General features: G+C 52.8%; 50 protein-coding genes and 1 tRNA gene (2 of these 51 running past the window's edge). 36 read left to right on the top strand and 15 right to left on the bottom strand.

The window, feature by feature from the left end:
- The 5 genes in view from pstC to phoB are tightly spaced (at most 20 nt apart) and all read left to right on the top strand, a layout consistent with a single transcriptional unit that may run on beyond the window.
- A protein-coding gene (pstC, locus tag AB1F12_RS08905) for a phosphate ABC transporter permease subunit PstC (protein ID WP_368183582.1) crosses the window boundary here: on the top strand, positions 1-888 show its 3' portion. 585 nt of this gene lie to the left of the window's left edge; 888 of the gene's 1,473 nt are visible here — the last part of the coding sequence; its start codon lies beyond the left edge, outside the window; it ends in the stop codon at positions 886-888.
- Positions 885-2,231, top strand: coding sequence for a phosphate ABC transporter permease PstA (pstA, locus tag AB1F12_RS08900; protein ID WP_368183580.1), 1,347 nt, complete (start codon positions 885-887; stop codon positions 2,229-2,231). Before pstC ends, pstA begins: the two co-directional genes overlap by 4 nt.
- A gap of 11 nt (positions 2,232-2,242) precedes the next feature.
- Positions 2,243-3,040, top strand: a complete 798-nt coding sequence (gene pstB / locus AB1F12_RS08895) for a phosphate ABC transporter ATP-binding protein PstB (RefSeq protein WP_368183579.1) — start codon at positions 2,243-2,245, stop codon at positions 3,038-3,040.
- Positions 3,041-3,054: 14 nt separating this feature from the next.
- Positions 3,055-3,765, top strand: coding sequence for a phosphate signaling complex protein PhoU (phoU, locus tag AB1F12_RS08890; protein WP_368183577.1), 711 nt, complete (start codon positions 3,055-3,057; stop codon positions 3,763-3,765).
- Between the two features lie 20 nt (positions 3,766-3,785).
- A complete protein-coding gene (gene phoB / locus AB1F12_RS08885; RefSeq protein ID WP_368183575.1) occupies positions 3,786-4,478 on the top strand; it encodes a phosphate regulon transcriptional regulator PhoB in 693 nt (230 codons plus the stop codon).
- A 29-nt stretch (positions 4,479-4,507) separates the two neighbouring features.
- On the opposite strand, the gene AB1F12_RS08880 is transcribed toward phoB, so the two are convergent.
- A complete protein-coding gene (locus tag AB1F12_RS08880; protein ID WP_368183574.1) occupies positions 4,508-5,521 on the bottom strand; it encodes a LacI family transcriptional regulator in 1,014 nt (337 codons plus the stop codon).
- 150 nt (positions 5,522-5,671) lie between these two features.
- Here AB1F12_RS08880 and AB1F12_RS08875 point away from each other — a divergent pair, with 150 nt between their 5' ends.
- The 10 genes from AB1F12_RS08875 to AB1F12_RS08830 all read left to right on the top strand — a co-directional run bounded on the left by AB1F12_RS08875 (position 5,672) and on the right by AB1F12_RS08830 (position 17,280).
- Positions 5,672-6,910, top strand: a complete 1,239-nt coding sequence (locus AB1F12_RS08875; protein ID WP_368183572.1) for an ABC transporter substrate-binding protein — start codon at positions 5,672-5,674, stop codon at positions 6,908-6,910.
- 86 nt (positions 6,911-6,996) lie between these two features.
- A complete protein-coding gene (locus tag AB1F12_RS08870; protein WP_368183570.1) occupies positions 6,997-7,926 on the top strand; it encodes a carbohydrate ABC transporter permease in 930 nt (309 codons plus the stop codon).
- Positions 7,919-8,860 carry a carbohydrate ABC transporter permease gene (locus AB1F12_RS08865; protein ID WP_368183567.1) on the top strand — a complete coding sequence of 314 codons (942 nt, stop codon included), beginning with the start codon at positions 7,919-7,921 and terminating at the stop codon, positions 8,858-8,860. The genes AB1F12_RS08870 and AB1F12_RS08865 overlap by 8 nt, the downstream gene beginning before the upstream one ends.
- 3 nt (positions 8,861-8,863) lie before the next feature.
- Positions 8,864-9,943, top strand: coding sequence for an ABC transporter ATP-binding protein (locus AB1F12_RS08860; protein WP_368183565.1), 1,080 nt, complete (start codon positions 8,864-8,866; stop codon positions 9,941-9,943).
- Between the two features lie 74 nt (positions 9,944-10,017).
- A complete protein-coding gene (locus AB1F12_RS08855) occupies positions 10,018-12,345 on the top strand; it encodes a glycoside hydrolase family 2 protein (RefSeq protein WP_368183562.1) in 2,328 nt (775 codons plus the stop codon).
- Positions 12,346-12,349: 4 nt separating this feature from the next.
- Entirely contained in the window at positions 12,350-13,105 is a 756-nt protein-coding gene (locus tag AB1F12_RS08850; protein ID WP_368183561.1) for a sugar phosphate isomerase/epimerase family protein, read from the top strand.
- 12 nt (positions 13,106-13,117) lie between these two features.
- Complete coding sequence (locus tag AB1F12_RS08845) at positions 13,118-14,242, top strand: Gfo/Idh/MocA family protein (protein WP_368183559.1); 1,125 nt, start codon at positions 13,118-13,120, stop codon at positions 14,240-14,242.
- A 49-nt stretch (positions 14,243-14,291) separates the two neighbouring features.
- Positions 14,292-15,887 (top strand): glycoside hydrolase family 43 protein, encoded by a 1,596-nt coding sequence (locus tag AB1F12_RS08840; protein ID WP_368183557.1) that lies wholly within the window; start codon positions 14,292-14,294, stop codon positions 15,885-15,887.
- A gap of 188 nt (positions 15,888-16,075) precedes the next feature.
- Positions 16,076-16,522 carry a type II 3-dehydroquinate dehydratase gene (gene aroQ, locus AB1F12_RS08835; RefSeq protein ID WP_368183555.1) on the top strand — a complete coding sequence of 149 codons (447 nt, stop codon included), beginning with the start codon at positions 16,076-16,078 and terminating at the stop codon, positions 16,520-16,522.
- Entirely contained in the window at positions 16,519-17,280 is a 762-nt protein-coding gene (locus AB1F12_RS08830) for an autoinducer binding domain-containing protein (RefSeq protein ID WP_368183554.1), read from the top strand. The genes aroQ and AB1F12_RS08830 overlap by 4 nt, the downstream gene beginning before the upstream one ends.
- A 440-nt stretch (positions 17,281-17,720) precedes the next feature.
- Here the strand turns inward: AB1F12_RS08830 and tsf are convergent, their stop codons facing one another.
- The 3 genes from tsf to AB1F12_RS08815 all read right to left on the bottom strand — a co-directional run bounded on the left by tsf (position 17,721) and on the right by AB1F12_RS08815 (position 20,770).
- Positions 17,721-18,596: a translation elongation factor Ts gene (gene tsf, locus AB1F12_RS08825; protein WP_368183553.1), complete on the bottom strand. Its 876-nt coding sequence runs from the start codon at positions 18,594-18,596 to the stop codon at positions 17,721-17,723.
- A 107-nt stretch (positions 18,597-18,703) separates the two neighbouring features.
- The gene (gene rpsB / locus AB1F12_RS08820; protein WP_368183550.1) at positions 18,704-19,480 is read right to left on the bottom strand and encodes a 30S ribosomal protein S2; all 777 of its coding nucleotides are present in this window, start codon (positions 19,478-19,480) and stop codon (positions 18,704-18,706) included.
- 150 nt (positions 19,481-19,630) lie between these two features.
- Positions 19,631-20,770, bottom strand: coding sequence for a HupE/UreJ family protein (locus AB1F12_RS08815; RefSeq protein WP_368183548.1), 1,140 nt, complete (start codon positions 20,768-20,770; stop codon positions 19,631-19,633).
- Here AB1F12_RS08815 and AB1F12_RS08810 point away from each other — a divergent pair.
- The 4 genes from AB1F12_RS08810 to AB1F12_RS08795 all read left to right on the top strand — a co-directional run bounded on the left by AB1F12_RS08810 (position 20,769) and on the right by AB1F12_RS08795 (position 24,246).
- Positions 20,769-21,581 (top strand): DUF4198 domain-containing protein, encoded by an 813-nt coding sequence (locus AB1F12_RS08810; protein WP_368183547.1) that lies wholly within the window; start codon positions 20,769-20,771, stop codon positions 21,579-21,581. The genes AB1F12_RS08815 and AB1F12_RS08810 overlap by 2 nt on opposite strands.
- Positions 21,578-22,489, top strand: coding sequence for a PfkB family carbohydrate kinase (locus AB1F12_RS08805; RefSeq protein WP_368183545.1), 912 nt, complete (start codon positions 21,578-21,580; stop codon positions 22,487-22,489). Before AB1F12_RS08810 ends, AB1F12_RS08805 begins: the two co-directional genes overlap by 4 nt.
- Positions 22,486-23,403, top strand: a complete 918-nt coding sequence (locus AB1F12_RS08800; RefSeq protein WP_368183543.1) for a pseudouridine-5'-phosphate glycosidase — start codon at positions 22,486-22,488, stop codon at positions 23,401-23,403. The genes AB1F12_RS08805 and AB1F12_RS08800 overlap by 4 nt, the downstream gene beginning before the upstream one ends.
- A gap of 87 nt (positions 23,404-23,490) precedes the next feature.
- Positions 23,491-24,246: a DUF502 domain-containing protein gene (locus AB1F12_RS08795; RefSeq protein ID WP_368183541.1), complete on the top strand. Its 756-nt coding sequence runs from the start codon at positions 23,491-23,493 to the stop codon at positions 24,244-24,246.
- 2 nt (positions 24,247-24,248) lie between these two features.
- Here AB1F12_RS08795 and AB1F12_RS08790 read toward each other — a convergent pair whose 3' ends face one another.
- A complete protein-coding gene (locus AB1F12_RS08790; RefSeq protein WP_368183540.1) occupies positions 24,249-25,289 on the bottom strand; it encodes a patatin-like phospholipase family protein in 1,041 nt (346 codons plus the stop codon).
- Positions 25,290-25,405: 116 nt separating this feature from the next.
- Between AB1F12_RS08790 and AB1F12_RS08785 the strand changes: the two genes are divergently transcribed.
- A complete protein-coding gene (locus AB1F12_RS08785; RefSeq protein ID WP_368183539.1) occupies positions 25,406-25,645 on the top strand; it encodes a hypothetical protein in 240 nt (79 codons plus the stop codon).
- A 57-nt stretch (positions 25,646-25,702) separates the two neighbouring features.
- Here the strand turns inward: AB1F12_RS08785 and AB1F12_RS08780 are convergent, their stop codons facing one another.
- Positions 25,703-26,476, bottom strand: coding sequence for a 3-hydroxybutyrate dehydrogenase (locus AB1F12_RS08780; RefSeq protein WP_368183538.1), 774 nt, complete (start codon positions 26,474-26,476; stop codon positions 25,703-25,705).
- Positions 26,477-27,207: 731 nt separating this feature from the next.
- Between AB1F12_RS08780 and AB1F12_RS08775 the strand changes: the two genes are divergently transcribed.
- Positions 27,208-28,923 carry an extracellular solute-binding protein gene (locus AB1F12_RS08775; protein ID WP_368188324.1) on the top strand — a complete coding sequence of 572 codons (1,716 nt, stop codon included), beginning with the start codon at positions 27,208-27,210 and terminating at the stop codon, positions 28,921-28,923.
- Positions 28,924-29,239: 316 nt separating this feature from the next.
- Positions 29,240-29,467, top strand: a complete 228-nt coding sequence (locus AB1F12_RS08770) for a hypothetical protein (protein WP_368183537.1) — start codon at positions 29,240-29,242, stop codon at positions 29,465-29,467.
- A 37-nt stretch (positions 29,468-29,504) separates the two neighbouring features.
- Here AB1F12_RS08770 and AB1F12_RS08765 read toward each other — a convergent pair whose 3' ends face one another.
- Positions 29,505-30,131: a helix-turn-helix domain-containing protein gene (locus tag AB1F12_RS08765; protein WP_368183536.1), complete on the bottom strand. Its 627-nt coding sequence runs from the start codon at positions 30,129-30,131 to the stop codon at positions 29,505-29,507.
- A 65-nt stretch (positions 30,132-30,196) separates the two neighbouring features.
- On the opposite strand from AB1F12_RS08765, the gene AB1F12_RS08760 reads away from it, so the two are divergent.
- The 5 genes from AB1F12_RS08760 to AB1F12_RS08740 are packed head-to-tail and all read left to right on the top strand — an operon-like array spanning position 30,197 to position 34,336.
- Positions 30,197-31,720 carry a class I adenylate-forming enzyme family protein gene (locus AB1F12_RS08760; RefSeq protein WP_368183535.1) on the top strand — a complete coding sequence of 508 codons (1,524 nt, stop codon included), beginning with the start codon at positions 30,197-30,199 and terminating at the stop codon, positions 31,718-31,720.
- Positions 31,707-32,351 (top strand): DsbA family oxidoreductase, encoded by a 645-nt coding sequence (locus AB1F12_RS08755; protein ID WP_368183533.1) that lies wholly within the window; start codon positions 31,707-31,709, stop codon positions 32,349-32,351. Before AB1F12_RS08760 ends, AB1F12_RS08755 begins: the two co-directional genes overlap by 14 nt.
- On the top strand, positions 32,348-32,683 hold the full coding sequence (locus tag AB1F12_RS08750) for a potassium channel family protein (protein WP_368183532.1): 336 nt from the start codon (positions 32,348-32,350) through the stop codon (positions 32,681-32,683). Before AB1F12_RS08755 ends, AB1F12_RS08750 begins: the two co-directional genes overlap by 4 nt.
- The gene (locus AB1F12_RS08745; RefSeq protein ID WP_368183531.1) at positions 32,680-33,153 is read left to right on the top strand and encodes a metal-dependent hydrolase; all 474 of its coding nucleotides are present in this window, start codon (positions 32,680-32,682) and stop codon (positions 33,151-33,153) included. Before AB1F12_RS08750 ends, AB1F12_RS08745 begins: the two co-directional genes overlap by 4 nt.
- Positions 33,143-34,336, top strand: a complete 1,194-nt coding sequence (locus tag AB1F12_RS08740) for a multidrug effflux MFS transporter (protein ID WP_368183529.1) — start codon at positions 33,143-33,145, stop codon at positions 34,334-34,336. Before AB1F12_RS08745 ends, AB1F12_RS08740 begins: the two co-directional genes overlap by 11 nt.
- A 21-nt stretch (positions 34,337-34,357) precedes the next feature.
- Here AB1F12_RS08740 and mfd read toward each other — a convergent pair whose 3' ends face one another.
- Positions 34,358-37,792: a transcription-repair coupling factor gene (mfd, locus tag AB1F12_RS08735; protein WP_368183528.1), complete on the bottom strand. Its 3,435-nt coding sequence runs from the start codon at positions 37,790-37,792 to the stop codon at positions 34,358-34,360.
- A gap of 12 nt (positions 37,793-37,804) precedes the next feature.
- Positions 37,805-38,329 (bottom strand): component of SufBCD complex, encoded by a 525-nt coding sequence (locus AB1F12_RS08730; RefSeq protein ID WP_368183526.1) that lies wholly within the window; start codon positions 38,327-38,329, stop codon positions 37,805-37,807.
- 184 nt (positions 38,330-38,513) lie between these two features.
- Here AB1F12_RS08730 and hemB point away from each other — a divergent pair, with 184 nt between their 5' ends.
- From hemB to AB1F12_RS08710, 4 genes are all read left to right on the top strand, one after another.
- Complete coding sequence (gene hemB / locus AB1F12_RS08725; protein ID WP_368183524.1) at positions 38,514-39,512, top strand: porphobilinogen synthase; 999 nt, start codon at positions 38,514-38,516, stop codon at positions 39,510-39,512.
- A 122-nt stretch (positions 39,513-39,634) separates the two neighbouring features.
- Positions 39,635-40,192 (top strand): YSC84-related protein, encoded by a 558-nt coding sequence (locus AB1F12_RS08720; RefSeq protein ID WP_368183523.1) that lies wholly within the window; start codon positions 39,635-39,637, stop codon positions 40,190-40,192.
- A gap of 171 nt (positions 40,193-40,363) precedes the next feature.
- The gene (locus tag AB1F12_RS08715) at positions 40,364-42,769 is read left to right on the top strand and encodes an FAD-dependent oxidoreductase (protein ID WP_368183520.1); all 2,406 of its coding nucleotides are present in this window, start codon (positions 40,364-40,366) and stop codon (positions 42,767-42,769) included.
- 72 nt (positions 42,770-42,841) lie between these two features.
- Positions 42,842-43,345: an NTP transferase domain-containing protein gene (locus tag AB1F12_RS08710; RefSeq protein WP_368183518.1), complete on the top strand. Its 504-nt coding sequence runs from the start codon at positions 42,842-42,844 to the stop codon at positions 43,343-43,345.
- Here the strand turns inward: AB1F12_RS08710 and AB1F12_RS08705 are convergent.
- From AB1F12_RS08705 to AB1F12_RS08690, 4 genes are all read right to left on the bottom strand, one after another.
- Positions 43,342-45,138 (bottom strand): Hint domain-containing protein, encoded by a 1,797-nt coding sequence (locus tag AB1F12_RS08705; RefSeq protein ID WP_368183517.1) that lies wholly within the window; start codon positions 45,136-45,138, stop codon positions 43,342-43,344. The genes AB1F12_RS08710 and AB1F12_RS08705 overlap by 4 nt on opposite strands.
- A gap of 251 nt (positions 45,139-45,389) precedes the next feature.
- Entirely contained in the window at positions 45,390-49,658 is a 4,269-nt protein-coding gene (locus tag AB1F12_RS08700; RefSeq protein ID WP_368183516.1) for a Hint domain-containing protein, read from the bottom strand.
- Between the two features lie 978 nt (positions 49,659-50,636).
- Positions 50,637-50,722: transfer RNA gene (locus AB1F12_RS08695), tRNA-Leu, on the bottom strand.
- 87 nt (positions 50,723-50,809) lie between these two features.
- Positions 50,810-51,664, bottom strand: a complete 855-nt coding sequence (locus AB1F12_RS08690; protein WP_368183515.1) for a neutral zinc metallopeptidase — start codon at positions 51,662-51,664, stop codon at positions 50,810-50,812.
- 115 nt (positions 51,665-51,779) lie between these two features.
- Between AB1F12_RS08690 and AB1F12_RS08685 the strand changes: the two genes are divergently transcribed.
- Together AB1F12_RS08685 and AB1F12_RS08680 are read left to right on the top strand one after the other, a co-directional pair.
- Positions 51,780-52,358: a YqaA family protein gene (locus AB1F12_RS08685; protein ID WP_368183514.1), complete on the top strand. Its 579-nt coding sequence runs from the start codon at positions 51,780-51,782 to the stop codon at positions 52,356-52,358.
- The gene (locus AB1F12_RS08680; protein WP_368183512.1) at positions 52,355-52,801 is read left to right on the top strand and encodes a disulfide bond formation protein B; all 447 of its coding nucleotides are present in this window, start codon (positions 52,355-52,357) and stop codon (positions 52,799-52,801) included. The genes AB1F12_RS08685 and AB1F12_RS08680 overlap by 4 nt, the downstream gene beginning before the upstream one ends.
- On the opposite strand, the gene AB1F12_RS08675 is transcribed toward AB1F12_RS08680, so the two are convergent.
- Positions 52,802-53,230 carry an Lrp/AsnC family transcriptional regulator gene (locus AB1F12_RS08675; protein ID WP_368183510.1) on the bottom strand — a complete coding sequence of 143 codons (429 nt, stop codon included), beginning with the start codon at positions 53,228-53,230 and terminating at the stop codon, positions 52,802-52,804. It abuts the gene before it with no gap.
- Positions 53,231-53,315: 85 nt separating this feature from the next.
- Between AB1F12_RS08675 and rocF the strand changes: the two genes are divergently transcribed.
- From rocF to AB1F12_RS08660, 3 genes are read left to right on the top strand one after another with little or no spacing between them, the layout of a single operon-like run.
- Positions 53,316-54,233, top strand: coding sequence for an arginase (gene rocF, locus AB1F12_RS08670; protein ID WP_368183509.1), 918 nt, complete (start codon positions 53,316-53,318; stop codon positions 54,231-54,233).
- Positions 54,233-55,153 carry a citrulline utilization hydrolase CtlX gene (gene ctlX / locus AB1F12_RS08665; RefSeq protein WP_368183507.1) on the top strand — a complete coding sequence of 307 codons (921 nt, stop codon included), beginning with the start codon at positions 54,233-54,235 and terminating at the stop codon, positions 55,151-55,153. Before rocF ends, ctlX begins: the two co-directional genes overlap by 1 nt.
- 4 nt (positions 55,154-55,157) lie before the next feature.
- The gene (locus tag AB1F12_RS08660) at positions 55,158-56,204 is read left to right on the top strand and encodes an ornithine cyclodeaminase (RefSeq protein WP_368183505.1); all 1,047 of its coding nucleotides are present in this window, start codon (positions 55,158-55,160) and stop codon (positions 56,202-56,204) included.
- 68 nt (positions 56,205-56,272) lie between these two features.
- Here AB1F12_RS08660 and AB1F12_RS08655 read toward each other — a convergent pair whose 3' ends face one another.
- A protein-coding gene (locus AB1F12_RS08655) for a carboxypeptidase M32 (RefSeq protein WP_368183504.1) crosses the window boundary here: on the bottom strand, positions 56,273-57,671 show its 3' portion. Its footprint extends 77 nt past the window's final position; 1,399 of the gene's 1,476 nt are visible here — the last part of the coding sequence; its start codon lies beyond the right edge, outside the window; the stop codon is at positions 56,273-56,275.

Below are 57,671 nucleotides of genomic sequence, written 5' to 3'. Positions count from 1 at the left end.
GGCGTTAAATCGCTGTTGATCGGCGCGGCGTCCATTGCCATCCTGTCGACGTTAGGCATTGTTTTATCTCTGATTTTCAACACGCTCGAATTCTTTAAGCTTTATCCTGCTGCTGACTTTTTCTGGGGCACGATCTGGTCGCCATCATTTGGGGGGGGATCGTCACTTGGGATTTTGCCGCTGCTGTGGGGGACGTTCTACATCTCTGTAATTGCGCTGTTGGTTGCGGTGCCAATCGGGCTGTTTGCCGCGATTTACCTATCCGAATATGCCAGCCCAAGGCTGAGATCCTTTGCCAAACCGTTGCTCGAAGTTTTGGCCGGTATCCCCACCATCGTATATGGTCTGTTTGCCCTGTTAACGGTTGGCCCAATGTTGGTGACCTTGTTCGGGGATGGCGGGACGTTTGGCGTGTCCTGGATGAAGGGCGGCACCGCTGTGATGACTGCTGGCTTGGTCATGGGCATCATGTTGATCCCGTTTGTGTCGTCGCTGTCTGATGACATCATCAACGCTGTGCCCCAATCCATGCGGGACGGATCGTTGGGGCTGGGCGCGACAAAATCAGAAACCGTACGCCAAGTCGTCATTCCCGCCGCATTGCCGGGCATTGTTGGCGCCATTTTGCTGGCCGCGTCGCGGGCGATTGGTGAAACCATGATTGTGGTGTTGGGGGCAGGGGCCGCCGCCCGGTTGTCGATGAACCCTTTCGAAGCCATGACCACCGTCACCGCCAAAGTGGTTAGCCAATTGACCGGTGATAGCGATTTCGCCTCACCAGAAGCTCTTGTCGCCTTTGCGCTGGGGATGACGTTGTTTGTCATCACCTTGGCGCTGAACATTGTCGCGCTGTATGTCGTGCGCAAATATCGGGAACAGTACGAATGACCGACAATTCTGTAGATATGCCAAATGGCGCCCCGGCCGCGGCCCCCAAATCGTCTCTTTTGACGGTGGATGCGCGGACAAAGAAACGCAACGCCGCCGAAACCCGGTTCAAAGCTTATGGCTTAACCGCCATCGCTGTGGGTCTGTTGTTTTTGGTTGTTCTGCTGACAACGATTATCAGCAACGGCACCGGCGCGTTTACGCAAACCTTTGTGAAACTGGACATCACTTTGGATCAGGACCGCATTGACGCGGCCGAAGCGTCGATTGTGAAAACGTCCAAATACAACGCCATGATTGAGGATGTGCTGATCGCGGCCATCGCGGACAGTGGCGTGGAAACCGACATCACCAGCGGCAAAGAGCTGCGCAAAATGATGTCATCCTCTGTCGGGGGCCAGATCCGTGAATTTGTGTTGGCAAACCCGGATCGGATTGGCGAAACCGTCACATTTTCGTTCCTCGCATCATCCCGTGTGGATGGGTACCTAAAGGGACGCGTCAGCCGCGAAAGCCTGGCACGTGATAACAACCTCAGCCCGCAACATCTTGATATTGTGGATGCATTGCTGGATAGCGGTGTGGTGGCCAAAACATTTAACTGGGCCTTTATTTTTGGGGCGGACGCCTCAGAAAGCCGCCCAGAGCAGGCCGGGATCGGCGTGTCGATGATCGGATCGCTGTTCATGATGTTTGTGGTGCTGGCGCTGGCTCTGCCCATTGGGGTTGCTGCATCTATCTACCTAGAAGAGTTCGCACCGCAAAATGTCTGGACCGATTTCATTGAGGTGAACATTTCGAACCTCGCCGCTGTGCCGTCGATTGTCTTTGGTATTCTGGGCCTTGCTGTGTTCATCCAGTTTGCACATCTGCCGCAATCTGCCCCCTTGGTGGGTGGCTTGGTCCTGACCTTGATGACATTGCCGACGATCATCATTTCGACGCGCGCCTCACTAAAGGCAGTGCCACCCAGCATCCGGGATGCTGCATTGGGGGTAGGAGCGTCCAAAATGCAGGCGGTTTTCCACCATGTTCTGCCGCTGGCCATGCCCGGCATCCTGACTGGAACCATCATCGGATTGGCCCAGGCTTTGGGGGAAACCGCACCGTTGCTTTTGATTGGGATGGTTGGGTTTATCGCCTCAAACGCCCCCGATGGACTTGCGTCAGGTTTCCTTGATCCAAACTCGGCCATGCCGGCCCAGATTTATGAATGGGCGAAACGTGCAGATCCGGCTTATTATGAACGCGCATGGGGTGGGATCATTATATTGCTCCTGTTCCTGATGACGATGAACATCATCGCCATCATCCTGCGCCGCCGCTTTGAACGTCGCTGGTAGGGGCACCCGTTATGAACGATATGAGACTCATTGAAAGAGCCGCTGACATGAAAGATATCAAGATTTCTGCCAACAAGGTGCAGGTCTATTATGGCGAAAACCACGCCATCAAAGACGTGGATGTGCGGATCGAATCCAACACCGTCACTGCGTTCATCGGCCCGTCAGGCTGTGGGAAATCCACATTTCTGCGCTGTTTGAACCGGATGAACGACACCATTGATGTGTGTCGTGTGACTGGTGAAATTCTGCTGGATGGCGAAGACATCTATGACAAACGGGTGGACCCGGTGCAATTGCGTGCCAAGGTTGGTATGGTGTTTCAAAAGCCAAACCCATTCCCAAAATCCATCTACGACAACATCGCCTATGGACCGCGCATTCACGGACTGGCCAAATCCAAGGCTGATCTGGACGTGATCGTCGAAAAATCGCTGCGCCGCGGCGCGATCTGGAACGAAGTCAAAGATCGGCTTCATGCGCCGGGAACCGGCCTGTCGGGTGGCCAACAGCAACGTCTGTGTATCGCGCGCGCCGTCGCCACCGAACCAGAAGTGTTGTTGATGGACGAACCATGCTCGGCTCTTGACCCAATCGCGACTGCGCAAGTTGAGGAATTGATTGACGAATTGCGCGAAAGCTATTCGGTTGTGATCGTGACACATTCGATGCAGCAAGCCGCACGTGTATCACAGAAAACCGCGTTTTTCCATTTGGGGAATTTGGTTGAATTTGGTGAAACCGGCAAAATTTTCACCAACCCAGTAGATCCCCGTACCGAAAGCTATATTTCCGGCCGGATCGGCTAACAAAGGACATGACCATGAGTGAACAACATATTGCGTCCGCCTATGACCGTGACCTAGAGGCCATTCAGGCGCTGGTGATGAAAATGGGTGGTTTGGTTGAAGCGGCCATTCTAGACGGTGCCAAATCATTGGTTACGCGCGACGTTGAACTGGCCGAACAGGTTAAGATCGGTGATCGCGCCGTCGATGAACTTGAGGAACGGATCAACGAAGAAGCGGCGCGCACGATTGCATTGCGCGCGCCTGTTTCGCAGGATTTGCGCGTGGTCCTAACGGTTCTGCGCATTTCAGCCAGTTTGGAACGGATCGGTGATTACGCCAAGAACATGGCGAAACGTACTGAAATCCTTGTGGAATTACGTCCCATCACCGATACGGATGCGGCTTTGCGCCGGATGGCCCGCGAAGTGCAGGGAATGTTGAAAGACACGTTGGATTCCTATGTTCAACGCGACGCTGCATTGGCCCAAGCGGTGATCGAACGCGATCACGATGTGGATCAGATGTATAATGCGCTGTTTCGTGAATTCCTCACCTTTATGATGGAAGATCCGCGCAACATTACGGCCTGTATGCACCTGCACTTTATCGCCAAGAACGTCGAACGGATGGGCGATCTGGTCACCAACATGGCCGAACAAGTGATCTATCTGGTCACAGGAACCATGCCAGAAGAACCCAGACCAAAGGCCAACAGCACCGCATTTTTATCATCTGACGAATAGTAAATTCAAAGGTAAGTCCCATGAACACCGCCACGCAACCTCATGTTTTAATTGTAGAAGATGAAATCGCTCAACGTGAAGTTCTATCTTATAACCTAGAAGCAGAAGGGTTTCGTACCTCAAAGGCCGAAGACGGGGAACAAGCCCTGTTGCTGGTCGAAGAGGAAAAGCCGGATGTGATTGTGTTGGATTGGATGTTGCCAAATGTGTCTGGGATCGAGGTTTGCCGCCAGCTGAAAACCCGCCCCGAAATGCGTGATGTTCCGATCATCATGCTGTCCGCCCGATCCGAAGAGGTCGACAAAGTGCGCGGGCTTGAAACTGGTGCGGATGACTATGTGGTCAAGCCATATTCGGTGTCAGAATTGATGGCCCGTGTGCGCACGCAATTGCGCCGGGTGCGTCCGTCAACGGTTGGTCAGGTTCTGACCTATGAAGACATCATTTTGGACAGTGAAACACATCGGGTAAAGCGCGATAAACATTCCCTAAAATTGGGACCGACCGAATTCAGATTGCTGTCCACTTTTATGGAAAAACCTGGCCGCGTCTGGAGCCGGGAACAGCTATTGGACCGGGTTTGGGGGCGAGATATTTACGTCGATACGCGCACCGTTGACGTTCATATCGGCCGTTTGCGCAAAGTTTTAACGCAGAATGGCGGTAGCGATCCGTTACGAACCGTGCGTGGCGCAGGGTATGCGTTGGGTTAACTTTGCTGCGTAACGAATTGTAATATATATTAAATGTCCGGAAATTCGGGCGTTTCAATTTGTTGCAATGGTGCTTTTTCAGGGTCACGGATGGCTTGCACAGCGGCCTTTGCCAAAAAATCGCCCGCCATATGTACATTTTCCTGAAACGCCAAAATCCCTTCGCGAAACAGTGTTAAGAACGGGATTGCCTCTTTGGCGCAGATATCCATATCCGGTCCCACAAATCGATTTTGCGTCTCCATACCGGCGACAGATGCCATACATGAATTGGTCGATGCGGTGATAATGCCGTCAATTTCTGGATGTTGGGCCACTTTTTGAGCCACAAACTCTTTGATCTCTGCGCTGGTATTGTCGGATGTGATATGTTCGGGAATACAAAGGTTTACACCTAATTCCTTTGCCATCTCCTGACTGCCTTCGATCATTTCACGACCGTAAAACTGTGAAAAAGGCGCTGTGATGAACAACAGGTTCTTTCGACCACGATCCGCCAACATATCAACGGCTTTGGCGCCAAAGATGCGGTTATCAAAGTCAAAATAGGGGTGTTTATCTGCCAGGTTGGTCCGACCATGGGTCGCAAACGGAAACCCACGTTCCAACAAATACCGAATTCTGGGATCGTCGGGTTTGGTTTGGTTTAGAATGATCGCATCCGCAGATCCGGTTTCAACCACATACCGCACAGGCGCCATCGGGTCATCGACAGGAAAATAGGGCGTGACATTCAAATGGAAATTGGTGCCGCGCAACCCACCCGAGATAGAGGTGATCAAACTCGATGTGTGGTTCATGATGTCATATTCGGTCGACATCACCAAAGCGATCACATTTGTTCGTCCAGTACGCAACCGAACCCCGGCCCGATTCGGTACGTAACCGATTTCGCGCGCAACTTCCCGTACCCGTTTTTTGGTTTCCTTGCCAATATCGGGGGCATCATTCAATGCGCGTGAAACCGTCGGCACGGCCAACCCGGTTAGGCTCGAAATGGTTTTGAGCGTCGGTTTTTTCTTTGATTCATATGGTTGGGCCATGGGGCCTCTTAAAGATATGGGGCGGTTTCGCCAATAGACAAGGCGCCGCGCCCGTGAAAATTGTTTAATTAAGATCGCAAAAAAATCTTGTTTACGCAAACTAAATCGTTATAGGCTCAACTGTAACGATTTAGACAGGGAGGTTGGATCGTGAAACTTACAACAAAAATGTTGGCCGCAACGGCTCTTGTGGCGGCGTCTCAGGTAGCTGCTGATGGCGTAGAACTGGAAGTAACCCATTGGTGGACGTCCGGAGGCGAAGCTGCCGCCGTTTCTGAATTTGCAAAAGCGTTTAATGAAAACACAGATCACGATTGGGTCGATGGGGCCATTGCCGGGTCCGGTGGTACTGCGCGTCCGATCATCATCAGCCGTATTTTGGGCGGTGATCCAATGGGCGCCACGCAGTTGAACCACGGTCGCCAAGCCGAAGAGCTGATCGAAGCCGGCCTGATGCTTGACCTGAGTGATGTTGCTGAAGCCGAAGGATGGCGCGATATCGTAACGCCCGTTGCGTTGCTCGACAGCTGTACCGTTGATGGCAAAGTTTATTGTGTGCCTGTGAACATTCATTCTTGGCAGTGGATTTGGCTGAGCCATCAGGCCTTTGCGGATGCGGGTGTTGATGTTCCTGCAAATTGGGACGAATTTGTTGCTGCTGCACCTGCATTGGAAGCCGCAGACAAAATTCCATTGGCCATGGGGCAGCAGCCTTGGCAGAGCGCGGGCGCATTCAGTGTGATGAGCATCGCGATCGCCGGGATTGATGCTTGGTCCGCTGTGACAATTGACAAAAACGCTGATGTGGCCGCTGGCCCTGAATATGCGGCTGTTTTCGAAGCTGCAGCAAATGCCCGTTCCTTTGCGGCTGAGTCCAACGTTCAGGATTGGAACCAAGCCACAAACCTCGTGATTACGGGCCAAGCGGGCGCGCAAATCATGGGCGACTGGGCACAAGGTGAATTCCAGCTCGCTGGTCAGGTTGCTGGCGAAGATTACACATGTTTGCCAGGTTTGGGCGTGAACGAGATCATTTCAACCGGTGGGGATGCGTTCTATTTCCCTGTGAATGATGATCCCGCGATCACTGCCGCTCAAAAAGAACTGGCGTCGTTGCTGATTTCACCAGAGGTCCAGGTTGCGTTCAACTTGGCCAAAGGGTCACTGCCAGTGCGCGGAGACATCGACATGACCGCGGCAAATGACTGCATGCAAAAAGGTCTTGAAATCTTGGCGGCTGGCAACGTACTGCCAGAAGGTGATCAGACTTTGACACCTGACACGCAGGGGCAAATTCAGGATCTGATGGTCGAATTCTGGAATGACCCGGAGTATTCCGCTGCTGACGCTCAGGCGCGGTACGCAGAAATCATTTCCGAAGCTGACTAAATCAGCTTGGCGGGTCCGTTTCGCGCGGACCCGTCTCCTTTCAAGACGTCCGGTCAAAGGACGCAAAAGCAAAGGGGCAATGCGCGATGGCATTGGCACAAAAGGGGCGGGCTGGGCACAAATCGCCAGCCAAACGACCCACCCAATTATTCAGAAACAAATCAGCCAAGATCGCATCGATCCCAATGGTATTTACCGCATTGGTGGTGTTTGTTGGCTGTACGCTTTGGACGATTTACCATTCGTTTACCAAGTCGCGGTTGCTGCCCGCGCCTGATAAATGGATCGGTTTGGATCAATATGAGCGTCTTTGGAGCACACGTAGGTGGTTGGTTTCTATTGAAAATCTCGCGATCTATGGTCTGTGTTCCTTGATCCTCAGCCTCGTGATTGGCTTTACTTTGGCTGCGTTGCTTGATCAAAAAATCCGGGGCGAAGCCGTGTTTCGTTCTATCTTCCTTTACCCATTTGCGCTCAGCTTTATTGTGACTGGGCTGGCTTGGCAGTGGATTTTGAACCCGGATTTTGGCATCCAAAGCGTTGTTCAAGGCATGGGCTGGGAAAGCTTTGCGTTTGATCCGCTCAACAATGCAAAAATCGTCATTTTTGGTATTTTGATCGCCGGAATTTGGCAAGGTTCTGGGTTCATCATGATTGTGCTGCTGGCTGGATTGCGCGGCATTGACGAAGACATTTGGAAGGCCAGCCGCGTCGAGGGTATTCCAACGTGGAAGACCTACATTTTCATCGTTATTCCAATGATGCGCCCGGTTTTTGTCACCGCACTCGTGTTGATCGCAGCTGGCATCATCAAAGTCTACGATTTGGTCGTTGCGCAGACCTCTGGTGGGCCGGGAATTGCGTCAGAAGTTCCGGCAAAATATGTGATCGAAAAAATGTTCCAATCCCAAAATCTGGGGCAGGGCTTCGCGGCATCCACAATGATGCTGGTCTCTGTTTTGGTTGTTTTGATCCCTTGGGCTTATCTCGAATTCGGAGGTCGCAAACGTGACTAATACATCCACAAAGTTTGAGGCGGGCCCGCGTGGCGCAAAACCAAAGCGGCGGTTTTCCTCAACGAACATAATGATTTACAGCACGTTGTTCATCGTATCGATCTACTATTTGCTACCGCTATATGTGATGGTCGTAACGTCGCTGAAAGGCATGCCCGAAATCCGAATGGGCAACATTTTTTCACCACCGGTTGAGGTTACATTTGAACCGTGGGTCAAAGCATGGTCCGAAGCCTGCACTGGTATCAATTGTGAAGGGCTAAGCCGGGGGTTTTGGAATTCTATCGCGATTTTGATTCCGTCTGTTGTCATCTCGATCGCGGTTGCTTCTGTAAATGGTTACGCGCTGGCAAATTGGAAATTTAAAGGATCAGAAGTGTTCTTTACCATCTTGATTTTTGGCGCTTTTATTCCATATCAGGTGATGATCTATCCGATTGTTATTCTGCTCCGAGAAAGCGGTCAGGCCCTGTCCCTTATCCCCGGTGTCGACGTGCGGTTGATGGGCAGTCTCAGTGGGCTTGTGATTGTGCACACCATCTTTGGTATGCCGATCTTGACCTTGCTGTTTCGCAACTACTTTACCTCTGTTCCAGACGAATTGTTTAAAGCTGCTCGTGTGGATGGGGCTGGGTTTTGGGGGATCTATTTCCGGGTCATGTTGCCGATGGCTTTGCCGATCTTTGTCGTAGCGATCATCTTGCAAGTGACTGGAATCTGGAACGATTTCCTGTTCGGTGTCATTTATGCAAAGCCGCAAACCTACCCAATGACGGTTCAACTGAACAACATCGTCAATTCTGTTCAAGGGGTCAAAGAATACAACGTCAATATGGCTGCGACCTTGTTGACCGGACTTGTCCCCCTCGTGATCTACTTTGCCTCTGGCAAACTTTTTGTGCGCGGCATCGCTGCCGGCGCGGTGAAAGGCTAAATTATGTCTCAACCTTCTGTAGAAATCCGTCAATTAGACCTTCGGTTTGGGGCTGTAGAAGTCCTTAAGCAGCTGGATCTGTCCATTCAGCAAGGTGAGTTCCTGGTGTTGTTAGGATCATCTGGTTGCGGAAAATCCACTCTTCTCAATTGCATAGCCGGTCTTCTTGATGTGACTGACGGGCAGATTTTCATCAATGGTGAAAATGTGACCTGGGCGGAACCGTCTGATCGCGGGATTGGTATGGTTTTTCAATCTTACGCGCTTTATCCGCAGATGAGCGTCGAAGGAAACCTGTCATTTGGCTTGAAAAACGCGAAAATGCCCAAAGAAGAGATCAAGCAAAGGGTGGCACGTGCCGCAGAGGTGCTGCAAATCGAACCCTTGCTGAAACGAAAACCGGGGGCCTTGTCTGGTGGCCAGCGGCAACGCGTCGCAATTGGTCGTGCCTTGGTGCGTGATGTTGATGTTTTTCTGTTTGATGAACCATTGTCAAACCTCGATGCAAAGCTGCGAGCAGACTTAAGAGTTGAGTTGAAAAGACTGCATCAACAGCTTGAAAACACAATGATTTACGTGACTCATGATCAGATTGAAGCAATGACGCTCGCGGATCGGATTGCGATCATGAAAGACGGGATGATCATGCAATTGGGCAGCCCGGACGAAATTTATAACCGTCCACAAAATCTTTATGTCGCTGATTTTATTGGGTCTCCGTCCATGACGTTTTTTGAAGGAGAGCTCGTTGGCAACAGCTTTAAAATGGACGCCGGGACCATTCCGTTGGACGGTTACGCATTTTCCCAAGGCGTGACTGATCGCCCGGCGGTGCTAGGGGTGCGCCCTGAACATGTCGAAACCGGTGAAGCGGCCAAAAACCACACGTTTAATACCGAAATCACCGTGGAATTGGTTGAAACCATGGGGGCGGACACGCTGGTTTGGTCCAAACTTAATGGTATCCCGTTTCGTGTTCGGATGGATGGGCAGTCAAAAATCCAGTCTGGGGACAGGCTGCTGATCGGGATTGATCCATCCAAGGTTTCACTTTTTGATAAAAAGAGCGAGCAACGGCTGTGAAGGACATAGTCGATCGTGTTGATTTAACTGGACTTTGGTCGCTTCGCGATCAGAGCGGTGACTACCATGTCGACATGCGTATACCCGGTGATGTGGTCACTGCTTTGGCAGAGGCTGAGGTTATTCCGGATCCGTATTGGGGGCGTAATGAACACGACCTGCGCTGGATTTGTGAACGAGACTGGGTTTTAGAACGTCAATTTACGCTTACACATACTGATATGCAGCTGCATTTGGCTGGGCTTGATTGTGTTGCAAAGGTCACCGTGAACGGCGTTGTCGTGCACCAATCCCAGAACGCTTATCGGCGCTATAAGGTTGATTTATCGCAGGTTTTGGTCGAGGGAAAAAATACAATTGTTGTCCAGTTAGACAGCGCTGCACGTAGTGCTGATCAAAGGCAAGCTGAGCAGGATTTTTATCAGCCCTATAGTAAGAATTGCCCGATCCCAAACGGTAACATGTTGCGCAAACCTGCCTGTGATTTTGGCTGGGACTGGAACATCGCCTTGGGCCCAACAGGTGTGAATGATCCCATATTTTTAACCAGAAATGGCCCGGAAATTGGGGATATTCACATCCACCAAACCCATATCGATCAGCGCGTTAACGTTAGGGTTTCCACCCAAGTTGAGGGCCAGGGAGAATGGGAGATTTCTCTTTATGGTCAAACAGTAAGGGGGATAAGTTCAGGGGGAAAAGTCGAAGCAGAGTTTTCGTTTGATGCGCCAGAACTTTGGTGGCCTGTTGGTTTGGGCGATCAGAAATTGCATGATGTTGTTGTGTCTTTTGCCAATTCGCATCGTGTTGTGCGCATGGGTTTTTGCGACATTCAGCATATCAGTGAACCAGATGAAATCGGCCGTTCGTTTAATTTTAGAGTGAACGGGAAAGACATCTTTGCGCGTGGTGCGAATTGGATCCCAGCTGACGCGTTAGCGGGGCAAATATCCAGGGCCGAAACGCGCGAATTGCTGCAATCCGCTGTTGATGCCCATATGAATATGATCCGTATTTGGGGTGGGGGGCGCTATGAACCTGATTGGTTCTATGACCTGTGTGATGAATTGGGTCTGCTGGTCTGGCAGGATTGTATGTTCGCCTGCAATCTATACCCCGCGGATCCCGCCTTTCTAGCTGAGGTTGATGCCGAAATACGCGATAACGTTAGTCGTTTGCAGCATCATCCCAGCATTGCGCTTTGGTGCGGCGATAACGAACTGATCGGCGCATTGACGTGGTATGAAGAAAGTCTCAAAGACCGAGATCGCTATTTGGTGGCTTACGATCGTCTAAATCGCACGATTGAAACCGCCTTGTTAGAGACTGATCCAGACGCAAATTGGTGGCCGTCCAGCCCGTCGCCGGGGCCGCTCAGTTTTGGGGATGCATGGCATGACGATAATGCAGGGGACATGCATTTTTGGTCCGTTTGGCATGAAGGCAAAGATTTTGAGCATTACCGGGACGTTGCACCGCGGTTTTGCAGCGAATTTGGGTTTCAATCCTATCCTTCAATGGATGTGATCAAACGGTTTGCCGCGACCGAGGATATGAATATCGCGTCGCCGGTCATGGAAAGCCATCAGAAAAACGAAGGCGGAAATGCTCGCATCGCTGAAACCATGTTCCGGTATTATCGGTTCCCTGTGGATTTCCCAAACTTCGTTTACCTAAGTCAAATTCAACAAGCCGAAGCTATCCGCACCGCGGTTACACATTGGCGCAGCTTGAAGCCCAATTGTATGGGAACGTTGATTTGGCAGCTTAACGATTCATGGCCTGTGGCCAGCTGGGCAAGCCTTGATCACAAAGGCGGCTGGAAATTGTTGCACCATGCCGCGCGCCGTTTTTTTGCGCCGGTGATGGCGACGCTTGTCCCTGACAGCGACGGATGGCGCATAAAGGCCGTAAATGATGGGCCTAAAACGTTTACGTCTTTGGTTTCGATCCGCGCAGTGACCCCCGACGGGGGCCAACGATCTGTTTTAACACAGGAAATGTCGATCACCGAACAAGATGCAATGTCAGACGGATTTATCCAGCGCAGTGATATTGGGGATCAAGAAATTCTGATCTTGGATTGGACCAGCCCCGCCGGAAACATGCAAGAGGTCGTAACGCCTAAGCCCTGGAAATCCTATGATTTATCTGCGCCCGAAATCGATATAGATGTCGTGTTTGCAAAGGGGATTTATCAGTTGACCCTCACTGTGAAAAAACCGGCATTCTGCGTTTCAATCGAAGCCGACCAGCCCGGGCATTTTTCAAACAATGCGTTCACGGTTTTACCCGATGCCCCCGTCATAGTGGCATTCACACCTCGTTCGCCGGACGCCAAACCGCGCTTCCTATCGCGCGACCTGCATTCGGCCACTTACCCTACATATGTTCAAGGATAACGACATGAGCAGTTTTTCCTATCAGCTCTATTCCTCACGGAATTTTCCAACGATTTCAGATACTTTCGACATGCTCCAAAGCCTTGGCTATGTCGGAGGCGAAGGCTATGGCGGTCTATATACCAGTGACGAATCCGTCGCGGCACTGGCAAAATCGCTCAAACAAACGGGTTTGACGATGCGGTCTGCGCATATGGGGTTGGATCAGATTGAAAACGATCCCCAAAGCGTGCTGAATATTTGCAAATCTCTTGGAATTGAGATGGTTTTTGTACCCCATCTTGCCCAAGAGGACCGCCCAAGTGACGCGGCGGGTTGGGCAGAATTTGGGCGTCGTTTGGCCATTGCTGGAGCACCGTTTTGGGACGCCGGTTTGGTCTTTGGGTGGCATAATCACGATTTTGAATTCGTGGCTTTGCCTGACGGCAGCCTGCCCATTGACCATATGTTGGGGGCGGATGAGCGTCTTCAATTTGAGTTTGACGTGGCTTGGGCCGTCCGCGCAGGATCAGATCCATTCACCACAATTAACAAGTACAAGTCCCGGATCAAAGCCGCACATGTCAAAGATATCGCAGCCAATGGTCAAAATCAGGACGAAGATGGCTGGGCAGATGTCGGGCTGGGCGTGATGGATTGGCCAGCGATTTATGCGGCTTTGATTGCGGTTGGAACGGATCACTTTGTGATGGAACATGACAATCCAAATGATGACAAGCGTTTCGCAGCCAACGCAATTGCGTCCGCTAAATCATTCTAAGGAATTAATAAAATGAAAAATGTTGGAATAATCGGCTGCGGAAATATATCTGCGGCTTACTTGCGACTGGCGCCGATGTTCAAAGGCGTTCACATCATTGCGGTGGCTGATCTGAATGCAGATGCGGCTCAGGCGCGCGCCGATGAATTTGGCGTTCAGGCACGTAGCATCGATGATCTGTTAAACAGCAGTGACATCGACATTATCGTTAACCTTACCATTCCCGACGCGCATTATGATGTCACGCGCAGCATTCTGGAACATGGCAAACATGCCTATTCCGAAAAACCCTTGGTACTGACATTGGAACAGGGCAAGGCCTTGGCGACATTGGCCGCCGAAAAGGGCCTGCGGGTTGGATCGGCCCCCGATACGTTTTTGGGCGGTGCGCATCAACAGGTTCGGGCGATGATTGACCAAGGTGATGTTGGCCAGATCGTGGCTGGCACGGCGCATGTCATGAGCCACGGAATGGAGCATTGGCACCCGAACCCAGATTTCTTCTTTCTGCCCGGGGCGGGACCGATGCTTGATATTGGGCCGTATTACATCACCAATTTGGTGCAATTGCTGGGGCCTGCAAAACGGGTTGGGGCGCTGACATCGATGGCGTCGCCGACACGCACCATTTTGTCCGAACCCCGTGCGGGCGAGGAGATTCCGGTCAAAACCCCAACGAATATCCACGCATTGGTGGAATTTGAACAAGGGGCAACGATAACGATTTCAACGTCTTGGGATGTTTGGGCGCATCGGCATGCAAATATGGAATTGTATGGGACCAAAGGCAGTCTGTTTGTGCCCGATCCGAATTTCTTTGGCGGCGAATTGGAAATGTCGGGTGAAAACAATGATATTGTTCCGGTTCAGGCGTGGGATCATCCGTTTGGTATCCCAAATGAGGATCACGGCGACCAAAAACAGGCCAATTATCGCTGCGCAGGTTTGGCAGATATGGTTGTTGCCATTGCCGAAGATCGCCCACATCGCTGTGGATTAGAAATCGCGGTTCATGCCACTGATATCATGACATCGATCCTGAAATCGGGTGAGATCGGCGAATTTGTAACGCTTAGCACCACATGTAAACGCCCGGACCCTCTGGGACCCGATGAGGCGCGTGCATTGCTAAAGTAGCTTTTTAACAACGCGTTATGATGTGAAGCAAAGATAAAAGGAGGTCGCGATGATCCGTAATCCGATTTTGCCGGGGTTTAATCCAGATCCGTCCATCTGCCGGGTCGGAGAGGATTACTATATCGCGACCTCTACCTTTGAATGGTATCCAGGGGTTCAAATCCATCATTCAAGGGATCTGGTGAATTGGACCTTGGTGTCTCGGCCGCTGAACCGTGCGGATCAGCTTGATATGCGGGGCAATCCGGATTCCGGCGGGATTTGGGCCCCATGTCTTAGCCATGCCAATGGTGTGTTTTGGCTGGTTTACACGGATGTCAAACGGTTGGGCGGGTCGTTCAAAGATGCCCATAATTACATAGTGACTTGTCCGGACATTGATGGGGAATGGTCAACGCGGGAATACATAAATTCGTCCGGGTTTGATCCTTCTTTGTTTCATGATGATGACGGTCGAAAATACTGGGTGAACCCGCAATGGAACCATCGTGGCCCCGGAACCGGTCAAAACGCGACGCATTCTGCCTTTGATGGCACATTGTTACAGGAATATAAGCCGGGGCAGGGGCTAATCGGCCCGATCACTTCAATCTATCCCGGTACATCCCGGGGCTTAACTGAGGCGCCACATCTGTTTAAACGCAATGGGTATTACTATTTGACCACAGCCGAGGGCGGCACTGGCTATCAACACGCAGTGTCATTGGCGCGGTCGCGGTCGATCCTTGGGCCTTATGAGGATCATCCTGATTTACATGTGATCTGCGCTGCGGACACAGATCATCCGATCCAGCGGACAGGCCATGGCCAATATGTCGAAGCCGCAGATGGCCGGCATTGGCATACTTTCCTTATCGGGCGTCCGATCCCGGATGATCAGGGCAGGGGTCGGTTTTGCCCGTTGGGACGTGAAACCGGGATCGAAGAAGTGGTTTGGAAAGATGACTGGTTATACTTGAAAAACGGCGGTTTTTTACCAAGGTCTGAAATCGATTATGGACCTGAAATCAAAGGCCTGAGTGACAGTGTTCATGTGCCATTTCCAGCAGCGATGCCACCAGAATTTCAATGGTTACGCAGCCCGGAACCTGATCGATTGTTTCAATTAAATCAAGGCGTTCTAACCTTAACGGGACGAGAAAGCCTCGGCAGCTTATTTGAAACGGCATTGGTGGCACGACGCCAGGAAGATTTCAAATACAGCGCCACAACAAGCGTGGCTTTTGTCCCCGATACCTATCAACAAGGTGCCGGTTTAACGACGTATTACAACACGTCAAAATTCCACGCCCTTGTTCTTAGCTATGATCCGAGTTTGGGCCGTTGTTTGTCGATCATGTCGATGTTGGGGGTGCCAAATGCGCAGCTCAGCTTTATTGACGGCGCTTTGACTGCCATTCCGGATGGTGATGTCGAGCTGCGTGTTGATGTCGATCATGCGACGCAACAATTTTATTGGAAGTCCGCAGATACCGATTGGCAAGCCATCGGTCCGGCGATGCCCGCATATCTGATCTCTGACGAAGGTGGCGTGGGCGAGCATTCATCGTTCACAGGCGCTTTTGTGGGTATGTTTGCGTATGATGTATCCGGGCGTGCCAAGCAGGCGTATTTCAATGGATTCTCATATATTCGCAATGGGTGATGGGGTCTGATCCGTACAGATCGTTTGCGCATAATAGGTATTATGGTAAATAAAGATCGTATATGTTTGCTTACCGATCAATTTGGACACCAATCCCGTTAACTATACAGAATTTATAGCACAACCTTACGGCATTTGGGCATTTTGCTTTTGACCAAAGGTTCAAAGATGCTAATCCCTAAAGTGTCATGACTTATTCTATTTTAATCTTAAACGGCCCCAATCTGAATCTTTTGGGAACACGTCAGCCCGATATTTACGGCGCGACGACCCTTGCGGACATTGAACAGTCCTGTGAATCTGAGGCCAAAAAACTTCGACTTGCTCTTGATTTTAAACAGAGCAATTCTGAAGGTGTTCTCATCGATTATCTGCACCAAGCCCGCGAACAGCATCATGGTGTGATATTTAACGCCGGCGCGTACACACATACATCCGTTGCTCTGATGGATGCGATCTCTTCTATTGGGCTTCCGGTTATTGAGCTGCATCTGAGTAATATTCATGCCCGTGAGAGTTTTCGCCACAAAAGCTTTATTGCGCCTGTCGCATTGGGCCAGATCTGTGGATTTGGCGCGGCCGGTTACACATTGGCGATGAACGCCATGAAAACCCATTTGGAGGCGCAATCATGAGCCAATTTGCGCTGCGCAAATATCTGGACGACGTCACGAACACGCAGACGATCGAAAATCTCTGGAACATGCACACCGAAAAAATGGCCTCTTATGGGTTTGATCGGCTGATTTATGGCTTTACGCGGTATAAAACCTCTAGCTCTTTGGGGGATCCTCAGGATTGGGTGATCCTGACCAACCATTCTCCGGACTATATGGATGTGTTCATCGATGAAGGCCTGTATTTCCACGCGCCGATGTTGCGTTGGGCGATTGAAAATAACGGTGCATGTTCGTGGTCTTGGCTAAAGGACATGTATCGCCGCATTAATATTACCGCATCAGAACAGCGTGTTATGGATTTTAACCGGTCCATGGGTGTGACCAGTGGATATACGATTTCGTTCCGCTCAGTGTCTGATCGCTACAAAGGTGCGATTGCTCTGACGGCAAAGGCAGACACCCCCCAAGAGGATGTTGATGCCATGTGGGACGAACATGGTGACGATATCATTGTGATGAACAATGTGGTGCATCTCAAATTGTTGACCCTGCCCTATTCCGGTTCGCGCAACCTGACAAAGCGGCAGCGTGAGGTACTGGAATGGGTTGGCGACGGTAAAACCACCCAAGACATTGCTTTGTTGCTGGGGCTAACCGCCGCGACGGTCGAAAAACATCTGCGCCTCGCCCGAGAGTCGTTGGATGTGGAAACCACGGCACAGGCTGTGTTGAAAGCCGCGTTTTACAACCAAATGTTCGTGCTAGACGTTTGACGTTAACGTAAGTTTATTGCGTTTTCCGTCACGTCGTTCGCAAGCTTTCTAAACAAGGTACGGAATCCCCGACTATCGCGACGTCACGTCATTTGGCATTAATTAACTGTTCCGTGAGTGGTGGCCTTTGGCCAGGGAACGGCGGGTCGGACCCCTTGTGATTTCAAGGCCAGCAGATCCGTACCGGGAAACCGGACGCTGGGCTGTTTTGGAATAATCGTCATGACAGTCCAGCACCCCGAAGATGTTTGTCGCCATTCCATCCCATCCCCGGGATATGCGTCAAACTGAGAAACGGCGTGTCTGTGTTTCCTGACAGATGCGTCGTTTTTTTCATTTTATAGTCACAAGTATGAACAAACCTTAAACGCAAAAGGCCGTCCACAACTGTGAACGGCCTCAAACACCCCTGCCCCAAATGGACAGGTATCGAAAAAATCTTAGCCTTGGGCGACTTTTGCCACTTCTGCTGCGAAATCTTCTTCTTTTTTCTCAATGCCTTCGCCAACTTCGAGACGGACAAAACCAGTGATGGTTGCGCCGGCTTCGGATGCTGCGGCGCCAACGGTCAGGTCAGGGTTCACAACAAACTGCTGGTTCAGCAATGTGGATTCAGCCACGAATTTCTTCATGCGGCCAACGATCATTTTTTCGATCACAGCTTCTGGTTTGCCGGATTCGCGCGCGATATCCATTTGAACCTGCTTCTCTTTTTCAACCAAAGAGGCGTCCATGTCCGCTTCGGACAATGCGGCGGGGTTCACGGCTGCAATATGCATTGCGATCTGTTTGCCCAGTGCTTCGTCGCCGCCCTGCATGGCAACCAGAACGCCGATTTTGCCCATGCCGCTGACAACAGCGTTATGCACATAAGAAACAACAACGTCGCCTTCCAGTGCATCCATGCGGCGCACAGACATGTTTTCACCGATTGTGGCGATTTTTGCTGTGACCAGGGCTTCGACAGATTTGCCACCAGCGTCTGCCGCTTTCAGCGCGTCAACGTCGTTCACACCCAAAGCAACAGTGGCGATTGTGCCAACCATTTCTTGGAATTCGGCGTTTTTACCAACAAAGTCGGTTTCAGAGTTCACTTCGACAGCGACGCCACGGCCACCTTCAACATGAACAGCAACCAGACCTTCGGCGGCGGTGCGGCCAGATTTCTTAGCAGCCTTGGCCAAACCTTTGGTGCGCAGCCAGTCAACGGCTTCTTCCATGTTACCAGCGGTTTCAGTCAGTGCTTTTTTGGCGTCCATCATGCCTGCGCCCGTTGTGTCGCGCAGTTCTTTGACCATAGCAGCGGTAATTGCCATCTCACGTCTCCTTGGAGGGTTTTCCAAATGATTGTTCCGGGTGGGGTTTAGCCCGCACCCGGTATCAGTTTTGCAACAATTGGCCCCATTAGCGGGACCAAAAGTGTTTAGGCTTCGGCAACTTCCGCAGCCGGTGCAGCAATCTCTTCTTCCAGAGCGGCTTCCATTTCGCCCAAGTCAACGCCAGCAGCGCCAAGTTGCGCAGACATGCCGTCCAGAGCAGCGCGAGAGGCCAGATCGCAATAAAGCGAAATCGCACGAGCCGCGTCATCATTGCCTGGGATCACATAGTCAACGCCATCTGGGGAACAGTTGGAATCAACGATCGCAACCACTGGGATGCCCAGTTTGTTGGCTTCAGCGATGGCCAGGTCTTCTTTTTTCACGTCGATAACGAACAACAGGTCAGGCACGCCGCCCATGTCGCTGATACCACCCAAAGACGCTTGCAATTTGCCTTGCTCACGTTCCATGCCCAGACGCTCTTTTTTGGTCAGGCCTTCGAAACCGCGCTCGGATGCTTCGTCGATGGCTTTCAGGCGTTTGATTGACTGAGAAACTGTTTGCCAGTTTGTCAATGTGCCGCCCAACCAACGGTGGTTCATGTAATATTGTGCCGAACGCTCAGCCGCATCTTTGATGTGGGACTGTGCCTGGCGTTTTGTACCAACAAACAGGATCCGGCCGCCTTTGGCGACGGTGTCACGGATTGCTTGCAGAGCCTGGTCCAGCATTGGAACAGTTTGCGTTAGATCCATGATGTGGATGCCGTTGCGGGAACCATAAATATATGGGCCCATTTTGGGGTTCCAGCGCTGTGTCTGGTGACCAAAGTGCATACCTGCTTCAAGCAGTTGACGCATGGTGAACTCGGGAAGAGCCATGTCTTTTCCTTTCCGGTTTAGCCTCAGCGGGGATTGGAGCATTTGCCCAACCGGTGGATGTTTTGGGATGTCTCTCCAAACCACCCGACCCCGCCTGCGGGATTGAATGACGCGCATCTAATCCGAGTGGGCCGGGATGGCAAGCAGAAACTACAGGAAAACCCGTTCGATCACCCAATAAATCCCAATAATCGCGATCCCGATGGATGCGGGCACCGCGATGACGCGGCGATACCATTCTTTGGTGCCAAACCACAGCCCAACCAACAGAAACGCAGCGGCGATGACCGACAATTGACCGATCTCAACACCCACATTGAACCCCAGCAAAGCCGGGATAAAGTTCGGTTCTGGAATGCCAAATTCCCCCAGCACCGATGCAAAACCAAGCCCGTGCAGCAGGCCAAAGACGAAAATAATCGCCGGACGCCAAGGGTTTAGGCGTTGATGGAACACGTTTTCAACGGCGACATAAACGATCGACAAGGCGATGATGGGTTCAACGATATGGCCGGGAATGTTGACAATCCCCAGCGCACCAAGCGCCAGCGTAACCGTGTGGGCGGCCGTAAAGGCAGTGATCTGCCACAGCAATGGACGCAGCGCTGTAGAAAAGAAAAACAGCCCCAACACAAACAGAATATGGTCCAGTCCCAATGGCACGATATGTTCGTAACCCACGGGAATGTAATCTAAAAACGCCTCAAACCCAGTTTGCTGATACCCCCCGGCAATGGCAAAAGGATCCGACAGCGCGCCACCTTCTAAATGGACGCTATATGGGTCTGGCACGCCAATTTGGCGCACAACCAATGTGCCAAACTCTTTGAGCCACCCAACCTGCATTTGATCCGCGCCCGGCGGTACATCCCCAACCAAGGTGAGGGTCGTCGTGCGCCGCCGTTCTGTGTCACCTGCTGGTTCGGTTACAATGTCTGACAAGGCAAGAGTTACCTTTGCGTCGGCTTGCAACACACTGATACCGTTAAGGATTGTATCCTGATCGTCGCGTATTGCTTGCTCTAATTGGGCGGCATCCATCGCGCGAAACTGTTCATATGACGTGCCTTCGGTCACTTCGTCGGTGTCCCTAACCCCATCCAAATCGATGCCAGCCAAGATCGCTTCGACGTCCAATTCCAAACGCATCTCAACTTGCCCGCCGGTCACTTCCACGTCTGCAATCGCTGGGATCACCCCGTGGGCATTCACAACGGGTGCCGACAGACAGATGCTTGACATCGCGGCCCACACAGACACTTTGACTAGGGTCAACAAGGAAAACTTCATGCAACGTCTCGCTTTTGCTTTTACTATGATCGCCACGCCGGTCGCGGTCCCGGTATCTGCCCATGAATTTTGGCTGGAACCAAGCGCCTATCAGATCGATGCAGACGGTAGGGTTCAGGCCGCCATTGTCAACGGTGAGAATTTTGATGGGGTTGAATTATCTTATCTTCCGCAGCAGTTTCAGTTGTTTATGCAGTTTTCAGGGGAACGTGTTGCGCCAGTGATGGGACGTCTGGGCGATCGCCCTGCCCTGAATGTCGACCCACTGGGCGAAGGATTGCAGATCTTTATCTACAAATCCAACGCCGCAACGCTTACCTATCAAACCTTTGAAAAATTTCAAAGATTTGCAGATCACAAAGACTTTGCAGACATTGCTGACCGTCATCAGGAACGTGCCTTGCCTGATGCAGATTTCACAGAGGTTTACACGCGATACGCGAAAACTCTGGTTGCAGCCGGCCACGGGGAAGGTGCAGATCTGAGGACAAATCTGGAAACCGAATTTGTTGCGATTACAAATCCTTATGACCCGGTCTTCATGTCAAACATGAGCGTGCAATTGTGGTATCGGGATCACGTCCGTGCAAATGCACAAGTTGAGGTCTTTGAAAAAGCACCTGATGACAGTGTCAATGTTAGCTTTTACCGCACTGATGGGGATGGCATTGCGCATTTTCCCGTGAAACCGGGATATTCTTACTTGGTTGATGCTGTGGTTTTACGTGAACCCAACGCAAATGTTGTTGCTGAAACGGGCGCAGTCTGGGAAACGCTCTGGGCGTCATTAACTTTTGAGGTTCCCGAATGACAAAATCGCAAAATCAACTGGTTAAGCCTGATATCTTATGTATCGGCTCCGTTTTGTGGGACGTGATTGGCCGTTCGGCCAGCGTTATGCGGGTAGGGTCGGATGTGCCCGGCCGGATTCGTCGTATTCCGGGGGGGGTGGCGATGAACATTGCCATGACCCTGAGCCGGTTTGGGATGCGCCCTGCTTTGCTGACTTCGGTTGGCGTTGATGCCGACGGGCGCGCATTGATGTCAGAGGCAGAACGGCTGGGGATGATCACGGAATATGTCTATCAATCCGAAGATTTGCCTACAGACAATTACATGGCCGTAGAAGGTGCCAATGGGCTGATCGCGGCTATTGCAGATGCGCATTCACTTGAACAAGCTGGTGATAAGATACTGAGACCATTAGAAGATTCCAGATTGGGATCGGCTGAGGCCCCTTTTGAAGGTTTGGTTGCACTTGACGGAAACTTGACCCGTGAATTGCTGTCAGAAATCGGTAAATCCCCCCTGTTTTCAAAGGCTGACCTGCACGTGGCACCTGCCTCTCCAGGCAAAGCAGAGCGCCTGCTGGCTTTGTTGGGGCATCCTTCGGCGACCTTATACGTCAACCTCGAAGAGGCGGGATTGTTGGTGCATTCCAGCTTTGACAATTCAGCCGAAGCCGCGCTGGCCTTGGTTGACCGCGGCGCAGCTCGGGCTTTGGTGACGGATGGCGGAAACTCAGCCTCTGTTGCGGATAAATCAGGAGTGATTACCCAAAAACCACCCGAAGTGCTGGTCACACGGGTGACCGGTGCCGGCGATACCTTTATGGCGGCCCATATTGCGGCGGAAAAAGGTGGCGCGACTGCGTCAGACGCGCTATCGCGCGCTATCCATTCCGCAGCCATCTATGTTTCCGGAGAGACACCACTGTGATCAACATTCAATACGCCCCAGAAGTTGCTGATGCAAAAGAGAAAAACCTACCTATTGTTGCATTGGAAAGCACAATCATCACCCATGGCATGCCCTATCCCCAAAACGTAGAAACCGCTCAACGGGTTGAAGCATGCATTCGTGACAATGGTGCCGTGCCCGCGACGATGGCGGTGATTGAGGGCGTGTTGCATGTTGGTTTAACCGCGCAACAGCTTGAAAAATTGGGCAAAGCAACACAGGTGGCCAAGTTGAGCCGCGCAGATATTGCCGCCTGTATGGCAACTGGCGGCACGGGTGCAACCACAGTAGCTGCGACCATGATTGCCGCCCGTTTGGCCGGTATTAGCGTTTTTGCGACCGGCGGCATCGGCGGGGTGCATCGTGGTGCTGAAACGACTTTTGATATCTCTGCGGATTTGCAGGAACTGGCGCAAACGCCGGTCACAGTTGTCGCCGCCGGGGCAAAGGCGATTTTGGACTTGAACAAAACCTACGAAGTCCTTGAAACTCTTGGTGTTCCAGTGATTGCCTATGGGCAAAACAATTTGCCTGCATTTTGGTCGGTATCCTCTGATTTGGCGGCCCCGCTGCGCATGGACACTGCTGCTGACATCGCAAAAGCGCACATTCTGCATCGTGAAATGGGGCTGCCCGGTGGGCAGTTGATCGCGAACCCAATCCCAGTGGATGCACAGATCCCATCCGAAACACTGGCGCCGATCATCGAACAGGCCTTGGCAGAAGCGGATGCCAAAAACATCTCTGCCAAAGATGTGACGCCATTTTTGCTGGGCCGCATTTATGAACTGACCGAAGGGCGTTCCTTGGCGGCAAATATTGCGTTGGTGTTAAACAATGCCCGATTGGCGGCTGAAATTGCGGTCGAAATGTGCGAACTTGGAAAAAAGTGAGCCATTTCCGCTCATAGCGGCGGAACCCCGTTGCTGTGAGCATCCCCTGCCCTTACATAAGCCACAAATGCTAACATTGGTGGTAAAGTGACAAAACCTGATCCGGATCGTGCCCCTCGTCGCAGGTTTAGTCTGCTTGGTGGATTGAGAAACTCGTTCCTGACGGGGATCGTGGTGATTGCGCCTGTTGGCTTGACCGTTTGGTTGATCTGGACGGTTGTTGGCTGGGTTGATGGGTTTGTGTGGCCCTTTGTGCCCAGTGCATATCACCCTGATGCGATCCTGAACCGGTTGCTGGGTCTAACGGGGGACGATCAGATCCAAGTCAACGTGCGTGGCGTGGGTGTCATCGTCTTTTTGATCTTTACCATCTTTGTCGGCTGGCTGGCCAAAGGGTTTATTGGACGTAGTTTTATCATTTGGGGCGAAGGACTTGTCGGGCGGATGCCTGTTGTGCGTTCCATTTATAATGGCGCGAAACAGCTGGCGCAGACGGTATTTGCCAAAAACGAAGCGAGCTTTGAAAAAGCCTGTTTGATCGAATATCCACGCAAAGGGATTTGGGCGATTGGCTTTATTTCCTCCCCGACCAAAGGCGAAGTTCTAAGCAAAGCCAAAGACACGTCGGATATGTTGTCGATTTTTGTACCGACAACACCAAACCCGACATCTGGATTTTTACTGTTTTTCCCACGCAAAGACGTGATCGAATTAGATATGTCGATCGAAGATGCCGCCAAATTGGTTATTTCCGCTGGACTGGTTTATCCGGGCCAATCCGAAGCGGACACACCCGAAGAAGTCGCCGCCGAAGTCGAAAAGCTGGTCCATCACGAGATGTAAGCCTAGGTTTCGTCGAACATTTCTGCCAAATCCACGCTGCCTTCGCGCCCGATTTTGTCGCCGTGTTTTGACACGAACTGATCTGCCGCCTCAAATCCGGCCTTGCGTAATCGTTCTAGTGTGACCGGGTTTGGCAATATTTTGGTCGCAACACTCAGGTCAGTCATCAATGTGTCATCCGCAATCATGTGTACATTGACGTCCTTCATGCTGCCCCTGGTTAACGACCCGTTTTCGAGCAGGCGTTTTACAAACCGGATCGCCCGCATTTCGCGCAACAGCGATGAATTAAAGCTGATTTCATTGATCCGATTTTGGATATCTTGAGGGGTTTGAGGAATGGCGTGCCGGTAAAGCGGGTTGATGTTGACGATCACAATGTCGTCGGGCAACTCACTGTCAAACAATGGGAAAAGTGCCGGATTGCCTGTGTAACCACCGTCCCAATAAGCTTCGGTTCGGCCGGTTTTGGGATCGTCCAGTTCAACAGCTTGGTACATCGTTGGCAAACAGGCCGAGGCCATAATGACATCCGCTGTGATTTCGGCCCCGGTAAAGACCCGGATTTTGCCGCTGCGCACATTGGTTGCACAGATATGCAGCTGAGGCCCCTTTTCGGCGCAGACATCGTCAAAGTGAAATTTGGACACGATGGGGTCCAATGGATTGCGATAAAACGGGCCATAGGCGTAGGGCGAAAATGCCCGCGACGCCATATCAAACCACATATAGCCGGGGGAATGGTCCAGCGACTTTGTTACGTTTTGCATCGTTGGCATCATGGCGTTGATCCAACCTGAAAACCGGTCATCTGTGATAGCACCCACATCGGACCATAACAGATCAAGCTGTTCTATCGCGGCCTCGCGCGATCCTTTTGCCAGTCCGGATTTGACTGCGGCGCCGTTTAACGCTCCGGCCGAGGTGCCAGATATCGAAGCGATTTCAAGCGATGATTCAAGCAATAAGCGGTGCAAAACACCCCAGGTAAATGCCCCATGCGCACCGCCGCCCTGCAAGGCTAAGTTGTATTTTGTGGACATAATTGCCAGTTTCCTCTGAAAAAACCACGATTTGCGGTCTGAATTTTACGATTTGTTGACGTTATGCATATGCGGGTGGCAGAGTATTGGCACAAATCATTTTTTGGAGATGAGCCATGAAAATTAAAACGATAGCAGCTCTGTCCGCTGCCGGTATTATTGCAACGTCTAGTGTATTTGCAGGCGGGATGTCTGAGCCAGATAGCACAACCCCACCTCCACAGATCATTCCTGTTGATGCGCCCTCTTCTAGCACCAACTTGATCATTCCATTGATCCTGTTGGCGTTGGTCGCAGTCGCCGCCAGTAGTGGCAACGGCGACAGCGATGGCGGCTCGATGTCTTATCCAGAGTGATCTGACAGAATGATCCATAAATGGCCCCGTTTTTAGCGGGGCCTTTTGATTTTAGGATCAGAGCGCAGTCCAGCCGCCATCAACGCTGAGCGTTGTACCAGTGATTTGTGTAGCAGCGTCAGAACATAAAAACACGGCCGTGCCGCCCAGTTGTTCCACGGTTGCAAACTCTTTGGATGGTTGCCGGGTGAGCATCACATCTTTGATGACCTGTTCGCGGGACATGTTATATTCTTTCATCGTGTCGGGGATTTGCGCTTCGACCAATGGCGTCAAAACATAGCCTGGACAGATCGCATTTGCCGTAATCGGTTCTTGCGCGGTTTCCAGTGCGATGGTTTTTGTCATGCCTACGATACCGTGTTTCGCCGCCACATAGGCCGATTTGTAGGGCGACGCCGTCAAACCATGCGCCGATGCAATGTTAATCACCCGTCCCCAACCGGCGGCGCGCATCATTGGCAATGCAGCGGCTGTGGTGTGAAATGCCGAGGTCAGGTTGATCGCAATGATCGCATCCCATTTGTCCTGTGGGAAATCATCGATGGGCGCGACATGCTGAATACCGGCATTGTTGATCAACACATCACAGGCCCCGGCCTGTGCGATTAGATCACGGCATTCCGCGCCTTTGGACATATCCGCCTTGATATAGCGGGCTTTGGTACCCGTTTCGCGGCTAATGTCATCGGCAATGGCGTGATCTTCGTCTCGGTCGGTGAATGAATTTAGAACAACATCCGCGCCAGCGCGTGCCAATTCCCACGCAACTCCAAGTCCGATCCCGGAATTCGAACCGGTGATGATGGCGGTTTTTCCTTGTAGTGACATGAGCATTCTCCTGATTGGTCGGCGGTTTTGATCAACATTGGCGCATCGTCAGATGGGTGCACCAATTTGAGTTACGTAAACGGTTCCCTTTCTTTTAGCGCAGCAGACCCGCATCACAAGTCGATTGACCCCGCCAAAGGCATCCGTAATGCCGCAGCCAATTTGAACCACATTTTACGTAACAGTTTCGATCCACAAATCACCCCAAACGCGGCACCTCAAGGTCAATCAACGAGCACGCGATTCGAGTTCCAACAGACATATCGATTCTTCAATGATGTCAGCATCCAAGCCCCTGCATTGCGAAACGACGGAAATTCAAACCGATGTTTCGTAAGTTTTAGGAATGACGCCTGAGCTGCTTATTTTATTGGGGGCGCATGGTGTGTTTTGCGCGTAGGGCTGAAATGACCGGCCCCCTGAAAAGAAAAAAACGCCAGCACGAAGCTGGCGTTGAAGTTATTGAGGCAGGTTTCATACAGGCAAGAAACCTATCGAGCAGTGAAGTCTTTATAAGCAATCTCACGCCTGCATCCAAGCTAAAAGTTTGAAACTGTCTGTTCACATGTTTAGCGTGAACTTTAATGATTACAGGGAACTGAAGGATTGTCGCCAAAATGAGACCAGTATTTTTCCCCAAACTGTACAACACCCTGCACCGCGGTGTTTTGTCTGTGACCTTGGCCATCGGGGCAACATCCGCCCTGGCCGAGCCGCAACATGGCATAGCTATGTACGGAGAGCCCGCCCTACCACCGGATTTTGTGGCGCTCCCTTATGCGAACCCAGACGCGCCAACGGGGGGATCGCTGGTGATTTCCAACATTGGAAACTTTGACAGCGTCAATCCGTTCATCCGCAAAGGCACCGTGCCATGGCAGATGCGGTTCATGATCGGCGAAACATTGATGGGGCGGTCGCTGGACGAACCGTTCTCTTTGTATGGGATTTTGGCCGAATCGATTGAAACCGGGCCGAATCGCGAATGGGTCGAATTCACTCTGCGCCCAGAGGCAACATTCAGCGATGGCAGCCCCGTCACCATCGAAGACGTGATGTGGTCCTATGAAACGCTCGGGACGGTTGGGCATCCGCGATATGTCGGGTTCTGGAGCAAAATCGAAACCATGGAACAGACCGGTGATCGGTCGATCCGGTTTACCTTTAATGTCGAAGATCGCGAATTGGCCCTATTGGCTGGGATGCGGCCCATTCTGCAAAAAGCCCAATTCGAAGGCGTCGATTTTGCAGAAGAAGGCGATTCAATCATTCCGATCACGTCATCCCCGATGATCGTCGATGATGTCGAATTTGGTCGTTATATCAGTTTCCGTCGCAATCCCGATTATTGGGGCAATGATGTCGTTCCGTTCCGCAATGGGACGTTCAATCTAGACGAAGTGCGGATTGAATATTTCGGGGACGAAACCGCTGCGTTTGAGGCGTTTAAAACCGGTATCGTCAATTCAAACCGTGAATTTAACGTCGCGAAATGGGACAGCCAGTATAATTTCCCGGCGATCCAGTCCGGTGATGTCGAATTGTCGATCCTGCCGCATTCCCGCCCTTCTGGGATCACAGGGTTTGTGATGAACACGCGTCAGGATCAATTTACCGATTGGCGGGTGCGTGATGGGTTGATCCATGCGTTTAACTTTGAGTTCATCAACGAAGCGATGACCGGATCAGCGCAGCCGCGCATCACGTCCTATTACTCAAATTCGCCCCTCGGAATGGAAGAAGGCCCCGCAACAGGTCGCGTGCGTGAATTCCTAGAACCGTTTAGCGATACATTGCTGCCCGGCGCCTTAGAGGGCTACGCCCTGCCCGTTTCGGATGGGTCAGAACGCAATCGTGCAGGCATTGGCACCGCTTTGGCACAATTCGAAGCGGCGGGGTACACCGTTCAAAACGGGGTGATGGCCGATGCGGATGGTACTGCGTTTACCTTTGAAATTTTGCTAAAAACCGGGTCTTCGGAAAACATCGCCATGATCGACATGTATGTTGAAAGCCTGTCGCGACTGGGGATCACGCCGACGGTCGAAATCGTCGATGCGCCCCAATACAAAGAGCGCACCGACGCGTATGACTTTGATATGACCTATTATCGTCGTGGCGTGTCGCTGAGCCCGGGCAATGAACAGGCGTTATATTGGGGCAGCGGATCGGTTGATATTGTCGGTGGGCGCAACTTGGCCGGGGTGCAGGACCCTGCGATTGACGCGATGGTGCAGAACCTTGTGACATCCGAAAGTCAGGATGACTTTGTCGCGGCGGTGCGCGCAATGGATCGTACATTGATGGCCGGGCGTTATGTGATCCCAATTTATCAGTGGAACATCAGCCGGATCGGCCATGCCCGTCAGCTGCATTACCCGGAAACCATGCCAATCTTTGGGGATTGGCCCGGTTGGCAGCCAGATGTTTGGTGGTGGGAAGACTAACGATCAGGCCGCCTTCGGGCGGCCTTTTCTTTGAGGTTCACAGATAGGGATGCGAATCGACGGGCGCATTCCAAATGATTTGCGATCCAGAAACGCGCCAAATGGCGCACAGGTCAGGGCGAAACTTAATAACGTTTCTGCGGGATTTTGCGAAATTTTCCGCCGAAAGTTATTTACACTCAAAATTTACAATATCTATCAGTTGGTTAGGAGGATATGTGTAAACTCCTGTAAACTGCAACATGGTTAACCATTGGTAAGGGCCTATTGCTTACGCATTATAGGTGCAGAGGGACGGAGATCAGGAGGACACGATATGCCTTGGAATGCGGTTACCGCGCAGTGGCACCTATTTGTTGACCAACTATGTGTAGATTTTAGATTTCTAGAGCCAGCGGCGCTGGTGCGGTTTCGCGGGGATCGCCTAAAAATGGTGACGTATTTGGCGGAAACCCATGATCTGACGGAACGCGAAGCCTGTGAAACCTTAAAAATGTGGTTTGAACGCAATGGCCGCACAACATTGGAAACGCAGGCGGCCTGATCAGGGCATTCGGGTCACAGCGGCCCGGTTAGTCACCTTAGTCAACCAATGACGTGACCCATAAAATCATCGCATCTTCGGCGCTGACAGACACGACATTATGGCCCATCGTGGCATCATAATAGGCACTGTCACCGCGTTTCATTTCGATCGGTTCATAAAATTCCGTGTATAGCCGAATATGCCCGGTCAAAACGTATAAAAACTCTTCTCCGTCGTGGCGGACCCAACCGTCAAATTCATCAACATTACGCGCCCGAACATAGGCGCGGTAGGGCAGCATCCGCTTTTTGGTCAGCGATTCCGCCAGCAATTCATGTTCGTATGTTGCCGTCACATGCGCTGCGCCTTCGCCATTTCGGGTGATGGCCATACGACCATTGACCTGTTCCCGCGACGGGGCGGTGAACAATTGCGGCACCGAAATTTCCAGCCCAATGGCCAGCTTCTTAAGCGCTTCGTAGGTTGGTGACATTTGCCCGTTTTCGATCTTGGACAATGTGGACCGCGCTAAACCCGCTTGTGATGCGGCCTGTTCCAACGTCCAATCCCGCGCCTTGCGCAACTCACGTACACGCGCGCCCAAATCCAGAGGTTGGGCAATTTCTGTGCCACCACTTTCGCGGGCAATCCGGATCAGGCTCTTTGGGTCTTTATCACTCATGTCGTTGTTTATGCCTGCGGTTTAGAACGCTTGCAACCAATCCCGTCCATGCTTAGGCAATTCTGATGGTCTCTTTTTGCGCGCCCCACACCACGTTCCCCTGCCCCAGCCCGTTTAATCTGGCGCAATATGTGTTGGCCGCGGGGCAAAAAACACCCGATAAAACCGCATTGATGATCCTAGGGCAAAGCCGTTCTCAAAGCTGGACCTATGCCAAACTGACCCAAGCGGTGTGCGGGATCGCAACAGGATTGCGCGGATTGGGGTTGCAGTCCGGGGACCGCGTGTTGCTGAGATTGGGCAATGACGTTGATTTTCCACTAGCATTTTTAGGTGCAATTGCAGCGGGTTTGGTCCCGGTGCCAACCTCGTCGCAACTCACCAAAGGTGAAATCAATTTGATTGCGGATGATGTTGAACCGGCATTGGTGATTGCGGGGCGTGGTCTTACGCTGCCGGACCATCCGGCGCAGGTCATTGATACGGATCACTTGCACGCCTTTCACAGGCTCCCGCCAAGTGATTTTCAAATGGGGGAGCCCAATCGCCCGGCCTATATTGTGTTTACCTCTGGCACATCTGGCACTCCGCGCGGCGTGATCCATGCGCATCGGGCCATCTGGGCACGTCGTATGATGTTTGAGGGTTGGGAAGGTTTGACCAAAGATGACCGGCTATTGCATGCCGGCGCGTTCAATTGGACCTACACATTGGGCACCGGCCTGTTGGATCCCTGGACACTGGCCGCGACGGCTTTGATCCCTGCCTCTGGGATCGGTATTGATCGCATTGCGGTGCTGTTGAACCGATACAATGCAAGCATTTTTGCAGCTGCCCCAGGGGTTTATCGCAAGCTCCTAAAGTCACCTCATTTAGATGTCGCGCAATTGCGTCATGGGCTTTGTGCGGGGGAAAAACTACCGGAATCCTTACGTCAGAAATGGGAAACCGCAACCCAGACCCCGCTTTTCGAAGCCTTTGGCATGTCGGAATGTTCAACGTTCATTTCTGGCAGTCCAGCCAAACCCGCCCCGCCCAACACGCTTGGCTATCCGCAACAGGGGCGCAACGTGGCGATTGTGAACGCGCAGGGCCCCGTCCCCATGGGTCAGACCGGGATGATCGCCATTGATCGCAATGATCCTGGCGTCATGCTGGGCTATCTAAACGCAGCCCAAGACACGCAAAACCGGTTCCAAGATCAGTGGTTCTTGACCGGAGATGTCGGGTCAATGTCGCAAGATGGGGCAATCACCTATCACGGACGGGATGACGATATGATGAATGCGGGCGGTTATCGTGTGTCCCCAATAGAGGTGGAATCCGCGTTTAACACCCATCCCCATATTCAGGAATGCGCAGCGGTTGAATTGCCGGTTCGGTCTGATGCCAGTGTGATTGGGTTGTTTTATGTCTCGGATCAGGCTCTGGACGAGGCAGACATTAAGGCTTACCTGCAAGAGAGGTTGGCACATTATAAATGTCCACGCCTGATAACGCCCGTGTCGTCCCTGCCTCGCGGAGGGAACAACAAACTTTTGCGCCGCGCCCTGCGGCAAAGCTGGGAGGCCGAAAATGGTCAAACTTGATATTATTTCGGATCCAATTTGCCCTTGGTGTTTTATTGGAAAATTCAATCTGGACAAAGCGTTGGCCACTTTGCCAGAGCATCCTTTCACCATCGAATACCATCCGTTTCAACTAAACCCTGATATGCCCGCTGGCGGCATGGATCGCCGGGACTATCTGGAAACCAAATTCGGCGGCAAAGAAGGGGCCATGCGGGCCTATGCGCCGATTGTTGAGATGGGGGAAAAGCTGGGCATGCCGCTGCATCTGGACAAAATCCAACGCACCCCAAACACGATGGATGCACATCGTTTGATCCATTGGGCGGGGATCGAGCAGAAACAAGTATTTGTTGTTCAACGTCTTTTTGACGCTTATTTCACCGATGGACGGGACATCGGCGATCATGACGTGCTGTCAGATATTGCCGATTCCGTTGACATTGATGCCTCAATGGTGCGCCGGTTGCTGGCGTCTGATGCGGACCGCGACGACATTGCCAAACGTGACCGCCATTCCCGTGAAATGGGCGTTCAATCGGTCCCGACATTTATTGTTGCCAACCAACATGCCGTGCCCGGCGCCCAGACCACCGATATGTGGATTAAGGTGATCAACGATATCATGGAGCAAATCGAGGCCACGACTTGATCCGCGCGATTTTGCGAAACGACGCCGCAATTGTCATCGCCTCAGTTTTGGTTGGGATCATCACCGTGGGCACGGTGTTTTTTCATTTCGTCGAAGGCTGGAGCTGGATTGACAGCTACTTTTTCACCGTGGTGACCTTATCGACGGTTGGATATGGTCAATTGGTGCCCGCCACCGCCATCGGAAAGATCGCAACGACCGTGTTTATTTTTGTTGGGCTGGGTATTTTTGCCGCGGCAATTCAACAGTTTAGTCAGGTGACACTACAGCGCCGCCTTAATGCGCGTCGTAAAATCCGTGAGGCACAGGACAAATCTGAGGATGCGACATGATCACGGCGCATCTGCCATCTGGATATGTGCTGGGAAAATTGTTGCCGGTGTCCAAATGGGGTTTCTATGCAGCCGTTTTGGGCGGAATCCTCCCTGATTTTGATATCATCTGGTTCTATTTCATCGATGACCGCGCCTTTCATCATCATCGATATTGGGTGCATATTCCGGCTTTTTGGGGGATGATCATGACCGTGGTTGTTCCCACGCTATACCTGATGAACCGTGCGTTTCTGACAATTGCATTGTGCTTTTTCGCAGCTATCTATCTGCACCTGATTTTAGATACCTTGTCAGGAGACATCTTGTGGGGCTGGCCATTTTCTGATCAGTTCTTCAAATTCATTTTAGTGCCCGCGCATTACGATCATTGGGTGCTGAATTTCATCTTACATCCTGTGTTTGTTGCCGAGATCGCGATCTGGGTGATCGCAGCTTCTTTGTATATCCGGAGCCGAAATGACCCCTAAACGACTGTCGCAAAGCGAATTTGTAGCGCTGACCGCGATGCTTTTTGCTTCTATTGCGATCTCAATTGATGCGATGTTGCCGGCTTTGTCGATCATCGGTCAGGAAATGTCGCCCACCGATCCCAACCGTGCTGGTTTGGTGATTGGCGTGTTTATTTTTGGAATGGGCATTGGCACGTTATTTGCCGGGCCGTTGTCGGACGCATTGGGACGTAAGCCCGTGATTTTGTGGGCTTTTGGCGGGTACATTCTGGGGGCATTGGTCGCAGGAATGGCGCAATCGTTGGAATTATTACTGTTGGGGCGTTTGGTCCAAGGTCTGGCCGTTGCCGGGCCACGGATTGCGGCGATGGCCATGGTGCGCGATCTTTATTCTGGGGATCGTATGGCGTCGATCATGTCATTTTCGATGATGGTTTTTGGTCTGGTTCCCGCGATTGCCCCATCAATGGGTCAGTTGGTGATGAACGCCTTTGGTTGGCGTTCTATTTTCTACGCATTGGCCCTGTTTGCGACGATCGTCAGTGTTTGGATGTTTGTGCGCCAGCCCGAAACGCATCCCCCAGAATTACGCAAACCCTTGCGCCTTTCACCGTTCAAAGCCGCCCTAAAAGAAGCCTTTGCCAATCGGGTGTTTCGGTATTCGGTGGCCGTTCAGACCATGTTATATGCAGCACTGTTTTCGGTGATCTCAACCATTCAGCCGATCTATGAGCAATCCTATGACATGGGCGAAACATTTCCGCTTTGGTTTGCGGCTATGGCGATCCTTGCCATGCCAGCAAGCCTGATCAACGCCAAAATCGTGGCACGCCTTGGCATGCGCAAAATTGTCAAAACAGCTTTGATTGTTCAGCTGTTTTTGGTCTGCGCTGTGCTGATTATTCAGACGCTGTGGGGGCTGCCGGTTTGGCTGTTCTTTTGCTGGGTGACCACAATCATGCTGTTGGTTGGATTTTCGTTTGGCAACTTGAACGCCCTCGCAATGGAACCATTGGGTCATATTGCAGGCATGGCAGCCAGTATTTCGGGTGCTGTTTCGACGGTGATTTCTGCGATGTTGTCCATTCCGGTTAGCCTGTCATTTGACGGCACACCCCGGACATTGGTGATCGGCGTTTTTGTATATGTCGCAATCGCTTATACGCTGATGCAGCGTTTGGGACCCCGCGAAATCAGCTAGGTTTCGCGGGCCTTTTCTGGCCTATTTGACCTTGGCTTTGGCAGCCAGATCGCGGGCAATGGCAAAGGCCCCTTTGATTTTATCCGCCTCTGATCGCCAATCGCGGCGCACCACGATTTTGTTGTCTTTGACCTTGGCCAGATCCTGTTGGTCATTGATAAATTCAACCAGCCCACGCGGCGAGGCAAATTTGTCATTGTGGAACTGAATGGTCGCGCCTTTGGGGCCCCCGTCCAGTCGGGCAATCCCGGCTTGTTTGCATTTTTCCTTGATGCGAACGATCAACAGCAACGTGTTGACCTCGCGTGGTAATTTCCCGAACCGGTCGATCAATTCTGCGGCAAACCCTTCCAGCTCTACCTTGGTATGTAGGCCCGACAACCGCCGATACAGCCCCAAACGCACATCCAGATCTGGTACATATTTGTCCGGGATCAGCACCGGCACGCCCAGATTGATCTGCGGCGCCCATTGCCCATCATCGGTCAACCCTTCGGCTTCGCCCGATTTGATCTTGGAAATCTGTTCTTCCAACATCGATTGATAAAGCTCATAGCCCACTTCTTTCATCTGGCCGGATTGCTCTTCGCCCAGCAGGTTCCCTGCCCCGCGAATATCCAGATCCTGACTGGCCAGCGTGAATCCAGCGCCCAATGTGTCCAGCGACGACAAGACCCGCAGCCTTTTTTCAGCCGTTTGCGTCAATTTGGTACGCGGTTTTGTGGTCAAATAAGCATAGGCGCGGGTTTTGGACCGCCCCACACGTCCGCGAATTTGGTACAGCTGCGACAGGCCAAACATATCGGCACGGTGCACGATCATCGTGTTGGCGGTCGGAATATCGATGCCCGATTCAATGATTGTCGTGGCCAGCAACACATCAAATTTACCGTCGTAAAACGCGTTCATGCGCGTATCGAGCTCGCCCGCCGCCATTTGGCCATTGGCAGTGATGAAGCTGACCTCGGGCACCTGTTCCTTTAGGAACGCCTCCATTTCCGGCAAATCGGAAATGCGCGGCACCACAAAGAAGCTTTGGCCGCCGCGATAATGTTCGCGCAGCAACGCTTCGCGCAGGGTGACGGTGTCAAATTCGCTGACATAGGTGCGGATCGCCAGACGGTCGATGGGCGGCGTGCCAATGATCGACAGATCGCGCACGCCAGACAGCGACAATTGCAATGTGCGCGGGATTGGCGTCGCGGTCAGCGTCAGCACATGCACATCGGATCGCATCTGTTTCAGGCGTTCTTTGTGTTGCACGCCAAAATGCTGTTCTTCGTCGATGATCAACAGGCCAAGGTTTTGAAAACGTGTGTTTTTTGCCAGCAAGGCATGGGTGCCGATGACGATATCCACCATGCCGCGTGACATGCCGTCGCGGGTTTTGTTGGCGTCTGATGTGGACACAAACCGCGACAAAGGCGCCACATTGATCGGAAAGCCCCGGAACCGTTCGGCAAAGTTCTGATAATGCTGCCGCGCCAGCAAAGTTGTGGGCGCAATGACGGCGACCTGCATGCCCGACATGGCTGCCACGAATGCGGCGCGCAACGCCACCTCGGTTTTGCCAAAGCCCACATCGCCACAAACCAATCGGTCCATCGGACGGCCGGCTTCCATGTCGTTTAACACGTCTTCGATCGCGCTGAGCTGATCGTCGGTTTCCTGATAGGGGAACCGCGTTAAAAACTGTTCCCACATACCATCTGGGGGCGAAATCGCAGGCGCGGTGCGCAATTCCCGTTCGGCGGCCACGCGGATCAGCTTTTCGGCCATTTCGCGAATGCGTTCTTTCAGCTTGGCCTTTTTGGCCTGCCAAGCGCCCCCGCCCAACCGATCCAGCAGACCCACTTCGTTGCCGTATTTCGACAGCAATTCTATGTTTTCAACCGGCAGGTAAAGCTTTGACTTTTCTGCATATTCCAGCAGCAAACATTCATGAGCCGCCCCGGCCGCACTGACCACTTCCATGCCGGTGTAGCGACCAATACCATGATCCACATGCACCACCAGATCACCTGGGCTAAGGGATTGGGCTTCGGTCAGGAAATTGGTGGCGCGGCGTTTCTTTTTGGGCGCGCGGATCAGACGGTCGCCCAGAACATCCTGTTCCGAAATCACCGTCATTTTGGGGGTGGTAAACCCATGTTCCAGCGCCCAAACGACCAGATGCAGACCTGATTTTCCGACCCGCGACATGTCAGACACTTGGATGGTTTCAGCCAGACCTTCGTCTTCGATCAGACCGGACAATCGTTCACGCGCACCTTCGGAATAGGATGCGATTATTACCGGACCTTCGTTCATTTTTTGGCGAATATGATCGGCTAACGCCCCAAAAAGGCTGATGTTTTCCTGTTGACGTTCCGGGCTAAAGTTACGCCCGATGCGTCCGCCTGCGTCAATCACCCCCGGCCCAGATGCCTGTGGCAATGGGTTCAGCGACAAAACGCGCCGCCCTGCAATGGCCGTTTCCCAGGCTGCATCATCCAAATACAACGTCTGCGGAGGGGCCGGTTTGTAAACAGAATCGATGCGCCCTTTGGCCTTCATCGCCTCGGCGCGGGCATCATAGGCATCTGCAACACTGGCCCAGCGGGCATCGCGCGCCGCATCCATTTGATCATCCAAGGTTACCGAAGCATCCGGCAAATAATCAAACAGCGTTTCCAACCGTTCGTGAAACAGGCCCAACCAATGTTCTACACCTTGATGTTTGCGCCCGGCTGACACCGCTTCGTATAATGGGTCATCCGTGCCCGCCGCGCCAAATTCAATCCGGTAATTTTGACGAAACCGGGTGATTGCGGCCTCGTCCAGGATCACCTCGGAAACCGGTGATAGATCCACCACCTTTAGTTTTTCGGTTGTGCGTTGAGTGGCGGCGTCAAACCGGCGCGCGCCATCCAGCACATCGCCAAACAGATCCAGTCGCACCGGGCCGCTGTCACCGGGGGGAAAAATGTCAATGATACCACCGCGCACGGCGTAATCCCCGGGTTCCATCACGGTCGGGCTTTGGGTGAACCCCATCCGAACCAAGAAGTTGCGCAAAGCGGGTTCATCAATGCGACTGCCAACTGTGGCGGTAAAGGCCGCCTCTTTTAGCAATTGGCGTTCAGGCACAAATTGGGTGGCCGCGTTCAGCGTTGTCAGCAGAATAAACTGCGCCGGCATACCATGGGTTAACCCCGCCAGCGTGGCCATGCGCGTGGCAGACACATCCGCATTGGGCGACACGCGATCATAGGGCAGACAATCCCATCCCGGAAACACAACAACCGGCATGTCAGGTGCATGAAACGCCAGCGCAGCACGCATGGCGGCCAGCCGTTTGTCATCCCGTGCCACATGCAAAACCGGCCCGTTGGATTTTTCCACTTCTGCTAAAATCAGAGCGGCATCAAAGCCTTCGGGCGCACCGCCCATTTGAATGTGCTGGGATTTGCTCATCTAAAAGGGACCTTAAAAACCGGGGCCAACGACCATGTTTTGATACATGCCAAACATCGTGGTGATGAAAATCGACGCCATGCCAATCATCTGCGTATAGACCCGGTGGCGCGTCAGTCGTTTGCATAAATCTTCGCCACGGGGATGTTGCAATTCAATCAGCCGAGCGGTGGAAATGCTCAAGAGACCAACAATCGACAATGGGAACAGGATCAGGATCACCGCTTGGGCGAATTCAACGGAATACCAAAAGGCAAGGATGGCCAATGATGTCAGCAGAAACATCACAAATGTCAGCAAAATCAGCCCCGACACCCGCGAAATATAAAGCAATCGTCCCACATTGATCCGCACCATCTCTTCTAGGTCAGTCATGGCCTGATCGCCGTGTTTGCGGGCCCGTCCAACCATGTCAAACGGCACACCCAGTACCCAATGGCTGGTTGTGGACCACACCACGGCAAGGGCGATCCAGAACCAAAGGTTCGAGAAGGACCGCATGTCGATCACTTCGAAGATTGTTTGGGTCAAATTCAAGGGATTGTCCGTTAATTATCGTATCATTTAGGCTGAATTTCTGCCTTGGCGTGACACTAACCTGCGACTGCGGCAATCGCCAGACTGGACGGGCATGAATTTCTCTGGCAGGCACAGAATTGTGACCAGAAAGGCCCGTTTCATAGCCCTGCCCGGTCTCAACACCAGATCGAAAGGCCAAACCATGCGTCCGACCCAAGCTTCTTTTCCGGCAACCCGTTTGCGTCGGTTGCGTTCTAAACCGGGTTTGCGGGCGATGGTGCGTGAAAATGCGCTGTCTCCGGCGGATTTTATCTGGCCGATTTTTGTGATGGCGGGCAAAGATACAGAAACACCCGTGCCGTCCATGCCCGGTGTGGTGCGTCGCACCGTGGACCGGGTGGCGGATGCGGCACGTCAGGCCCATGCGCTGGGAATTCCGGCAATGTGCATTTTCCCATACACGTCCATGGCCAATCGGACCGAGGATTGCGCCGAAGCATGGAACCCAGACAACCTGTCCAACCAAGCGATCCGCGCCATCAAAGAGGCAGTGCCTGATATGATGGTGATGACCGATATTGCGCTGGATCCTTATAACATCAATGGTCACGATGGATTTGTTGAAAACGGACAGATCGTGAATGATCGCACCGTCGAAGCCTTGGTGAAAATGGCCATTGCACAGGCGGATTCGGGCGCGGATATTTTAGGCCCGTCTGACATGATGGATGGCCGTATTAGCGCCATTCGTGAAGCGCTGGAAAGTCATAAACATCAGGATGTTACGATCCTGTCTTATACCGCGAAATATGCCAGCGCGTTTTACGGCCCATTTCGGGATGCCGTGGGGGCCAGCGCGGCGCTGTCGGGCGACAAAAACACCTATCAAATGGATCCCGCCAATTCCGACGAAGCGTTGCGTTTGGTTGAACGGGATCTGCGTGAGGGCGCGGATATGGTCATGGTGAAACCGGGAATGCCCTATCTGGATATCTGCCGACGCGTCAAAGACAGCTTTGGGGTGCCGACTTTTGCCTATCAGGTCAGCGGAGAATACGCGATGTTGCAGGCCGCGGCGCAAAATGGCTGGCTGAATGGGGATCAAGTTATGCTCGAAAGCCTTTTGGCGTTTAAACGTGCGGGCTGTGACGGTGTTTTGACCTATTTTGCCCCGCGTGCTGCCGAAATTTTGAATGGCTGAATGCCGCGCTATCGGCGCGTTTATGCTGACAAGTTTATGCTGACAAGGGGCGACAACCCCCTTATAGTCATGGGCAATCGGGCACAAAGTCCGAACCAAAAGGCATAAAACGAGGCAATTAAATGAGCAGCTTCTCACGACGCAACTTCGCGCTCGGCGCAATGGCAATGTCCGGGCTTGCCGCCTGTGGCAACGGAATCGGCGGCAATGGCGGTCCGATGATCGACGCGCGCGTCGATGAAACCCTGAACTATATGTATACACGTTATCCCGGCACCCGGGATTTGGCGGGTAAATCTGTTGGCATGTTGGTGATGCCCGTCGTTACTGAGGCCGGATTGGGGTTTGGCGGGTCCTTTGGGCGTGGCGCATTGCGTGTCGGCCAGACCAGCGTGGATTACTATTCCGCAGCATCCGCCAGTGCAGGGTTTCAAATTGGGGCGCAGCAATATTCGCATGTGCTGTTCTTTATGACCCAAGACGCGCTGATGGATTTTCGCACCTCTGACGGTTGGGCCGCTGGTGCCAATCTGGAATATGCGCTGAGTGATGCAGGAGAAAGCCTGCGCGCGGAAACAACGACATCACTGGCCCCGGTGATTGCGGTTGTATTTGCACAGGCTGGTTTGCGAGTCGGTGCAACGCTTGAAGGCACAAAATATACGCGTATCATTCCATAAATCACTTGAACATCACGATGTAAGGCCCTGCTTTTGCGGGGCCTTTTGTGTTTTTGGGGCGCTATCTGACGTGAGTTTATGAAATGCAATTTACGACAGAACATGTCGCAAATCGCTATGCGAGCCATTTCAAACGGGTGAACCCTTTGACCAAACTCAAAGGAGACCACCATGAAAACCACCACGCGTGTTGTCGTAATTGGGGGCGGTGTCGTCGGCTGCTCTGTGCTTTATCATCTGACCAAATTGGGATGGTCGGACGTTATGCTGCTGGAACGGTCTGAACTGACTTCGGGGTCCACATGGCACGCCGCCGGTGGTTTTCATACGCTCAACGGCGATACAAATATGGCCGCGTTGCAGGGATACACGATTAAGCTTTATCGCGAATTAGAAGAGCTGACAGGCATGTCCTGTGGGTTGCACCACGTCGGGGGTGTGACATTGGCCGATAACCAAGACCGGTTTGATATGCTGGTCGCTGAACGGGCCAAACATCGGTATATGGGGCTGGAAACCGAAATTATTGGCCCCCAAGAAATCGCCAAACTGGCCCCGACGACCAATATAGACGGGATTATCGGGGGATTATTTGACCCTTTGGATGGCCATCTGGACCCGTCTGGCACGACACATGCCTATGCCAAAGCCGCGCGTATGGGCGGGGCGACAATCGAAACCCATTGCATGGTCAAAGAAACCAATCAACGCAGCGATGGCACGTGGGATGTGGTGACCGACAAAGGCACTATTCACGCCGAACATATTGTAAACGCAGCAGGTTTGTGGGCCCGAGAAGTGGGCGCAATGGCTGGGATTTATTTCCCGCTACATCCGATGGAACACCAATATATCGTCACCGATGACATTCCCGAAATCTATGAATTGGGCCGTGAACATCCCCATGTTATGGACCCCGCGGGCGAAAGCTATCTTCGCCAAGAAGGGCGCGGTTTGTGCATTGGGTTTTATGAACAAAACTGCCGTCCGTGGGCCGTGGATGGCACATCTTGGGATTTTGGACACGAATTGCTGCCCGATGACTTTGATAAAATCACCGAAAGTATTGAATTTGCTTATAAACGGTTCCCAGTTCTGGAACGTGCGGGCGTCAAATCGGTGATCCATGGGCCGTTCACATTTGCCCCGGATGGCAACCCATTGGTGGGTCCGGTTTCGGGGGTGCAAAATTATTGGTCCGCTTGTGGTGTGATGGCCGGGTTTAGTCAGGGCGGCGGCGTTGGTTTGACGCTTGCGCAATGGATGATCGAAGGCGAAGCCGAACGCGATGTAACAGCGCTGGATGTGGCACGTTATGGTGACTGGATTTCGCCGGGATATACCCGCCCCAAAGTGATCGAAAACTACCAAAACCGGTTCAGTGTCACCTACCCAAACGAAGAGCTACCCGCCGCGCGCCCCCATCGCACAACGCCTATGTATGACATTTTTTCGAACATGGGCGCGGTTTGGGGCCAGCAATTTGGGCTAGAGGTTGTGAACTACTTTGCGCAGGGCGATGAACCCACCTATGAAACGCCGTCGTTCCGTCGATCCAACGCATTTGACGCCACCGCGCGCGAAGTCAATGCCGTGCGCCAGGGTGTTGGCATCAACGAAGTGCACAATTTTGGCAAATTCCGGGTCACAGGCTCCAATGCGCGGGCTTGGCTAGATCGGATAATGGCGGGTCGTATTCCCAAACCGGGGCGGCTTTCTTTGACCCCGATGTTGTCGCCAAAGGGGCGGCTTTGGGGGGATTTTACCGTCTCTTGTCTCGCAGAGGATCACTTTGTTTTGGCGGCCTCATATGGGGCGCAATCGGTGCATATGCGCTGGTTTGAGAAACACAAAGAACACGGCGTAAGGGTCGAAAATATCAGTGATAAAATGAACGGGTTCCAAATCGCAGGCCCCAAGGCGCGTGATTTGCTGGCCGCCTGTACACGCGATGCGGTTGATCTAAAGTTTTTAGATTTGCGCGACATGGTGATCGGACAGGTCAATTGCCGGGTGCAGCGGGTCAGCTATACCGGGGATTTGGGCTATGAAATCTACTGTGACCCTATGGACCAACGCCACCTGTGGAAAACCCTGTGGGAAACTGGTCAGCCGTTGGGCATTACCCTTTTTGGCATGCGCGCAATGATGTCTTTGCGATTGGATCGGTTCTTTGGGTCGTGGCTGTCTGAATTTTCGCCCGACTACACAGCCGCCGAAACCGGCTTGGACCGGTTCATTTCCTTTAAGAAAAACGCCGATTTCATTGGTCGCCCCCTGGCCGAGGCAGAGCGCGCAACACCCCCTGCCCGTCAGCTTTGCGCGTTTGAGGTTGATGCCTTGGATGCGGATGTGATCGCCTATGAGCCGATTTTCATCAACGGAGAAGTGCGCGGATTCTGCACATCTGGCGGATATTCACATCACGCCGGAAAATCCATCGCTTTGGGTCTGATCCCACGCCAAGAGGTCGCAGACGGATTAAAGGTGGAAATCGAAATATTGGGATCGATGCGGCCTGCAAAACTGATCACCGAGGCGCTTTTTGACCCTGACGGGGTGATCATGCGCGGCTAAACTGTGCAAATGAACCTGATATTGATCTTAGCTGCTGGTTTGTCCCGACGAATGAAAGGTCGGGACAAGCTATTGGAACCAATCTATAATATTCCCATGTTGCGGCATGTCGCCTTAGAGGCGACGCAGGTTGCGCCGACATTTGTCGCGTTACCTGATCTGCAACACCCGCGTGTGAATGTATTGTCGGATTTGGACGTGACCGTTTTACCGATCGCCAATGCCGCCCAAGGTCAATCCGTCAGTTTGCGTGACGCGGTGGTGCAATTGCCCGAATGTGCCGGTTTTCTGGTGGTTTTGGCCGATATGCCCGATCTCACTGCGGCCGATATGGCGTCTGTTATTGCCGCAGGCCCGATTGCACGCGGCATGACACAGGATGGAAAACCGGGGCATCCAGTTTGGTTTGATGCAAAATATCGCTCAGAGTTTCAAACCCTGACCGGCGATAGCGGGGCCAAAGCGATCCTGAAAAATCATAACGTCACCATGGTGCCGTTAAACGGAAATCGGGCGCGTCGAGATATCGACACGCCCGAAGAATGGAAAAAATACCGTTCTGAAACAGGTCGTTAAGACGCCATCAACAGGGCTTCGTGTTTTTTCAGAACCCGGCGTGCGGCTTCGTAGTTTTCAACGCCGCCCGGCAGGTTCAGCTCTGGGAACAGTTTGAAAATCTCATCGCGCTGTGCGTCACCCAGACCTTTCAGGCTGTAATCCCCCGGTTGGAAGCTTTCGCTCCAAGCGCCGTTGGACAACACCACTTCGTGGTGATCAAACATGACGTGAATATAGGTGACACCCTGAGTTGCAGCGCTCGAAACCCCAGCGCGACCCGTCAGATGTTTGGCCGCGGCCAACACTTCGCTGTCGTCAAACATCATCTGTGCCTCGGGCCCAGACAGCAACAGACGGTGGTTGGGTGACAACATCAGATCCCGTTCCGGCAGGCCAGCCCCCAAAGAACCGGCTTTGATCAGCACAGGTTGCAGGTCGGGCTGTACGGCCAAATCCGCGGCGGACAGGGTTTTTGACCCGATCCAGCGGATTTCCTGAATGCCACTGTCACGGGTGAACACTTTGTCACCTTCGCGCAGAGTCTCGACGGCTTTTTCACCGCCCGGCGTGGCAATCATGGTGCCCGGTGTGAAACAGATCACGATGTTTTCGATTTCAGAATAATCGATCCGACCGATGATATTGCCCGCATCATCCAACAGCTCAACTTGGCCGTCTTCTGGGTTGGCATCATTGTCGATGATGTTGAAATCCGCGTAGTGACCGGCCTGAACACCCGCCAACAGATCCAGAGTATCCACGTCGCTATTGTCGGCATCTTCGCCGCCAACAACCGTCATGGACCCCATGGGACCGATTGGGTCAATGGTGATCGTATCGGTGCCGGTGCCGCCGTAAACTTGGTCTTGGGCGTCTTGCAACGTTAACGTATCTTCACCCGCGCCGCCATAAAGCGTGTCATCCCCCTGGCCACCGGTCAGCGTGTCATTGCCCCCTTGGCCAAAAATCACGTCCTGCCCTGTGCCGCCATCAATGACGTCATTTCCGGGTTCAATTGGTTCCACAACCGGATCATCAATCAGGTCGCCATTCATCGAAAATCCGGATTGTGTGCTGCGGGTTTCCAATGTGAATTCGATAAAGTCGCGGTTTTCAAATTCCGCGCTGAACCACGCATCCTGATCGTTTGGATTATTGGTTTCCGTTCCTGCGGCCGTCACGCTACCGGGTTGGTTTGTGACGCTGAGCGATGTGTCGCTGTTGACGCCAAATGCATTAAAGCTGTTGGCATCCAAGGTGACAGATTCCTGATCACCGGGCGAATTTCGGTCCAGATCGTTGAACGTCGCGGTTGAATTCAACGCAACGGGATTACCGGTGGCTGGATCAAAGAATTCCATCCGGAATGTCGCGGTTTCACCCCCAAAGCTTCTGCCGGATCCAGAGCCGGAGTTCAGCAAAATTTCGTAGCCATTTCCGCCAGATAGATCAACGTTCAGGTTGGGATCGGACGTGCTGACCAGAACCAAACGCGCGGATACAGAGGTGCCGTCATCCAATTGCGCAACATTGCTGTAGATCGCAAAATCATTGGGTTGGGCATTGTTGTTGCCGCTGGAACTGTCCGAAACCAGATTGCCGATCGACAAATCCAGTGGGGTGCTGTCAGACCCAGGAGAGGTGCCAACACCGGCATCCCCATAAAGAATGTCATCACCCGCACCACCAGAAATGCTATCGTCGCCGCCTTCGCCAGAAATCACATCCTGACCGGCCAATCCGGTGATTGTATCATCCGCAATCGTACCTTCGATTACGTCATTATTGGTGGTTCCCACGATGTCAGCCATATCAAAACCCTTTGGCAGCTAAAGGCACAGAATGTCGTCCCCCAACGACAGATCTGTTTTAGCTCTAATTTGATGCAAAGGAATGGGGAAATTGAATAAACGTCACTCACAATAGATTTGTGGCGACATTATGCCCGTCAGGAATTTATTGGATCAAGTTAGGCAACAATTAACCATTTAAACCCCCGCTGTTAACGAAGGTAAATACAATGCCGGGAAAATTTTCCCCGGCATTGATTCGTGTTTTAGGCTTATTGAACCAGAAGCCGTGCTTCGTGCTTCTTCAGGGATTTGCGCGCTGCGTGATAATCTTTCAGCCCTTCCTGAGACTTCAGCTCTGGGAACAGTTCAAAGATTTCGTTGCGCTGGCTGTTGCCAATCCCTTTCAGGCTGTAATCACCCGGCTGGAAGCTTTCGGTCCATGCCCCGTTTGACAGAACCACTTCGTGGCGATCAAACATGAAGTGAATGTAGGTCGTGTTCATCACGTCCACATTGTGGATGCCCGGTGTGCCAACCAGATGTTTGGCAGCGGCCAGAACTTCACGCTCTTCGAAATAAAGCTGCGTTTTGTCATTGGCCACCAGCATACGGTGGTTTGGCGATACCAGCATGTCACGCTCTGGCAGACCGTTGCCCAAGGAACCGGCTTTGACCAGAACAGGCTTCAGATGTGGGTTACGGACCAGATCCGTGCCCTTCATCTGTTTGTGGCCAACCCAACGGATTTCCTGAATGCCGTTGTCACGTGTGATGATCCGATCACCTTCTTGCAGCTCTTCGACCAGACGTTCGCCGCGTGGTGTGGCGATTGTTGTGCCCGGCGTAAAGCACGGAATGACATTTTCGATTTCTTCGAATGTCATTGTTGATCCGTCACCGAATGTCACAACACCGTCTTCGTTGTCAGCCGATGTGTAGGTGATGAAATCAACGTCAGAACCGGTCAGATCCAGGGTGTCATAATCGTCACCGGTGCTGGACCCGTCCACGTGATCCCCAGCGTCGCCGCCGATGAATGTGTCGCGGTCCGCGCCACCTGTCAGGTCATCTGCACCTTGGCCACCGATGATAACGTCGTTGCCTTCGCCACCTTCGATTGTGTCATCGTCAACGCCACCGTCCAGATAATCGCGATCATCGCCACCATAAAGCGTATCCGCATCATCCGCACCAAAGATGGTGTCGTCGCCGTCGCCGCCAAACAGAACGTCGCTGTTATTGTCAGTGACCAGATCACCATCAACATCCGCAATGTTCACAAAATCAGGGGCCCCTGCACCAAGTCCACCGTAGATTACGTCGTTGCCTTCGCCACCGTGGATTTCATCATTGCCTTCGGACCCGATGATTTCATCGTTGCCGATTCCACCTTCGACATAGTCATCGTCAAAGCCTGCATCGATCGTGTCATTGCCGGACCCCCCGTAGATGACATCGTCGTCGTCACCTGTGGTGATTGTATCGTCACCGGCGCCACCTTCGACGGTGTCCAGATCGTTATTTGGATTGCTATCCGCACCATAGATACCGGGGTAACCGACATCGGGCAGCGCGTTGACGAAATCTGGATCAGATGTGTCGATCACATCGTCGCCTGTACCGCCATCAACGCTGTCATTGCCAGCGCCACCAAGGATGCTGTCGTTGTTGTTGCCGCCTTCGATGATGTCATCACCAGCGCCACCGTCGATCAAGTCATCGCCGCCGCCGCCACCGATTGTGTCATTGCCGTCGCCGCCTTCTACGATGTCCTCATTGGCACCACCCCAGAGATCATCGTCCCCGGCGCCACCATAAAGTTCATCATCACCGCCGGACCCTTCGATTTTGTCGTTGCCGTCTTCACCAAACATGGTGTCGTTGCCAACGCCGCCGTCGATCATGTCGTTGCCAGTGCCACCATAAACGGTGTCATCGCCAGCGCCTGCATCAATTGTGTCGTTGCCGCCATAGGCTTCGATCAGGTCATCATCTGGGTTGTGGCCCGCAATGATCGCATCGCCATTGTCGACCAGATCACCATCTGGGTCGCCCATGTATGTGCCATCGATTACGTCGTCGCCGGCAGTGCCTTCGACAGTGCCATCCAGAGGCGCGTCACCAACAGTGATTGTTACGATCGCTGTATCTGTGCCGCCATTACCGTCAGAAACGGAGTAGGAAATGGTGGTTTCACCGCTAAAGCCCGGCGCCGGAGCAAAGGACAACGTGCCGTCGCCATTGATGGTCACATCACCGTCTGGGGATGTAGCATCTGTAACAGTCAGGGCGTCGCCGTCCACGTCTGTGTCGTTGTCCAGAACCGGGATCACAACAGGCTGACCGTAATCGGTGCTGGCTGTGTCATCATTGGCAACCGGATCGTCGTTCACTGGGTTAACTGTGACCGTCACCGTGGCTGTATCTGTGCCGCCATTGCCGTCGGACACTTCGTAAGTGATTGTTGTTTCACCGTTAAAGTTCGCATCTGGTTCAAATGTCAGCGTGCCATCGGCATTGATGGTCACATCCCCATTCGGAGAAGACGCAGATGTGATTGTCAGGTCATCGCCATCTGGATCAGTGTCGTTATCCAGAACCGGGATCACAACAGAGCCGTCTTCGTCGACTTCGGCAGCGTCATCATTGGCATCTGGGCCGCGGTTGATTTCGTCGCCGATGATCTCTTCGATTTCAGCGAAAGTGATTGTGTCGCCGGTTGGGTTGCCCGAACCATCCACAAAGACCACGGTGCCGCTGGTTGAATCGCCATCTGCATCAACAGTGACATTTTCCAGATAGAACGGGCCTTTGCCGGTCAGATCCAGAACGTCATAATCGTTGCCGCCTGTGCCGCCATCGATGTTGTCGCCCGCGCCGCCGATGAATGTATCGCGATCATCGCCACCAGACAGAACATCCGCACCTGCGCCACCGTCGATCAAATCGTCGCCGTCGCCGCCCAGAATGGTGTCCGCGCCGTCGCCCTCTTCTGGGTCGATGGAATAGGACAGGTTGTCAATCGCACCGGACCCGGCCAGGATCACTTCCATAGACGCAACACCAGATACGCCAAAGTCTACAACGACTTGGCCGTTATTGGCTGTCGACACATCTTGTTGGCCGATCAGGTTGCCGTTTTCGTCAAACAATTTGACCCAAGCGGTTTCTTCCACGTCCAGCAATGTGATGCTGTTCACGGTTGCGCAGTTTTCAAACTCGATGTTGAACGTGCCACCAGATGCGTTGTCATCTGGATCGTTGCCATCGCGGTCTTCGGACAGGATCAGAACATTGCCCAGATTGCCGGTTGCCAGATCGTTGTCACCACCCGTTGGGTTGGCTGTGTCAAACGCCATCACCGGGTTATGTGGATCAGCGGAATAGATCACAACGCCGTCGGCCACATATTGACCGTCGACCAGTTCGCCCGTGGCCAGATCGTTAAAGTCCAGCGTGGTGTCCACATCCATGGAGCCGCCGTACAACTCGTCATTGCCAGCATTGCCTTCGATGTAATCGTTGCCTTTGCCGCCATAAACCACATCGTCGCCAGAGCCAGCTTTGATGTTGTCATTGCCAAAGCCGCCAGAGACCAGATCGTCGCCTGTGCCGCCGCGCATCACGTCGTTGCCGGTGCCGCCAGACAGGATGTCGTTGCCTGCATCGCCGTATACGGTGTCTGCACCGGCGCCGCCGATCACAACGTCATTGTCGGCCATGCCTTCCAGAATGTCTTTGCCTGCGCCGCCATACAGAACGTCATCGCCGTCCTGACCGCACAATGTGTCATCGCCGGACCCGCCATAAACTTCGTCATCGCCGTCATTGGCCAACACAAAGTCATTGCCGCCACCCGCCAGGATCACGTCATCCTGACCATTTTCACCGGGCAAAATTGCGTCGCTATTATCAACACGGTCGCCTTCTGGATCGCCAGTGTAAGCCACATCAATACGGTCATTGCCGGATGTGCCGTCAACATAACCGTCCAAATCAGGTGCAGCGCTGTCAAACGCGATGTCGCTGATGCCAACCGTCCCCGAAACCGACGCGCCAGCGCCGTTATTGTGAATGATTTCCAGACTTACGATTGGGCCTGCGATGGAAACTGTTACAGAATCCGGATCGCCGGACCCGTCAACACCCGGATTGGTGTTGCCTGTTGTGTCGATCTGGTTGCCGTTCACGTGGTGATGACCAGCCAGGTCTGTGACATTGATTGGAACAATATTGCCGTTGGCATCGCGCCCGATCACGGTGACGCGGTCGTCCCATGTGTAATTGTCTGAATCAATGTCGAAAATTTCGAATGACAGATTTTCGACGGGCTCGTCAAAGGTCATGATCACCGATGTTGGATCATCAACGCTTGAGCTGCGCAATTCGGTCTGGCCATCAATATTGCCACGGGCCCAATTGTCGCCGTCACCATTAGAAGGTGTCGAAATGGACACGCCCACAGTGTTGCTGCCAGTGCCGATTGTGTTGTTTCCGTCCAGCGCAGCGCTGTCCCAGTTCAAAAGATAGTCTGACATATCAGTCTCCTAAGCCCTTCCCGCCGTCGGGCGAACCGACGCAAATAAATACGCCCGGTCCGTCCGCACGTCGGCGGTATCAGACCCATGCGGGCACGATCGGCGCAAACCGATCCATTAAAATTTCTTCTGTCGTAAAAGGGAAACCCTTACGCAGACACCATCACTTGCCAGGATGCTTTCGCATCAAAGCCCGACACCCCAATGTCGGTATGCCCCCCAGTTGGGCAATGTCAGAATTAGCCGAGCCACGGGCCTGCTCAAAGGGGAAATTCAACTTTGTGGCAGCTTTTCAGACAATTTTCGCCATTGTTTAAACGCAATCGAAAGGATCGATTAGGGCTTAAAACGTAAACAATCATTTGGGGATTCATTACAAATTTTATTCAAATTGATGTCAAACCTGCCCAAAAACGCATAAAACTCTCGTTAAACTTGCAATAGCGCAGAGGTTTGCACGCCGAATTCATACACTTTGTTTCCAAATGTTCGACAATGGACCGCCGTCATTGGCTGCAATCATCTTAGTTTTGACTTATTTCCGGCAAGAATTGGCTTGTTCTCAGAACGGAACCAATGGCGATATTCTACTGTTATTGGTGCTGCTTTCAAAAAATTAGCCATGAAACAGGCGAATCGGAACGTCAATTTCTTCAATTACTTGGCCGCTGTAGACAATGGTATGATTGTATTGGCGCAAATGTGGCGCCGCCGAATGGCCGCGCCTTTTTTCTGTCAGATTTGCCGAAAGCGTCACAATGGATCTGCCCTTATTGACGCCCCCTTTTGACACCAACCGATTGGATGATTGATGGGCAATTATAAAGGGATGTCATTTTGGGTTGTTTTTGATGCAGACGTGGCGCTGTTGCCGAAACATTTGAAACGCGGCTATATCCCCGACATATAACAAACAAACAGATCGCGATTGCGATCCGTTTTTCGTTTCAACGACGCAGAATTACTATCTGAGAATACTGGTGCCGGTGGAGAGATTCGAACTCTCACGCCCGTGAAGGCGGGGGATTTTGAATCCCCTGCGTCTACCATTCCGCCACACCGGCCAGTTCCGCGCTTCTAGCTTCCCCGCTCGGGGGCGTCAACGCCAAATCGCGCAAAAAATGCATGTCTTTTTCACGGCTCTTCTTTTCTTATAATTGGTCCGTCGAAAACGTATCACATTGAGAAAGCTCACCACTTTCCAATCCGCGTTCAAACCAACGTTGCCGCTGCGCGCTTGACCCATGGGTAAATGTATGTGGTTGCACTACGCGGCCTGCATTGCGTTGTAATGTGTCATCCCCGATCTGACGCGCGGCATTCACGGCCTCACCGATGTCACCCTGTTCCAGTGACCCAAACATTTGTTGGGCATGATTGGCCCAGACACCGGAAAAACAATCCGCCTGCAATTCAATCCGCACAGAAATCGCATTGCTTTCTTCAGGACTGACTTGGGCGCGAATACGGTTGGCCTGACCGAGAATGCCCAATTCGTTCTGCACATGATGGGCGACTTCATGAGCGATAACATAGGCCGCTGCAAAATCGCCGCCTGCCCCCAGCCGTTGCGACAAGGTCGTGAAAAATGCAGTGTCCAGATAGGCCTTTTGATCGGCAGGACAGTAAAATGGGCCGGTTGCCGCGGTTGCGCCGCCGCATCGTGATTGCGTGGCGCCTTTGAACAAAACCAAAGTCGGTGCTGTGTATGGTTCTCCGATTTGGTTTTGGAAAATACTGTGCCAAACCTCTTCGGTATCGGCCAGAACCACCGCCACAAATTCACCCATCTGCTGATCCGCTTGGCTCAGGTTCGTATTTGAGGTCGATGGCGTGCCGCCCTGCCCGTCCAATAAGGCCGACACATCCACATCAAAAACAAAGCCCAGAACCAGCACTGCGACCAATCCCAGCCCGCCAATGCCCCCGGCACCGCCCATGCTGGCACGTCCAGATCGGCGGCGATCTTCTATGTTGCGGCTGGTCCGGCGTCCTTGCCATTTCATACGGAATCCTCCTCGTTCACGTCCAACTTAGCCAAATCAGCCCCGTGGCAAAACCCAGCCTATGCTTGACGTTGAACCAGACACATGGCCTAAGAGCTAAAAAAGCGAGCAGATTATGATCAGACGTATTTATGACTGGACCCTTTCTCTGGCCGACAGCCCGCGCGCCTTGTGGGCGCTGGCAATTGTCGCCTTTGTCGAAAGTTCATTTTTCCCAATCCCACCGGATGTTTTGATGATCCCCATGATCATCGCCGCGCCGACCCGCGCCTGGAAAATCGCGGCGGTTGCGACGATCGCATCGGTTTTGGGGGGGCTGTTTGGCTATTGGATCGGGTATGGATTATTCGAAACATTGGGCCAGCCGATATTGGAATTTTACGGCAAAGGCGAAGATTTCGATCATTTCGCAGAGCGGTATAATGAATATGGTGCATGGGCCGTTTTGATCGCGGGCGTCACGCCATTCCCGTTCAAAGTGATCACCATCGCCAGCGGTGTTACCGCATTGAATTTGCCGGTGTTTATTCTGTCGGCCATTGTTGCACGGGCCTTGCGGTTCTTTATCGTTGCCGCCCTGTTGTGGAAATTTGGATCACCCATTCGTGACTTCATTGAACGCCGTTTGGGGCTTGTCTTTACGGTTTTCTGTCTGTTGCTTGTAGGTGGGTTTATTGCGGTGAAATTCCTATGACACGTCTTCATTTGATCCTCATTGCGGCCGGTGGATCGGCGGCGCTTCTGCTTGGGGCGTTTGGATTTCAGATGTTGGGATATCAGCCTTGTGCCATGTGTTTATGGCAGCGCTGGCCGCATGTGATTGGGATCGCTCTGGGCCTGTTGGCCTGGAAAATGGGCGCCAAAATCTGGCCCGCCATCGGGGCGGTTACCATGGCCGTTTCGGCAGGTTTGGGCATCTACCACACCGGCGTTGAACGGGGATTTTGGGAAGGTCCGTCCAGCTGCACCGGCTCTGGCTTGTCTTCTAGCGACAATCTTCTGAGCTTAGAGGACGTGCATGTTGTCCTATGTGACGATGTGGTCTGGGAATTATTTGGCCTGTCGATGGCCAGCTATAACGCTTTGGCATCTTTGGTGTTTATGGCCGCATGGGTCATGGTTCTGCGTCGGGCCTAATTACAAACGCCCCCGCCGAGTGGACAGCAACAGGTTGGTTTCCGACCGTGTAACGCCATCCATGCGGCGAATGGCAAACAGCACTTCGTCCAGTTCCTCTAGGGTGCGGGTGCCGATTTCTGCGATCAAATCCCATGTGCCATTTGTGGAATGCACCGCGCGTACCTGCGGCATCGCGGCGATGCGGGCCATGATACGTTCGGTTCCGCGTCCCTCAATGCCCAACATCATCAAACCACGCACGGGGCTGGTGGCCACGTCTTTGCGCGCGATCACCGTGAACCCGACAATTTCACCCTCCAGTTTCAGCTTTTCCATCCGCGTGCGCACGGTGGTGCGGGTCACGCCCAGCTGATCGGCCAGCTCTGACAGGGATGCGCGGGCGTCGCGTTGCAACGCATTCATCAGCCGTAAATCCAAATCGTCCAATTTGAACCTCCGTTTTGGTCAATTACCTTTCCTTTTGCGCATTTTGCGGGGTTCCGACAAGCGCTTTGTCGGGCCATCAAAGGGTATGACACAAAATATCCTTCTTCTCGGGATCCCCCAAGATTCGGGCAAACGCCGCCAAGGCTGTCTGATGGGACCGGATGCCTACCGCACCGCTGGACTGGGCCAAGCCCTGTCTGAACTGGGCCATAACGTTCAGGATTTGGGCAATGTGACACCCGAAACGGTTGAAATACCGCAGCAAGAGAACCTTGTGAAATTGCCTGAAACCGTGGGTTGGACCCGGGCATTGACCAAGGCCGCGCGCGCCGCCGCCACCCATGGTTTCCCGATTTTTATGGGCGGGGATCATGCCTTGTCGTTGGGCACCGTGCCGGGCATGGCGGATTACGCGGCATCACAGGACCGTCCGTTATTTGTGCTATGGTTGGATGCGCATAGCGATTTCCACACCCCGGACAGCACCGATTCCGGCAACCTGCACGGCACGCCGGTTGGCTATTTCACCGGGCGGCCCGGCTTTGATGCTTTTCCGAAATTGAACAATGTGGTGCCGACGGAAAACGTCTGTTTCATTGGGTTGCGATCCGTAGATATCGCCGAACACGAAGCCTTGGCGCAAACCAACGCCCATTTGGCGGATATGCGGGCCTTGGATGAATTTGGCATCAAACCGCCTTTGGTTGCGTTTCTGGAAAAAGTGCGGGCGGCCAATGGGATGCTTCATGTTTCGCTTGATGTGGATTTCCTGGATCCGATCTATGCGCCCGCCGTGGGCACAACCGTTCCTGGTGGTGCCACCGAACGCGAAGCCCATCTGGTTATGGAATTGCTCCATGACAGCGGGCTGGTTGGATCGCTGGATCTGGTCGAACTGAACCCGTTTCTGGATGAACGTGGTCGCACAGCGCGACTGATGGTGGATCTGGCGGCGTCTTTGATGGGGCGTCGTATCTTTGATCGTCCCACAAGGAGCTTCTGATGCATTCTATTCAAGCCCCTTCTGCGGTGGTTATGGTGCGCCCGCATGCTTTTGCGTCGAACCCAGAAACTCATGACGATAATGCGTTTCAAACCCTGTCTAACCGGTCTGCCGATGTGACGTCACGTGCCGCGCGCGATGAACATGACACCGCCGTGGCCCAGTTGCGCGATGCCGGTGTCACCGTGCATGTGTTTGATGATCATGGGGTTCGTGACACGCCGGATTCCGTGTTTCCAAACAATTGGTTTTCCACACATTCTGGTGGTCACGTTGCGATTTATCCGATGTTTGCCCCATCTCGGCGGCGCGAACGGCGTGCGGATGTGATTGAGCTGTTAAAGCAGGAATACCGCGTTCAGGATGTGATCGATTATTCCGGTTTGGAACAGGATGATCTGGCGCTCGAAGGCACAGGTGCAATGGTTTTGGATCATGTTGCACGCATAGCCTATACGGCGAAATCCCACCGCGCAGATCCGGTTTTGTTGGAACGGTTTTGTACCCATTTCAACTATGAACCCATTGCGTTTGATGCCCGCGATGCACAGGGGCGCGATGTGTATCACACCAATGTTCTGATGGGGATTGGCACGGAATATGCCCTGATTTGTCTGGACATGATCGTGGAACCAGACCGCCGTGCGATGGTCAAATCCCGGTTGGAAGAAACCGGAAAAACCGTGATCGACCTAAGCCATGATCAAATCAACGAATTTGCCGGAAACGCCATTGAATTAACGGGAAAAAATGGTCCCGTATTGGCGATTTCCGCGCGGGCTTTGGCGGCGCTTAGGCCAGACCAAACCGCGATCATCACCAACAGCGCAACTTTGTTGCCGTTGTCAGTTCCAACGATTGAAACCGCTGGCGGGTCCGTGCGGTGCATGATCGCTGGCATTCATCTCTCACATAGGTAATCCCATGACACTTGCCCCTTCTGATAAGGCCCTCGTGCCATTTGTTTCTGTCGATGACATGATGAAACTGATCCACCACATTGGTGTTGAACAGATGATTTCAGCCATCGCAGATGAAATCGAAAAAGACTTTAAACGATGGGAATTGTTCGACAAAACCCCGCGTGTTCCGGCCCATTCCCCCCATGGTGTGATCGAATTAATGCCCACATCGGACGGCGAAAACTATGGGTTCAAATATGTAAACGGCCATCCGAAAAACACATCTGAGGGCCTGCAAACGGTCACGGCCTTTGGCCTGTTGGCGGATGTGTATACCGGCTATCCGATCCTGTTGACGGAAATGACGATGCTGACCGCATTGCGCACGGCGGCGACATCTGCGTTGGTGGCGCGGTATCTGGCTCCCAAGGGTGCGACGACCATGGCGATGATCGGCAATGGCGCGCAATCTGAATTCCAGTGTCTGGCGTTCAAGGCCATCTGCGGCATCACCCATGTGCGCCTATATGACACCGACGCCAACGCATCCCAAAAATGCAAACGCAATCTGGCGGGGCGCGGTTTGGATGTGACCATCTGTACGACGCCAGAGGCCGCAATTGAGGGCGCGCAGATCATCACCACCTGCACCGCGGACAAGAAAAACGCGACAATCCTGACCGACAACATGGTGGGCGCGGGTGTTCATATCAACGCCATCGGCGGGGATTGTCCGGGCAAAACCGAACTGCATCGCGACATTCTTCTGCGGTCCAAAATCTTTGTCGAATACCCGGAACAAACCCGGATAGAAGGCGAAATTCAGCAGTTGGACGAAGATCATGATGTGACCGAGCTGTGGCAGGTCATGACAGGTCAGGTTCAGGGACGCACTGATGAAAAACAGATCACTTTGTTTGATTCAGTTGGCTTTGCCATCGAAGATTTCAGCGCCTTGAAATACGTCAAGAACGCGATCCAAGGCACGGATTTCTTTGAGCCTTTGGATATGCTGGCGGACCCGGATGATCCACGGGATCTGTTTGGGATGCTGTTCCGCGCCAGCTGATCTTTGTTGGCAAAAACCTTTAACAAAAAAGGGGCGCAACATTCACTGTCGCGCCCCTTTTTTCTGTTTTACAGCCCGTATATGCCGCTGAACTTGTCTTCTAGATAGCTCAGCAATGGGGCCTCGCTTGGGTCAATTCCGCTGGCGCGTTTGATCACGTCGCGCGGTTCATAAAGCCCGCCATGCTGTTGCAGATTTTCGCGCAACCACGCCGTGGCCGCCGATGTGTCCCCAACCGACAATTGATCATCCAGATTGGGCACCGCCACACGCAGCCCTTGGTACAGACACCCAGCATAGACATTGCCCAGCGAATAGGTCGGGAAATAGCCCATCAGGCCCACGGACCAATGCACGTCTTGCAAAACGCCATTGCTGGGCTTGTCGACATCATAGCCGAAATCAGCCTTAAACCGGTCATTCCATGCGGTTTCCAGATCGACAACGTTCAAATCCCCAGAAATCAACGCCCGTTCCAGATCAAACCGCAACATGACATGCAGGTTGTACTGCACTTCGTCCGCTTCGGTGCGGATATAGCCGTTTTCAACCCGGTTCACCGCGCCATAAAAAGCGTCTTCGTCTGTGATCCCAAAATCGCCAAAGGCATCGCGCATCTGACCAAACAACCACCCGGTAAAGGCACGTGACCGTCCAATTTGGTTTTCGTAAATCCGGCTCTGGCTTTCATGAACCCCCATAGATACGCCCGCGCCCAATGGCGTCAAAAGATAAGCATCATCAATGCCTTGTTCATAGGCGGCGTGGCCGACTTCGTGGATTGTGGAATAAAAACAATTGAACGGATCGGTGGGATTGGTGCGGGTGGTGATGCGCACATCCTGCCCCGACCCGGAACTGAACGGATGCACAGCCTTGTCGACGCGCCCCATGGACATGTCATAGCCAAACGCCTTGGCGATCACGCGCGTCAGTTTCATTTGTTTGGCTTCGTCAAACGTGCCAGTGACGCCAGGAATTTCGGGTTTGTCCAAAATGGCAGCGCGCAATGCCACCAATCGGGGGCGCAGCGCGTCAAACATCGCCGCCAATTCGGCCCCCGTTTCGCCGGGTTCATAATCGTTCAGCAATGCGTCATAGGCATCGCCGTCGCCAGACAGGGCCGCGGCCTCTTGGCGGCGCAGGTCCAGCACATCGTTCAGGATCGGCTCAAAGGCGGCAACATCGTCGTTTTCACGGGCTTGTGCCCAAATGCCTTGGGCTTTGGACGTGATACGTGCAATATCCGCCGCCAAATCGGCCGGCACTTTCATATTGCGATCATAGGACCGGCGGATATGGCGCATTTGAGCCTGACCGACATTGTCCAAATTCGCGTCATCAATCTGCGACAGCCAGTCGCCCAGTTTCGGATCGGTGCGACGGCCGTGTAAAACGCCCTCAATTGCGGCCATTTCTTCGGACCGCTGCGCCGCAGCCCCGCGTGGCATCATCGTTTCCTGATCC

This window comes from Aestuariibius sp. HNIBRBA575 (assembly GCF_040932005.1).
GTDB lineage: Bacteria > Pseudomonadota > Alphaproteobacteria > Rhodobacterales > Rhodobacteraceae > CANLNM01.
This window is presented reverse-complemented; position numbering and strand designations above follow the sequence as displayed.

Bases quoted from the DNA above. Each gene is read 5' to 3' on its own strand.
- AB1F12_RS08780 (WP_368183538.1), bottom strand. From the start codon at position 26,476: ATGTCACTACAAGGAAAAACCGCCATCATCACCGGTTCGAATTCCGGG.
- AB1F12_RS08660 (WP_368183505.1), top strand. From the start codon at position 55,158: ATGACACTTGCCCCTTCTGATAAGGCCCTCGTGCCATTTGTTTCTGTC.
- rpsB (WP_368183550.1), bottom strand. From the start codon at position 19,480: ATGGCTCTTCCCGAGTTCACCATGCGTCAACTGCTTGAAGCAGGTATG.
- AB1F12_RS08700 (WP_368183516.1), bottom strand. From the start codon at position 49,658: ATGTCAGACTATCTTTTGAACTGGGACAGCGCTGCGCTGGACGGAAAC.
- ctlX (WP_368183507.1), top strand. From the start codon at position 54,233: ATGCATTCTATTCAAGCCCCTTCTGCGGTGGTTATGGTGCGCCCGCAT.
- AB1F12_RS08810 (WP_368183547.1), top strand. From the start codon at position 20,769: ATGCAACGTCTCGCTTTTGCTTTTACTATGATCGCCACGCCGGTCGCG.
- AB1F12_RS08720 (WP_368183523.1), top strand. From the start codon at position 39,635: ATGAGCAGCTTCTCACGACGCAACTTCGCGCTCGGCGCAATGGCAATG.
- AB1F12_RS08855 (WP_368183562.1), top strand. From the start codon at position 10,018: ATGCGTATACCCGGTGATGTGGTCACTGCTTTGGCAGAGGCTGAGGTT.
- AB1F12_RS08805 (WP_368183545.1), top strand. From the start codon at position 21,578: ATGACAAAATCGCAAAATCAACTGGTTAAGCCTGATATCTTATGTATC.
- AB1F12_RS08760 (WP_368183535.1), top strand. From the start codon at position 30,197: ATGGTCTCTTTTTGCGCGCCCCACACCACGTTCCCCTGCCCCAGCCCG.
- AB1F12_RS08755 (WP_368183533.1), top strand. From the start codon at position 31,707: ATGGTCAAACTTGATATTATTTCGGATCCAATTTGCCCTTGGTGTTTT.
- tsf (WP_368183553.1), bottom strand. From the start codon at position 18,596: ATGGCAATTACCGCTGCTATGGTCAAAGAACTGCGCGACACAACGGGC.
- AB1F12_RS08880 (WP_368183574.1), bottom strand. From the start codon at position 5,521: ATGGCCCAACCATATGAATCAAAGAAAAAACCGACGCTCAAAACCATT.
- AB1F12_RS08685 (WP_368183514.1), top strand. From the start codon at position 51,780: ATGATCAGACGTATTTATGACTGGACCCTTTCTCTGGCCGACAGCCCG.
- AB1F12_RS08740 (WP_368183529.1), top strand. From the start codon at position 33,143: ATGACCCCTAAACGACTGTCGCAAAGCGAATTTGTAGCGCTGACCGCG.
- AB1F12_RS08715 (WP_368183520.1), top strand. From the start codon at position 40,364: ATGAAAACCACCACGCGTGTTGTCGTAATTGGGGGCGGTGTCGTCGGC.
- pstB (WP_368183579.1), top strand. From the start codon at position 2,243: ATGAACGATATGAGACTCATTGAAAGAGCCGCTGACATGAAAGATATC.
- AB1F12_RS08845 (WP_368183559.1), top strand. From the start codon at position 13,118: ATGAAAAATGTTGGAATAATCGGCTGCGGAAATATATCTGCGGCTTAC.
- hemB (WP_368183524.1), top strand. From the start codon at position 38,514: ATGCGTCCGACCCAAGCTTCTTTTCCGGCAACCCGTTTGCGTCGGTTG.
- AB1F12_RS08705 (WP_368183517.1), bottom strand. From the start codon at position 45,138: ATGGCTGACATCGTGGGAACCACCAATAATGACGTAATCGAAGGTACG.
- AB1F12_RS08775 (WP_368188324.1), top strand. From the start codon at position 27,208: ATGTACGGAGAGCCCGCCCTACCACCGGATTTTGTGGCGCTCCCTTAT.
- AB1F12_RS08815 (WP_368183548.1), bottom strand. From the start codon at position 20,770: ATGAAGTTTTCCTTGTTGACCCTAGTCAAAGTGTCTGTGTGGGCCGCG.
- AB1F12_RS08745 (WP_368183531.1), top strand. From the start codon at position 32,680: ATGATCACGGCGCATCTGCCATCTGGATATGTGCTGGGAAAATTGTTG.
- mfd (WP_368183528.1), bottom strand. From the start codon at position 37,792: ATGAGCAAATCCCAGCACATTCAAATGGGCGGTGCGCCCGAAGGCTTT.
- AB1F12_RS08860 (WP_368183565.1), top strand. From the start codon at position 8,864: ATGTCTCAACCTTCTGTAGAAATCCGTCAATTAGACCTTCGGTTTGGG.
- pstA (WP_368183580.1), top strand. From the start codon at position 885: ATGACCGACAATTCTGTAGATATGCCAAATGGCGCCCCGGCCGCGGCC.
- AB1F12_RS08840 (WP_368183557.1), top strand. From the start codon at position 14,292: ATGATCCGTAATCCGATTTTGCCGGGGTTTAATCCAGATCCGTCCATC.
- AB1F12_RS08785 (WP_368183539.1), top strand. From the start codon at position 25,406: ATGAAAATTAAAACGATAGCAGCTCTGTCCGCTGCCGGTATTATTGCA.
- AB1F12_RS08870 (WP_368183570.1), top strand. From the start codon at position 6,997: ATGGCATTGGCACAAAAGGGGCGGGCTGGGCACAAATCGCCAGCCAAA.
- AB1F12_RS08770 (WP_368183537.1), top strand. From the start codon at position 29,240: ATGCCTTGGAATGCGGTTACCGCGCAGTGGCACCTATTTGTTGACCAA.
- AB1F12_RS08690 (WP_368183515.1), bottom strand. From the start codon at position 51,664: ATGAAATGGCAAGGACGCCGGACCAGCCGCAACATAGAAGATCGCCGC.
- AB1F12_RS08790 (WP_368183540.1), bottom strand. From the start codon at position 25,289: ATGTCCACAAAATACAACTTAGCCTTGCAGGGCGGCGGTGCGCATGGG.
- aroQ (WP_368183555.1), top strand. From the start codon at position 16,076: ATGACTTATTCTATTTTAATCTTAAACGGCCCCAATCTGAATCTTTTG.
- AB1F12_RS08765 (WP_368183536.1), bottom strand. From the start codon at position 30,131: ATGAGTGATAAAGACCCAAAGAGCCTGATCCGGATTGCCCGCGAAAGT.
- AB1F12_RS08850 (WP_368183561.1), top strand. From the start codon at position 12,350: ATGAGCAGTTTTTCCTATCAGCTCTATTCCTCACGGAATTTTCCAACG.
- rocF (WP_368183509.1), top strand. From the start codon at position 53,316: ATGACACAAAATATCCTTCTTCTCGGGATCCCCCAAGATTCGGGCAAA.
- phoU (WP_368183577.1), top strand. From the start codon at position 3,055: ATGAGTGAACAACATATTGCGTCCGCCTATGACCGTGACCTAGAGGCC.
- phoB (WP_368183575.1), top strand. From the start codon at position 3,786: ATGAACACCGCCACGCAACCTCATGTTTTAATTGTAGAAGATGAAATC.
- AB1F12_RS08830 (WP_368183554.1), top strand. From the start codon at position 16,519: ATGAGCCAATTTGCGCTGCGCAAATATCTGGACGACGTCACGAACACG.
- AB1F12_RS08680 (WP_368183512.1), top strand. From the start codon at position 52,355: ATGACACGTCTTCATTTGATCCTCATTGCGGCCGGTGGATCGGCGGCG.